Genomic DNA, 51002 nt, shown 5'->3' with positions numbered 1-51002 from the left:
CTTGACTTCCCCCGCGCCTTGTTTCAAACAGGCGGTTTCTCCGGCGTCGCACGCCCGCTCGCAGGCCGGACAAGCCCAAGGAATCCCATCGCCATGAGCACCGACTATAAAAAGACCCTCAAGCTGCCCCAGACGACCTTTCCCATGAAGGCCAACCTCAAGGAAAAGGAACCGGAAACCCTCAAGTTCTGGGCCGACAACGACGTCTACCGCCGCATGCTCGCCGCGCGCGAGGCCGCCCCCCGCTACGTGCTCCACGACGGCCCCCCCTACGCCAACGGCCATCTGCACATGGGGCACGCCCTCAACAAGATCCTCAAGGACATTATCGTCAAGTCGCGCCACCTGGCCGGAAACCAGGCTCCCTACGTGCCGGGCTGGGACTGCCATGGCCTGCCCATCGAGCACAAGGTGTCCCAGGAACTCAAGGCCAAGGGCAAGGAGAACCTGCCCGCCGTCACCGTGCGCCGCCTGTGCCGGGACTACGCCGCCAAATTCGTGGACATCCAGCGCAAGGAATTCAAGCGGCTGGGCGTGTTCGGCGACTGGGACGACCCCTACCTCACCATGCGCCCCTCCTACGAGGCGGCCACGGCCCTGGCCCTGTGCGACTTCGTGGAAAAGGGCTCGGTCTACCGGGGCAAGAAGCCCATCCACTGGTGCCTGTCCTGCCAAACCGCCCTGGCCGAGGCCGAGGTGGAATACGCCGACGAGACCTCGCCCTCGGTCTTCGTGCGCTTTCCCCTGACCGACCCCAAGCTCAAGGATGTCTTCCCCATGGCCGATCCGGCCCGGGCCTACGCCGTCATCTGGACCACCACGCCCTGGACCCTGCCGGACAACATGGCCGTGGCCGCCCATCCGGAATTCGACTACGCCCTGGTCGCCGCCGGCGACGGGCAGTACGTCCTGGCCCGGGAGCTCCTCGAGAGCGTGCGCGGGATGTTCGGCTGGGAAGAGGCCACGGTCCTGGCCGAGGCCAAGGGCGCGGCCCTGGCGGGGCTCACCGCCCGCCATCCCTTCTACGACCGTCCCTCGCCCATCGTCACCGCCGATTACGTGACCCTCGACGCCGGCACGGGCCTGGTGCACACCGCGCCGGGCCACGGCCGCGAGGACTACGAAACCGGCCTGCGCCACGGCCTGGACATCCTCTCGCCCCTGGACGACGCCGGCCGGTTCCTGGACGTGGTGCCCTACTTCGCCGGGCTCACCGTCTGGGAAGCCAACCCCAAGGTCATCGACAAGCTCAAGGAAGTCGGGCACCTGCTGGCAGAGCGCAAGATCCGCCACTCCTACCCCCACTGCTGGCGCTGCAAGGAGCCGGTCATCTTCCGGGCCACCACCCAGTGGTTCATTTCCATGGAGGCGGGCGACCTGCGCGGACGCGCCCTGGCCGCCATCGACCGGGACGTGGAATGGATTCCGGCCTGGGGCAAGGAACGCATCCACAACATGATCGCCGGCCGGCCGGACTGGTGCATCTCGCGCCAGCGCACCTGGGGCGTGCCCATCCTGGCGCTCATCTGCGAGTCCTGCGACACGGCCTACAACGACGCCGCCTGGATGCGCTCCGTGGCCGAGAAGTTCGCCGGTCACGAACGCGGCTGCGACTACTGGTTCGAGGCCGAACTGGCCGACATCGTGCCCGCGGGCCTGACCTGCCCCTCCTGCGGCGGCACGCACTGGCGCAAGGAGACGGACATCCTCGACGTCTGGTTCGACTCGGGCACGAGCTTCGCCGCCGTGCTCGAAAAGCGCCCGGAACTGGCCTTCCCGGCCGACATGTACCTGGAGGGCTCGGACCAGCACCGGGGCTGGTTCCACAGCTCGCTCCTGGCCGCCCTCGGCACGCGCGGCGTCGCCCCCTACCGCCAGGTCCTCACCCACGGCTACGTGGTGGACGGCGAGGGTCGCAAGATGTCGAAGTCGCTTGGCAACGGCATGGAGCCCCAAGAGATCATCGACAAGCACGGCGCGGAGATCCTGCGCCTGTGGACGTCGGCCGTGGACTACCGCGACGACATCCGCATCTCAGACGAGATCCTCTCCCGGCTGGTCGAGGCCTACCGCCGCATCCGCAACACCTGCCGGTTCCTCCTGGGCAACCTGTCGGACTTCGATCCGGCCAGGCACGACGTGGCCCCGGCGGACATGCTGCCCCTCGACCGCTACGCCCTGGACACGGCCGCCCGGGAATCGGCCCGCATGGACGAGGCCTACGCCGCCTACGAGTTCCACAAGGTCTTCCACGCCCTGCACAACCTGTGCGTCACGGATTTGTCGGCGTTTTACCTCGATATCCTGAAGGACCGCCTGTACGTTTCGGCCACGGACAGCCCGGAGCGCCGCTCGGCCCAGTCGGCCCTGTGGCGCGTCCTTATCGTGCTCATGCGACAGATGGCCCCCATCCTTTCCTTCACCGCCGAAGAGGTCTTCCGCCACACGCCGGCCTGCCAGCGCGGCGAAGGCGTCTCGGTCTTCAGCCTGCCGGCCCTCGACGCCGCCTCCTGGAGTCTCGATCCGGAGACCAGAGAGCGGCTGGACCTGGTGGCCGCCCTTCGCGGCGAGGCGACCCGAGCCATCGAGCCACGCCGCAAGGCCGGCGAGGTGGGCCATTCCCTGGAAACGGCCGTGACCCTGTACCTGCCGGACGAGGCCCTAGCCGCCGTCTCTTCCCTGGGCATGGACCTGCGCGAGGTGTTTATCGTCTCCAAGGTGGAATTGTCCAAGGCGGCCGACGCGCCTGGCGAGGCCGTGGCCTGCGAGGCCGTGCCCGGCGCTTTCGTCGGCGTGGCCCGGGCCAAGGGCGAAAAATGCGCCCGCTGCTGGCTCTACAGCGAGGACATCGGCGCATCGGAGCGGTTCCCGGACCTGTGCCCGCGCTGCGCCGCCGTGCTCGAGGCGGAAGGAATCTAGACATGCGCCGCAGCTTCCGGATCGCCCTTCCCCTGGCCGTGCTGCTGGTGGCGCTCGACCAGGCCGCCAAGGCCTGGATCCAGCATCACATGGTGCTCTACACCACCCGCCCGGTCATCCCGGACTTCTTCAACATCGTCTACGTGCTCAACCGCGGCGCGGCCTTCGGCTTCCTCAACCGCTCCGACATCCAGTGGCAGACCTATTTCTTCTTCGCGGCCACGGCGCTGGCCGTGCTCATCATCATCCATCTGCTGCGCATGGCGCGCCAGGCCGACACGCTGCTCATCGCCTCCCTGGGCTCCATCCTCGGTGGGGCCATCGGCAACCTCATCGACCGCATACGGACGGGCGAGGTCGTGGACTTCCTGGACTTCTACTGGAAAAGCTACCATTGGCCGGCGTTTAACGTGGCGGACATCGCCATCTTCCTCGGTTCGCTCGGCCTGCTCGTGGCCTTTTACCGCATGCGCCGTCCGACTCCGGACAAATAACCGGCCCCAGGGCCGCCTTTCGCCAAGAGGTCATTCCATGCCGATCCTGCCCGACATGCCGCCCTTGAGCCCCGGCCAGATCGCCCTGCTGGCCGGTCTTTTGATCGTGGCGATCCTTCCCAATTACATCGCGATATGGCAAAGTTTCCACCGCGAGTTTCCATCCCACCTGGAGAGGATGTGCTGGTTCCTCCTGGCCATTTTCGTGCCGCTCTTGGGAGGGCTGGCCTATCTGATCTGGGGACGCAAACGAGGTCGTAAGCCGTCATGAAGACCCGATCCCGCAACACGGCCGTCCTGGCCGCCGCTCTGGCCGCCGTTCTCGGCGGCTGCGCGCCGGCCCCCAAGACGCCCGCTCCGCTCAATACCCCGGCCGACATGTGGGCCGAGCTGGAAAACACCAAGGGCGAAGTCAGGCGCTTAAACGCCAAGGTCGAGGAACTGTCGCAGCAGGTCCAGGCCAACAAGAACGATCCCGAACTGGCCGGCCGCGTGGCCCGGCTCGAAGGCAACGTCAACCGCATGGCCTCCCAGTTGGCCATCGACCTGGGCGGCCAAGGCGCGGCCCCGGCGGCGGCCGCCCCGTCCGCCGCCGCTCCCCAGGCCGGCTACGGCCAGGCCCAGGCCGGTTACGGCCAACCGCAGACCGGCTACGCCCAGCCCCAAGCCGGCGGCTACGGGCAACAGCAGCAGGCCGGCTACGGCCAGGCCCAGGGCGGCTATGCCCAGCAGCAGACCGGCTATGGAGCGCAGGGCGGCTACGGTTCCCAGGCCGCGCCCGGCGGGGCCGGTCCCGACGACGAGACGGAGATTCCGCCCTACAACGCCACGGGCTATGCCGCGCCGACGGCCCAGGCCCCGGCCCAACCCCAGCCCGCCGCCCAGCCGGCGGCCGCGCCCCAGAATCCGGCCGACGCCGTCTACGCCAAGGGCCTGGCCAGCTTCAATGCCAAGCAGTACCAGGAGGCGCTCGGCATCTTCCAGGAGTTCAGCCGCAACTTCAAGACGAGCCCGCTCATGCCCAACGCGCTTTTCTGGATGGGCGAGTGCTACTTCCAGCTCGGCGACTTCGCCAACGCCGCCCTGTCCTACCAGGAAGTGATCGAGAAGTACCCCAAGAGCGCCAAGCACGCCGACTCGCTCTTCAAACGCGGCGTGGCCTTCTCCAAGCTCGGCAACGCCGGCGCGGCCAAGCTGTCGTTTAAGGAAGTCATCGACAAGTACCCCGATTCCGCCTTCGCCGCCCGGGCCAAGACCATGATGCCCAAGTAGCGCCGCAAGGAGCCCTCGATTCCATGCAAGCCGCACAAGAAAAGAAACTGCGCAAGGTCGTCTACCTGACCTTTCCGCCCGAAAGCTCGAACAAGCCCGTGGTCTGCGATCTGGCCCGGGTCTACGGCCTGGACTTCAGCATCCTCAAGGCCCAGATCACCCCGCGCCACGAGGGCCAGATGACCCTGGAGCTGTCCGGCCCGGCCGAGGCCTTCGAGGCCGGCCTGGCCTACCTCCGGGACCAGGGCATCGGCGTGGCCCCGGCCGCGCAGCGCATCTCCCGCGACGACGCCTGCTGCATCCACTGCGGCATGTGCACGGCCCTTTGCCCGACCAGGGCCCTGTCGCTCAACATCACGACCCGTTTCGTGGAGTTCGACGACGAGGCCTGCTCGGCCTGCGGCATGTGCACCAAGGTGTGCCCGGTGGCGGCCATGGACGTCCTGCTGGAAAACGGCGTCATGTAAGGACGCCCAAGGAGGGTCCCGTGGAAGAGAAACGCGCCTTCATGCGCATCCCCACGCGCCTGACCGGGCGTCTGCGCCTCTTGCCGGGGCCCGACGACATGCAGGTCTACCGGGAGACCCCCTATCCCGGCAGCCAGGGACTCTGCCCCCACGACGCCCGCGAGGCCGGCATGAGCGAGGGGCTTTTCAGCCTGCTGTGCTCCATCAACACCAAGCTCGACATGCTGCTTTCCATGCAAAGCCGCGACGAGCTGTCCGCCGACTTCCCCGTGGCCGTGAGCATCGTCGAGATCAGCGGTGCGGGCATCCGCTTCACCACGTCGACGGAACTGGCTCTGGAACAGTATGTGGAGACGGTCATCGACCTGTCCCGCTTTCCCCTGCGCATGGCCGGCGCGGTCGGCCGCATCATCCGGCAGGAAGTCCGCGAGGACGGCTCGACGGAATACGCCCTGGACTTCACCCGCATCCGCGAACGCGACCTGGAAAGCATCGTGCAATTCGTCTTTCAAAGCCAGCGCGACGACCTGCGCGGCAAAAAATGGGACTGACGCTGTATGGTCAACGACAACGAACTGGTTGAACGGCTGCTGGAAAAGATCCTGCACGAGGTGGTCCCGGACCTGCGCGACAGCATCAGCGCCACCATCGAACGGGAAGTGGCCAAGACCCTCACCCGCACCCTTCTGGAGAGCGAGTTTCACCAGCGCCTGAACCAGGAAATGCGCCAGGGCCTCCAGGACATCTACAAGGAAATCAACAAGGCCGCCAAGCACGACGGCGAACACATCCCGCAAGGCGACCGGCAGCAGACCGACCAGCTGTTCCAGGAAGCCGCGCAGCAGCTCGACAAGATCCTCCAGACCACGGAGTCGGCCACCACCGACATCATGGATATCGTCGAGAAGCACATGGACCTGCAGGCCCGCGCCACGGGCGACCTCGACGCCCTGGAGCAAGGACAGGCCGCGCCCGAAGCCGTGGCCAGACTTCGCGAATCCAACGCGGCGCTCGGCGACGACCTCATGCGCATCATGACCACGCTGAGCTTCCAGGACCTCACCGGCCAGCGCATCAAGCGCATCATCGAGGCCATCAAAAAGGTCGAGCAGATCGTCCTCGACCTCTACCTGTCCACGGGCCTGCAGATGAAGGCCTGGGCCGAGGAGCCGGAAAAGGACATCAAGGTCCTCGAAACCGAGGCCAAGCAGAAGGTGTCGGCACTCAAGGGACCGCAAAGCAAGGTCCAGCAGGGCGACGTGGACGACCTGCTCTCTCAGCTCGGCCTGGATTAGACGCCGGGAGAGAGAAGAAAAAAGAAGAATGCCTCCGGCGGCCAGGAGGGGGTGACCCCCTCCTGGACCTCCCCGATAGGGGAAAAATGGATTTTTTCAGACGCCGTCCACGGGGACGGCGTCTTTTTTTGTGCAAAAAATCAGTCGTGATGGTGGTGGTGGCGGTCGCCCAGGGGATGGCCGTGGACGTGGCGGTGGAGCACGAAATCCGGGTCGTGCAGCAGCTTCCCCTGCTCGATGCTGTAATAGACGCCCGTGACCTGGACCAGGAAGTCCCAGTCGTGGGAAATGACGATGAGCGGCTTGCCGAGGTTTTCCAGGATGGCCACGATGCGCTCGCGCGTGTCCGGGTCCAGGCCGTTGGTGGGCTCGTCCAGGAACAGGGCCTCGGGGTCCATGGCCAGCACTCCGGCCAGGGAGACGAGTTTTTTTTCCCCGCCGGAAAGCCTGTGGGTGAGCCTGGGGCCGAAGCCGGACAGCCCCAGCAGCGACAGGGTCGCCTCGGCCTTGTCCCTGGCCTGGCGCGGAGACAGACCGCAGTTGAGCGGCCCGAAGGCCACGTCGTCGAGGACCGTGGGGTAGATGATCTGGTCGTCGGCGTTTTGCAGCAAAAGCCCGATGCCCCGCCGTACGGCCCGGAAATCCTTTTCCGTGACGGCGGGACTGCCCTTGAAGCGCACTGCCCCGGCATCGGGGCGCAAAAGCCCCATCATCACGTGCAACAGCGTGGTCTTGCCCGAGCCGTTCGGGCCGAAAAGCCCGACGCGCTCATCCGGGCCAAAGGTGAAGTCCAGGGCGTCGAGCACGGGTCTGGCCGTGCCGGGATAGGTGAAGCACACTCCGGAAAGGGCCAAGAGCGGTTCAGACATGTCCCCTCCAGGAGACGATTTCCAGCGCCCCGCCGGCAACGGCCACGGCCAGGGCGACGATGAGGAAGGCGACGTCGCCCCGGTCGGCGGCGAAGCCGTCCAGGCTGACGAACCGCCCGGCGAAGCCCCGAAGCACCATGGCCTGGTAGACCCGGCGCGACCGGTCGTAGGCGCGCACGAGCACCATGGCCACCAACGCGGCATAGGTGCGGTAGGCATGGGTCGAGGTGGCCGGGACGAAGCCCCGAAGCCGCGCCGCCGTGGCCAGCCGGCCGTATTCGTCGCTGATGACGTGCAGGTAGCGGTAGGTGAAAAGGAAAAGGAAGGCAAACTTGTCAGGCACGCCCACGGCCCGCATCGCCCCGCCCAGGGCCGGGGCCGGGATGGTGGCCAGAAGCGACAGGACGCAGAAAAAGACCGCGTTGGCCTTGAGCGTGATGAGCGTGGCCAGGACGACGCCCTCCCGGGTGGCGGCCAGGCCGTGAAACGAGGCGGTGACGGGCGTGCCCGGCGTGGTCAGGGGCAGCGCCAGCCACAGGAAGGCCACGAAGGCGTTGACCGCGACGAAGCGCCGCAGCACCAGGCCCGGGGGCAGCCGGGCCAGTAGCGTAAGGACCAGCCCCGCGCCAAGGACAAGAAGCGGCGCGGCCGGGCCGACGGCCAGGGCGGCGGCCAGGGAAAGCAGCAAGCAGGCGATGAGCCGAAACCGGGGATCGCGCCGATGCACCAGGCTCGCCCCCTGGGAAAGGGGCTCGTCGATCATGCGCCCCTGCCGGATTTGCGGCTCTTGGCATAGGCGGCGATGCCGGCGATGCCGACCAGCCAGCCGATGCCCCCGAAAATTTCCGCCGCGCCCGGTCCCTTCTCCTTGTCGTCCAGCAGCATCTTGCGGATAGGGGCGATCTTTTTTTCCACCGCCCCCTCCACGGTGGTCTCCAGCAAGGCCTTGAAGGCGGCCGTGTCCATGGACGCGGCCGCGGCAGGGGCGACCGAGGGCACGGCGACCGGTGTCGCCTGTGTGGCCGTCGTTGGGGCGGCCTTGGGCGTCGCCTGGGCGGCCACGGGCGCGGCGTCGGCCAGCGTCGCCCGGGCGGCGGGGGCGGCCATGGCGTATTCGTCGTACTTCACGGTCCAGTCGTTCCGGTGGCCTTCGCCGGCCCGCAGCAGTATGCGCAGGTCGGCCTTGGCCGCCCGGGCCGCCGGGGGCACGCTGAAGGAGAAATCGCCCTTCTCGTCGGTCTTGCCGGTCAGGTAGCTCTTGCCGTCGGCGGCGTTTTGCACGTCGATGTCGCCGAAGCGCACCCGGTCCGAACGGCTGTAGCTGCATTCCACATGAACCGTGTCGCCCTCGACGTAGGCGAAGACGTTGACCCGGTGGGCGGCGGCATCGCGCGCCGTCGCCAGGCACAGCAGGCAGGCGGCCAGGAAGAAGCCGCACCGGCATCGTGTGGTCATGGAAGGCTCCTGGGAAAACCCTACCCGGAAAGTCCCGGGGACAGCATCTCGGGGCGTACCTTGGCCAGAAACCCCACCACCATGGCGGTCAGCACGCCTTCGATCAGCATGATGGGAATATGCGCCGTGAGGATGAGCTTGGCCGTGGCCGTAAACGCCTCGCCCGACAGGGCCAGGGCCAGGGCGGTGAGCCCGCCCGCGCCGAGCACGGCGAAAAAGCCGCAGCAAAACGCCCCCACGACCCGGGCCTTGCCCCCGGCCCGCAAAAGCGGCCCGAAGACCAGGAAGCACAGGACCGCCGGCAGGGCCATGTCCACGGTGTTGACGCCCAGGACGACCAGCCCGCCGAACTGGAAAAGCAGCGCCTGCAGCAGCAGGGCGATGCAGATGGCCGGAAAGGCGGCCGGCCCGAGCACCACGCCGAGCAGGCCGTTCAGGATGAGGTGGACGCTCGCCGGCCCGATGGGCACATGGATGAGCGAGGCCACGAAAAACGCGGCCGAGAGGATGGCCACGGTCATGATGCGGTCGTAATCCAGGCGGCGCAGGCCCAGGGCCACGCCCCCGGCCGCCAGCGCCCAGCCGCCGGCCAGCACCGGCCCGGACAGCACTCCTTCGGAAATATGCATGCGCTCCGCCTTTCCCGGACTATGCGGCGGAAACGGCCCGCGCCGCTTCCGCCGCAACCCCATGGCCTTACTTCTTCTTGCGCTTGGGCTCAAGGAACTTGGCCCAGAGCACGGCTCCGCGCTCGACCTTCTTGGCCGCGCCGTCCTTTTCGATGGTCTCCGGGGCCTCGGTCAGGGCGGCGAAGCCCCACCAGCCGGCAAAGGGCACGGCGTAGCTGAAGACGCCCTCGGCGTCGGTCTTGACCGCCTGCGTCGTCATGTATTCGTTGGGGGCCTCGTAGGCCTTGTCCTTGTTGTAGTACTCCACCTCCACCGTGACCCCGGCCGCGGGCTTGCCGTCCACGAGCACCTTGCCGGTGAAGACGTTGCCCACGTAGTTGCCGAAGGGCCGGGTCAGGGGCACGATCTCGGCGGCAAGGCCCACCGGCTCGTCCCAACCCTCCTCCTCGCCGAAGGACGGCACCACGACCTTGGTCAAATGCTCGATGAACTTGTCCTCGGCCGGCTCGAAATACGGCTCGGGAACCACGAAGAACGTGGACACGCCCGGGCGCTTGAACACGTACTGCGCGCTCCAGGCGGCGTGGTCCATGACCTTGGCCGGCTTGAGCGTCCCGGTCAGGTCGGCCTTCCTGCCGGCTTCGACCACGCCGAAACTCTTGGGCTTGGCCATGTCCATGCCGTTGCCTTCCATGGGATGGGAAAAGGAGACCACGACGTCCACCTTGGCCTTGTCCTTGTCCGTCACCACGTCCTGGGAAGGGATGACCATGCCGAAATGGGCCAGGGCCGGGCCGGCCCAGAGGACGGCGGTCAGGGAGATGCACAGCGTGCGGATGGCGTGGGTCATGAAGCCTCCTTGCGACGCCGCCGGCAAGAACCGGCGGAAAAATTTGTGTTTCAAACGCCCAAAGTAACAACAATGCACACTTCGTATCACTCTATGACAATCATTGGCAACAAACAAAATACCCGACAATGAAATATGAAAATTTCGTCAGAAGCCCACGGACAGGGTCAAGGCGGCGTCGGGCTGGGCGGCGGGCCGCAAGCTCGCTTCCAGGGACCAGCGGCCAAGGGGACGGAAGGTGGCGGACAGGAAGGGAGCGATCAGGGATCGCGGCTCGTAGCCGTAGCGGCTGGCCTGCGTGTCGAGGGCCAGGATGGCGGCCAGGGCGTTGCCCGTGGCCGCGGCCGGGTCGACGTGGTGAGTCAGGCGCTTGTCCAGGCGAAAGGCGGTGAAGGTCAACCCGGCCGCAAAGGCGACCTTGCCCCAGTCGTAGCCCACGGCGGCGGTGACCTCGTGGCTGGTCCAGGAGAAGAAGGCGTCGCGCGCCGACGGCGGCGTGGCCGTGCCCGAGGCGGCGCGCACCTGCTCCCCTGCCTCGGCCGCGGCGGCGAGGAAGAGCTCGTAGCGCGCCAGGAAGTACAGCCCCCCTGCCCTGCTCCGGCGCAGCACCAGGTCCAGGGAAGGTCCCCAAAGCAAGGCCGGCCGCGTCTCCCAGGATTCGTAGTAACCCTGCTCCCGGTTCCTGGCCGTGAAGCGACCCACGGACGTTCCCAGGTGAAAGCCCGGGGCCAGGGTCAAGGCGTCCGTGTCGACGAGAGCGTAGCGCGCGAAGGCATAGAGCCGCTCCTCGGACCAGTCGCGGCTCCAGCCGGGGCGCTGGGCGATGAAGGGGGCGGACGGGGTGAAGCTCAAGGGTTCGCGCATGTCGCGAAAACCCAGGGACCGGGCGGTGACGCCGGTCGTCCAGCGGGAATCGTCCGCGGCCGCCGCCAGGGAGGGCACGGCGACAAGGACGACGAAACTCAGCCGGAGAAGAAGGCGGACAAGGCGGCATGCTCCCCGGCGGCGGTCCATGGACGCGCCCTATGAGCCGGACCGGTCCTGTTCCGGAGACGGCGGGCTCCCGGCCAGGGCTCCGGACGCGCCCTGGCCGGCGGGCACGAACCGGGTGAACCAGTCGAGGTTTCGGGTCATGAGGTCGCGGATGAGCGCCGGCTCGGTGACGTCGTGGCCGCTGCGGGGATAGGCGGCCAGGCGCGTAGTCACGCCCAGGCGCGAGAGCGCGGTGTAGAGTTCGAGGGACTGGGTGAAAGGCACGCGCTCGTCGGCCACGCCGTGCTGAAAAAGAGTGGGCGTCTTGATGGCGGCCGCGTACTTGAGCGGCGAGCGGTCGAAGAGGAGGTCGAAGCGCTCGTAGGCCTCGCCGCCGAAATAGAGCGGGATGAAGTCCGGCAGGTCCATGCTGCCGCTCTGGCTGACGAGGTTGGTGATGCCCGCGCCGATGGAGGCGGCCTTGAAGCGGTTGGTGTGGCCGATGGCCCAGGCGGCCAGATAGCCGCCGTAGCTCCAGCCCATGACGCCCAGGCGCTCGGGGTCGGCGAGCTTGCGGGCGACGAGGGCGTCGAGGCCGCTTTGCAGATCGGCGAAGTCCTTCCCGCCCCAGTCGCCGAGGCTGGCCCGGCGGAAGTCGGCCCCGTAGCCGTCCGAACCCCGGACGTTGGGCTGAAAAAGCGCGTAGCCGCGCTCGCAGAAAACGGCCAGGGGATAGTAGTTGAGCGCGCCGAGGTACTGCCGGTCGGCGGACACGGCCGGGCCGCCGTGCAGCTCCACCAGAAGCGGCGGCGGATCGCTGCCCGGGGCGACCGGATGGGTGTAGAGCCCCTCGATTTCGACGCCGTCCGGGGCGCGCCAGCGCACCACCTCGGTCTTGCCCAGGCGCAGGCCGGTGAAGGCCTTGTTGATGGCGGACACGGGCCGGGGTTCGAACCGGCCGGCGGCGGTCAGGTAGACCTCGGGCGGCAGGTCGCTGTCGGTCAGCACCAGGGCCAAGGCCTTGGCGGAAGTGGACAACTCGGCCTGGACCACGACGTGGGGCGTGTCCGAGACCGGGCGCGCCGGGCCGCCGCCCACGGGCAGGGCCAGGATGACCGCCCCGGTGCCCGAGGCCTCGCGCACGTAGACGGCGTCGCCCGTGGCGGAAAACCCCAGCAGTTCGGGCCGGGCGTTGGGGGTTTGGGCCAGGGCCCGCGGAGCGCCGCCGGAAGCCGGCACGACCATGACCCGGGCGGCGTTGAAATAAAACCCCGGGGCCTGGGTGGCCACGTAGGCGACCAGCGCGCCATCCGGGGAAAATTGCGGCGAAGTCTCGGAATCCTCGGTCGCGGCCAGAAGAATGCTCTTGCCCGTGGCCAGGTCGACCAGGGCGATGTCGCTCTGGGCGGCGTCGCGCCCGGCCGGCCCGCCCGGCACGGCGGCCCCGCGACGGCCCCGCGGAGGCGTGTCCGGCGGCACGGTCTCGTAGGCGACGCGCCGGCCGTCGGGAGAGACGGCGAAGCCCCCCACTTCCCGGTCCGTGACCAGGGCGCGCGGGGCGGCGTGTCCGGCCAGGGACAGCTGGTACAGGCCGGTGGCGCCTTCGTAGGCGTCGAGGATCTCCACCTCGGCGTCGCAGCCGTCGAGCCGGGGACCCGGGCTTTTCGGCTGGGCGGTCATGGCCAGAAAGAGGGCCTTGCCGTCCGGGGTGAAGGCCATGTCCAAAATGTCGAAGCGGCCGTGGAGCAGCTTTTTGGGCTGTCCGCCGTCGGCGCGGGCCAGAACCAGATCCGTCTCGTCGTCGCCCTGGACGAGATAGGCCAGGCGCGCGCCATCGCCGGACAGTCGAGGCTTCTCGCACTGCTCGCTCTCCGGGGTGACGGGCCGGGAAAGGCCCTTTCCGGCCTCGGCCACATGGATGCGCGAACGCAGTTCGTCGGATTCGACCCGGGTGACGGTGAAGGCGACGCGGCTGCCGTCGCCGGCGAGGCGCACCTCGTCGATCATGGACACACGCAGCATGTCGTCGATGGTGAAGGGGCGATCGCCGGCCCGGGCCGTGCCGAGGCAGGCCGGGACGAGCAGCAGGGCCAGGGCCAGCAGCCAGGGCCGAAGGGGGAAAAGGGCGCGCCTTGGCACGAAATCACCTCGCGGGAAAAACCACGCGCACTGTACGGATGGCGGGAAGATCGGTCAAACGGAAGTGAAAAGGCCCCCTTGCGGGGGCCTTCGGATCAGATGTGAATGCCCGCGTCGGCAGGCCGCCTGGACAGCCACAGGTCGAACAGGAACCGGGTGAAGAAGATGGCTGTGAACATGGAGGCCACGATGCCGAGGATGAGCGTCACGGCGAAGCCGCGGATGGGTCCCGTGCCGAACTGGTAGAGCACCATGGCGGCGATGATCGTGGTGACGTTGGCGTCGAGGATGGTCAGCGTGGCCCGGCTGTAGCCGATGTCCACCGAGGAGCGGGCCGAAAGCCCCAGGCGGAGTTCCTCGCGGATGCGTTCGAAGATGATGACGTTGGCGTCCACGGCCATGCCGATGGTGAGGATGATGCCCGCGATGCCAGGCAAGGTGAGCGTCGCGCCGAAGCCGGCCAGGCCGGCCACGATGAGCACCAGGTTGAAAAGCAGCGCCAGGTCGGCCACGGCCCCGGCCACGCCGTAGTAGACGATCATGAAGGCGATGACGATGACGCCGCCGACCAGGGCGGAATAGACGCCCTTCTCGATGGATTCCTGCCCCAGGGAAGGCCCGACGCTGCGCTGCTCCAGGATGTTGACCGGAGCGGGCAAGGCGCCGGCGCGCAGCACGATGGCCAAGTCGCGGGCTTCCTCGGTGGAGAAGTTGCCGGTGATGCTGGCCCGGCCGCCGCTGATCTTCTCCTGGATGGTGGGCGCGGAATAGACCTTGCCGTCCAGGACGATGGCCAGGCGCTTTTTGACGTTCTCGCCGGTGACGCGCTCGAACTGGCGCGCGCCGCTCGGGGTGAAGGACAGGCCGACGTAGGCCCGGTTGGTGTTGTCAAAGTTGGCCCGGGCGTCGGCGATGTTCTCGCCGGTCATGACCGCGTCGGCGCGCAACACGATGGGGCGTTCGAGGTAGGAGCCGTCGGGGTTGCGGTGGCGCAGCACCGAGAGTTCGTCCCCGGGCGGAAGGATGCCCTTCTGGGCCTTGTCCAGGTCGGCGTTGTCGTCCACGACCTTGAATTCCAGGTGGGCGGTCTTGCCGATGAGCTTGATGGCCCGTTCGGGATCGTGCAGGCCCGGCAACTGGATCTGAATGCGGTTGTCGGCCTGCTTGCGGATGTCCGGCTCGGCCACGCCGAATTCGTCGATGCGGTTGCGGATGGTCTTGACGGCCTGGTCCACGGTGAGGCGCGCCTGCTCGGCGGCGTAGCGCGCCGTGAAGGACAACCTGTAGAGGAACTTGCCGTCCTGCACGCTGTCCACGCCGTTTACGGCGAGGACGCTGAAATGGCGGGACAGCAGGTCGTCGAAGGCCTGCCGCTTGTCGGGGCTTGCCAGCACGAGCTCCAGGCGCTTGCCGTCGGGGCTCGACTGGGGCCGCAGCACGGAGATGCCCTCTTCCTTGGCCTGGTCGCGGATGTCGCGGCCCATCTGGGACAGGGAGTTGGCCAGGGCCTTGTCCACGTCGACGCCAAGCGTCAGGTGGATGCCGCCCTTGAGGTCGAGACCCAGGTTAATGACGTCGTCGGGCAGGAATTTGCCGAGAAAGCTCTGCTTGACCGTCCCCAGGGAAGGCAGCATGTAGATAAGGCCCAAAAAGGCCACGAGGAGGATGACGGCCAGTCGCCAGCGCAGATTTCCAGACATGGACGGGGCTCTCCTTGGGAGGCTTTCGTCGGGGAAACATCAAAACGAAGGACTGCCGGGGCAGCCCTTCGCCGTGCATCGGGCCGTTTCGCGCCCGATGCGGTTATTCCTTATCCTTGGTCTTGGCCTTGGGCTCGGCCTTGGCCGGTGCGGCGGCGGCATCGCCGGGGCCGGAGACGTAATTGCGGTTGATCTCGATATTGAGGTCCTTGGCGATCTCCACGGTGAGCTTGTCGCCGTGCACTTCCATGATGCGGCCGTAGATGCCGCCGCCCGTGAGGATGTAGTCGCCGCGCTTGAGGGCGGACAGGTATTCCTTGTGTTGTTTGGCCTTCTTCTGCTGGGGGCGGATGAGCAGAAAATAGAAGATGGCGAACATCAGGATCAGCGGCAGAAACGCGGTGATGGGATTGCCTCCCGCATCGCCGCCGGGGGCGGCGCCCATGGCATGCGCCAGGCTCGGAAAGAACATGCGGCCTCCAGATGGTTTTTTACGTCCGGCCCCCGTCGCGACAGAAACCGCTGGGTCTCCGGTGGGGGCGAACCGCAAGGGCTCTTGCGACGACTAGGGATGGTCCAAAAAAGCCGCCGCGTCAAGGTTTATCCGTTTCAGGCCGGGAGTCGGCCGCTTCACGAACCGGCCGGCGGCCAGGGCGTGCACTCCCGAGCCGGGGCGTAGCCGGCCGCGAAGGCGGCGCGCAGATCGGGTAGCAAAACCCGGTTGCGCGGGTTCACGGCCCGGGCATGAGGACAGGCGGCGTCGTGGAAACGCCGCGAGGCGGCATTGCCCACAAAGGGTTTCGGCGGCGGCGCAAGCGCCAGGAGGCGCGGCCACAATCCCCTGCCGCCGGCCATGGCCCGGTCCTGGGCGGCCAACAGGCGCGTGACGAGGGCGGCGTCGAGGTCGCGGTGCCAGAAGACGAAGGCCGCGCCGCTTGCGACCAAACGTTCGGCCACGGAGGTCCCGTCGGGCAGGACGAGGTCGCCGAGGACACGGCCGAACCGGTCGTCGCCGTTTCCCTGGCGAACGAGCCGCGCCTCCCGGCCGGCGACCAGGGCTTCGAGGGCCTTGGCCGATGCCGCGGCGTAGTACTGGGCCGGCGCGTCGCCGTGGGCCGTCTCCGGGGCGTCGATGCCGGCCAGGCGCAGGGTACGGCCGTCGGCCAGGCGGCAGGTGTCGCCGTCGAAGACCCCGGCCACGCGCACCGTCTCCCCGCCGGCCGGGGCGAGGCGCGGCGCGAGCAGACAGGCGAGCAGAAACGTGGCCAAGAAAAACCGGCCGCCGCGAAGCCCGCGACGGCCGGTTGCAATCAGGTTCGGGCGCATCCGGCTATTTGATCGGACCGGGGATAAAGCCGATCTTGTCCACGGCCGCCTTGATGGCGTCCACCGGGGCTTCGCCGTCGAAGCGGGCTTGGCCCTTTTCCAGGTCGACGCTGACGTTGGAGAGTCCGGGCACTTCCGACAGGGCCTTGGTCACAGCGGCGACGCATTTCTGGCAGTGCATGCCGCCGACGGTCATGGTAGTCATGCGACCTCCTCGGACTGGCTGGCGATGTAGGCCATGGCCTGGCCGAAATCGAGCGTTCCGGCGTAGATGGCCCGGCCCGTGATGACGCCTTGGAGCCCTTTTTTGGAATACGGGAACAGGGTTTCGACATCGGAGAGCGTGGCCACGCCGCCGGCCAGGACCACGGGCAGGTCCGTGAGCGCCAGCAGACGCTCTAGGGCCGCCGTGTTGACGCCGGTCTGCATGCCGTCGCGGCTGATGTCGGTGTAGACGACGAACGCCGCGCCCTGCTTCTTGAGCTTGGGCAGCACGTCCTCGACGGTAAGCCCCGCGTCCTCGACCCAGCCCTTGACCTTGAGCCGGCCGTCCACGGCGTCCAGGGACACGCCCACCCGGCCGGGATGGGCGGCGCAGATGGCGGCGAAGGCGTCGGGCTCGGCCAGGGCCAGGGTGCCGATGATGAGCCGGCGCACGCCGGCTTCGAGGTAGGCGGCGGCCGTGGCCGCGTCGCGGATGCCGCCGCCGAGCTGCACCGGAATCGGGACCCCGGCGCAGATGCTCTTGATCAGCTCGAAATTGCGCGGCAGGCCGCTGAACGCGCCGTCGAGGTCGACGATGTGCAGCCACAGCGCGCCGAGGTCCGCCCAGTGCCGGGCCATGGCCACGGGATCGGGCGAGAAGACCGTCACTTCGTCGGCCAGGCCTTGCCTCAGGCGCACGCACTGGCCGTCCTTGATGTCCACCGCCGGGAATACGATCACAGGCCGAGCTCCGCCAGGCCTTTTTGCAGGCCTTCCTGGGCCAGCTCGATGGCCGAGAGCCAGCGGCCGTTTCTGGCGACGAACTTCTTGGCGTCGAGGATGTTGTCGGCCAGGGCCTGCTGGGTCTCCTCGAAGTGGAACTTCTTGACGATGCCGCCGGTGCGGGTGTCGATGAGGGTGAGCGCCAGGTCCACGCTGGCCGGCCTGGTGGCCCCGGTCTCGCCGCCGTCGCGCTCGCTCCAGTCGATGACCTGGGGCACGAGCACGAAGTCCGCGCCGGCGCACTTGCCCACGTTTTGCCAGTAGCGCATGGTGGCCAGCCTTCCGGACTCGCCGCCGCGCGGGGCGCTGCGGGCGCAGTCCGCGCCCAGGCGGGCCGGGAGGATGTTCTGCTTGGAGCCGGCCAGGTCCGCGGCCAGGGCGGCGTCGAGGTGCACCGGCGCCACCTCGGGCACGTGGCGCGAGGACGGCAGGTAGCCCGCGAACAGGTCGGCGTCCGTGGCCGGGATGGTGAAGGGGGCCACGACGAAGGTCTTGCCGAGGAAGGCCACGGCCGAGGTGGCGGCGTCGCCCGTGGCGGCGGGGGCCTTGGCCGCCGTCGGAGCGGTGCGGCGCACGCAGCCCGTCGACAGGAACGCGGTCGTCGCCAGGGCGACGACAAGAAGCAGCAACGATTTGTTTCGCATCAGTCCAGGCTCCCCTTGGTGCTCGGCACCCTGGCTCCCTCCACGGCCGTGGCGCGGCGCAGGGCCAATCCCAACGCCTTGAAGGCCGCTTCGACCAGATGATGGCCGTTTTGTCCGTATTCGTAGTGGATGTGCAGGTTGGCCCGGGCGCTGTGACAGAAGGACTTGAAGAACTCCCGCCACACGTCCTTTTCCTCGCCGGCGATGACCGGCGGCAGCACGTTCTCGCGGTAGACGAGATAGGCCCGGCCCGACAGGTCGATCACCACCTCGCACAGCGCTTCGTCCATGGGCACCTTGGCCATGCCGACCCGGGCGATGCCGGCCCGGTCGCCGAGTGCCTGGCGGAAGGCCTCGCCGAGGCAGATGGCCACGTCCTCCAGGGAATGGTGGGCGTCGACCTCCAGGTCGCCCCGGCAGGTCAATTTGAGGTCGAAGCCGGCCCAGAAGGCCAGCAGATTGAGCATGTGGTCGGCGAAGCCGTAGCCGGTGTCGATGGACGCCGCGCCCGAGCCGTCGAGGCCGATTTCCACGGCCACGCGGGTTTCGCCGGTTTCCCGGGAGTATGCCCCGAATCGTTCGATCATGACGCTCCCCGACCGCCCTTGCGGCGTTCGGTCTGTCGCTTGCGCCCGAATGCGCCTTCGCCCTGCCCTGCCCGCCCGTTCCCGGCTCAGGCCTGGGGGGCGTCCTTGCCCGCCGGCGCGGCGGCCGGCTTGGCCTCGGCCGTCGGCGTCGCCGCGGCGACGGCCGGCTCGGCCGGCTTTTCGGGATAGAGGTCCTTTTTGGCCTCGGCCTGGCGCTGCTCCCGGTCGGCCCGCTCCACCTCGGCTTCCAGGGTGGATTTGACGTCCGTGCTCATGCGCCGGAATTCCGCCATGCCCTTGCCGAGCGTGCGCATGATGTCCGGCAGCTTGGAGGGGCCGATGACGATGAGGGCCACCACCAGGATGACCAGAAGCTCCGTGGAACCGATGCCGAACATACTCTCACTCGCTCTTTTCCAGCGTCAGCCGGGTTTTACGCAGGGAGCCTTATTCCCACTCGATGGTGCTTGGCGGCTTGGAGGACACGTCGAACACCACGCGATTGACGCCCTTGACTTCGTTGATGATGCGGTTGGACATGGCGGCCACGAGTTCCGAGGGCAGACGGGACCAGTCGGCGGTCATGGCGTCCAGGCTGTCCACCACCCGGATGGCGGCCACGTTCTCATAGGTGCGCCCGTCGCCCATGACCCCCACGGTCTTGAGCGGCAACAACACGGCGAACCCCTGCCAGACCTTGCGATACCAGCCCGAGGCCAGGAGTTCGTTTTGCACGATCTTATCCGTTCGCCGTAAAATCTCAAGCCGTTCCTCGGTGACCTCTCCAATGATGCGGATGGCCAGGCCCGGACCGGGGAAGGGATGCCGCCAGATGATGAAGTCGGGCATGCCGAGCTCCACCGCCACCTTGCGCACCTCGTCCTTGAAAAGTTCCCGCAGCGGCTCGATGAGCGCGAGCTTCATGTGCTCGGGCAGCCCGCCCACGTTGTGGTGACTCTTGATGACCGCCGAGGGGCCCTTGAAGGACACGGATTCGATGACGTCGGGATAGAGCGTGCCCTGGGCCAGGTACTTGACCTTGGGGAGCTTCGCCGCCTCGGCTTCGAAGACCTCGATGAAGGTCGTGCCGATGATCTTGCGCTTCTGTTCCGGGTCGGTCACGCCGGCCAGGCGGTCCAGGAAGAGCTTGGAGGCCTGGATGTAGTGGAGGTTCAGGTCGAAGTGCTCGCGCAGGTAGGCGGCCACCTCCTCGCCCTCGCCCAGGCGCAGCAGGCCGTTGTCCACGAAGATGCAGTGGAGCTTTTTGCCGATGGCCTTGTGCAGCATCACGGCCACGACCGTGGAGTCCACGCCGCCGGACAGGGCGCAGACCACCTCGTCGTCGCCGACCTTGTCGCGCAGCGCCCTGAGCTCCGTCTCGACGAAGCTGGCCATGCTCCAGCCGGCGGTCAGCCCGGCCACGCCGAAGAGGAAGTTGTGCAGGATGCGCTCGCCGTCCTCGGTGTGGGCCACCTCGGGGTGGAACTGCAGGGCGTAGATGCGCCGCGAGACGTTGGCCAGGGCGGCGATTTCCACGTTCTTCGTACGCGCGGCCACCACGAACCCGTCCGGCGGCGCGACGACCTTGTCGCCGTGGGACATCCAGACCGTGCGCGGGCCGCCGTTGGGCAACCCGGCGAAAAGGGGCACGTCGGCCTGGAGGGTGAGTTCCGCCCGGCCGTATTCGCGGTCCGTGGAGGCGGCCACGGCCCCGCCGGGCTGGGTGTGGGCCAGAAGCTGCATGCCGTAGCAGATGCAAAGCGTCGGCAGGCCCAGGTCGAACACGGCCGGGTCGAAAGGCGGGGCGTCGGCGTCGGTGACGCTCGACGGGCCGCCGGAGAGGATCACGGCCTTGGGGCCCATGGCCGCCACTTCCTTGGCCGTGACGGTGCAGGGATGGATTTCCGAGTACACGCCGGCCTCGCGCACGCGGCGGGCGATGAGCTGGGTGTACTGGGAACCGAAGTCCAGGATGACGACGGTGTCTGTGGCGGGCATGCTAGTAGGTCTCCACGCGGTAGTTGGGGGCTTCCTTGGTGATGATGACGTCGTGGACATGGCTTTCGCGAAGGCCGGCCGGCGAGATGCGCACGAATCTGGTGCGCAGCTGCAGGTCCTCGATGGTGGCGCAGCCGCAGTAGCCCATGCCGGAGCGCAGGCCGCCGACGAGCTGATAGAGGCTTTCCGTGACCGGGCCCTTGAACGGCACCCGGCCGACGATGCCCTCGGGCACGAGCTTTTTGGACTTCTCCTGGAAGTAGCGGTCGGAGCTGCCCTCGCGCATGGCGTCGATGGAGCCCATGCCGCGGTATATCTTGTAGGTGCGGCCCTGGTAGAGCACGGTCTCGCCCGGGCTCTCCTCGGTGCCGGCGAAAAGCCCGCCCATCATGACCGTGTCGCCGCCGGCGGCGATGGCCTTGACGATGTCGCCCGAAAACTTGACGCCGCCGTCGGCGATGAGCCGCTTGCCGGCCTCGCGGCAGGCCCGGGAGGCCTCCATGATGGCCGTGATCTGCGGCACGCCCACGCCCGCCACCACGCGGGTGGTGCAGATCGATCCCGGCCCGATGCCGACCTTGACCGCGTCGGCCCCGGCGTCGATGAGCGCCTTGGCCCCTTCGTAGGTGCCGACGTTGCCGGCCACGAGCTGACAGTCCGGATGGTTGGCCTTGATGGCCCGGATGGCCTCGAGGATGTTGCGGGAATGGCCATGGGCGGAATCGAGGACCAGGAAGTCGGCCCCGGCGTCAAGCAATGAAGCGGCCCGTTCGTCGCGGTCGGCCCCCACGCCGATGGCCGCGCCCACGCGCAGCCGGCCATGGCCGTCCTTGCAGGAATTGGGGTACTTGCGGATCTTTTCGATGTCCTTGATGGTGATGAGCCCGCGCAGCTTGTTGTCGGCGTCGACCACCAGCAGCTTTTCGATGCGGTTGGCGTGCAGGTGGTGCTTGGCTTCCTCGAGGGTGGTGCCCACGGGCACGGTCTTGAGGTTCTCCCTGGTCATGACGTCGCGGACCTTGGTCACGGAGTCCTTGACGAAGCGCACGTCGCGGTTGGTGACGATGCCGACCAGGGTGTCGCCGTCGACCACGGGCAGGCCGGAGATGCTGTACTCGCTCATGACGACCAGGGCCTGTTCCACGGTCATCTCGGGCGGCACGGTGATGGGCGAGATGATCATGCCGGATTCGGACTTCTTGACCTTCTCCACCTCGAGCCGCTGCTCGGCGATGGTCATGTTCTTGTGCACCACCCCCACCCCGCCGCTGCGGGCCAGGGAGATGGCCATGCGGGATTCGGTGACGGTGTCCATGGCGGCGCTGACCAGGGGGATGTTGAGCTTGATGTCCGGGGTCAGCCACGAGGAGACGTCGGCTTCGTCCGGGAGCACCTCCGAGTAGCTCGGCAAGAGCAGCACGTCGTCGAACGTGAGCCCGGTCTCGATGATTTTCTCCATTGCGCGAATCTCCTGGTTTCGGGAATCTTTTCTAGTCCAGGCCAAGATAGGCCGAGCGCACCTTGGGGTCGTTGAGCAGATCCTTGGCCGGCCCTTCCAGGGTGAGCCGCCCGGTTTCCAGCACATAGCCGCGATGGGCGATCTGCAAGGCCATCTGGGCGTTCTGTTCGACCAGCAGGACCGTGACGCCGTCGGCGTTGATCTGCTGGATGATCTCGAAAATATTCTCCACCACGAGCGGGGCAAGCCCGAGCGACGGCTCGTCGAGGAGCAAAAGCTTGGGCCGGGCCAGAAGCGCCCGGCCGATGGCCAGCATCTGCTGCTCGCCGCCGGAGAGCGTGCCGCCCATCTGGGCGCGGCGCTCCCGCAGCACCGGGAAGAGCTCGTAGACGCGCTCCTCGTCGGCCCGCACCCCGGCCTTGTCCCGGCGCAGGTAGCCGCCCATGAGCAGGTTCTCCTTGACCGTGAGCCTGGGGAAGATCATGCGCCCCTCGGGCACTTGCGTGATGCCCAGCGACACGATGCGCTCCGTGGACAGGCGCGAGACCTCCTGGCCCAGGAAAGTGATCGATCCTTGTTTCGGCGGCGTGACGCCCGAGATGCTCATGAGCGTCGTGGTCTTGCCCGCGCCGTTGGCCCCGATCAGGGTGACGATCTCCCCGGCCTCGATACGAAGGCTCAAGCCCCGAAGCGCCTGGATGTTGCCGTAGAAGGTATGGATGTCCCGGACCTCAAGCATGGGCCGCCCCCTTGCCGAGGTAGGCTTCGATGACGTCGGGGTTGGCCCGGACCTCCTGCGGCGTGCCGTCGGCGATCTTGACCCCGTGGTCGAGGACCACCAGGTGCTTGCAGATGCGCATGACGAGCTTCATGTCGTGTTCGATGAGCACCACCGTGACGCCCCGGGCCAGGATGGCGTGGATGAGGTCCACCAGGGCCTCGGTCTCGCGCGGGTTCATGCCGGCGGCCGGTTCGTCGAGGAGCAGGAGCCTGGGCTGGGTGGCCAGGGCCCGGGCGATCTCCAGGCGGCGCTGGTCGCCGTAGGAAAGGCTCGAGGCCTGGGACAGGGCGGCCTCGCCCAGGCCCACGAAGTCCAGGCACTCCATGGCGTCGTCCACGATGCGCCGCTCCTCGGCCCGCTGGGACCTGGTGCGCAGCACCGCGCCGAAGAAGTTGGCCGCCGTGCGGCAATGGCGGCCGATGCGCACGTTGTCGAGCACGGTCAGCGACGCGAAAAGCCGGATGTTCTGGAAGGTGCGGGCCACGCCCAAAGCGGTCATGCGCTCGGGCTTCCTGCCGGCCACGTCCCGCTGCGCGTCGTCCGCGGCGAACAGGATGCGGCCCTCGGTCGGCTTGTAGATGCCGGCCACGCAGTTGAACATGGTGGTCTTTCCCGCGCCGTTTGGGCCGATGAGTCCCATGATGGCCCCCCGCTCCACGGCGAAGGACACGTCGCCGAGGGCGAGCAGGCCGCCGAAGCGCTTGCTCACGCCTTCCACTTTCAAGATAGCATCCATATTACGCCGTCCGCCGCGCGGCAAGCCTTGCCCGCAATTCCTTGATCAGTCCGCTTTGCATGGTCGTTTCCGCCACCTGGGTGAAGATGCCGCCCGGACGGAAGCGCATGATGAGGACCATGATGAGTCCGTAGGCCAGAAAACGCGTTTCCGTGGGCAGGCCGAGCCTCGGCAGGGCCACCCGCAGCAGCTCGCCCAGGGCGATGAGGATCACGGCCCCGACCAGGGCCCCGTTGATGTTGCCAAGGCCCCCGAGCACGACCATGCAAAGGACCAGGAAGGACTCCCAGAACTTGAACATGTCCGGCGAGATGAAAAGAGTCCACCGGGCGAAGAACGCCCCGGCCATGGCCCCGATGCCGGCCGAGACGGCAAACGCGATGACCTTGTAGGCCAAAAGGTCCACGCCGCAGGAGGCGGCGGCCATGGGGTCCTCGCGGATGGCCAGCCAGGCCCGGCCCAGGCGCGAGTCCTCCAGCCGGCGCATGCCGCAGTAGACCAGGATCACCATCAAAAGGCCCAGGTAGAAGTACGGCACCTCGCCCCGGAAGGCGTAGCGCCAGCGCGAATCGACCCCGAGCAGCGTGGCCAGCCAGGTCGCGTCGATGGACACCGGGGCGATGCCGGGCACGCCCAGGGGCCCGCGCGTGAGCCAGATCTCGTTGGTGAGGAAAAGCACCACCAGCTCGGAGAAGCCGAAGGTGACGATGGCGAAGTAGTCGCCGACAAGGCGCAGGGTGGGCACGCCGAGCATGACCCCGAAAAACGCGCCGTTGACGGCGGCCAGCGGCACGATCAGCCAGAAGGACATGTTGTAGTGGATGGTGAGGAGTCCCGCGGTGTAGGCGCCGATGCCGTAGAAACCCACGAAGCCGAGGTCCAGCAGGCCGCAGAAGCCGGGCAGGATGTTGAGCCCCATGGCCAGGACCATGTAGACCATGATGAGGACCAAAACGTGCAGGACGTAGACGTCCCGAAACGGGGTCAGCGGATAGGCGAGGGCCGCCGCCGCCGCGAGGTAAAGCAGTGTCTTGAACGCGCCGCGCATGCTCTTTCCGGTCGGTATGGGCGGCCGGGAATCCCCGACCGTCCGGGTTAGGCCTTTTCCACCATGGACCGCCCCAAAAAGCCCGAGGGACGGAAGATGATGACCAGGATCATGACCGCGTAGGCCACGCCGTCGCGGTAGGGCGAGGAGATGTAGCCCGCGCCCAGAGTCTCGGCGATGCCGAGCGCCACCCCGCCGAGCATGGCCCCGGGCACGGAGCCAATGCCGCCGAGCACCGCCGCGGCGAAGGCCTTCACCCCGGCCAGGTAGCCCATGGTCGGGTACATGGTGTTGTAGTACATGGAGACCATCACCCCGGCCACCGCGCCCATGCCCGAGCCCAGGGCGAAGGTGAAGGAGATCACGCGGTTGACATTGATGCCCATGAGCGCGGCCGCGGTGCGGTTCTGGGCCAGGGCCCGCATGGCCGTGCCGGTGCGGGTCTTGGTGATGACGAGGTTGAGCCCGACCATAAGCGCCAGGGCCGTGACGTAGATGACGATCTGCATCCAGGTGACGGTCACCTCGGAAAACCGCAGGGCCGGTTCGGCGAAAAATGCCGGCAGGGCCTGGCGGGGAAAGGGCAGCGGCCGGCTGCCCCAGATGATCATGGCCAGGTTCTGCAGGAAGATGGACATGCCGATGGCGGTGATGAGCGCGGCCAGCCGGGGCGCTTCGCGAAGCGGCCGGTAGGCGACGACGTCGAGCAGCACGCCGATGGCGGCCGTGGCCAGCATGGCCAGAAGCACGGCCAGGGGCAGGGGCAGGCCCATGGAGATGCAGGACAGGGTCAGGAAGGCCCCGAGCATGTAGATTTCGCCGTGGGCGAAGTTGATGAGCTCGATGACGCCGTAGACCATGGTGTAGCCCACGGCGATGAGCGCATAGATCAGTCCCAGGGTGAATCCGTTGACGAGCTGCTGTTCGAACAACGCCGGCTCCGAAACGAGGTAATATGTTGCGCTTGGGCATGAACGCGAACAGGCTGGATCGGGGTCCAGCCTGTTCGCTTTCGTATCTACGTTGGCGCGCCTAGTTCATCTGCTTGGGCGCGGGGACGAACTTGCCGTCCTTGACCATCTTGACGAAGGCGGGTTTCTGGCAGTCGCCGCTGGCGTTGAAGTAGTTGACGCCGGTGACGCCCTTGTAGCCCTTTTCCGGGGTATCGATCCCGGCGAGGTAGTCGCGGATCTTGGCGCGGTCCGGGCCGGCCTTGGCAATGGCCTCGATCATGATGCCGGCCGCGTCATAAGAGTTGGCGCTCATCCAGTCAACCTCGCGGTTGAACTTGGCCTTGAAGGCCTCGATGAACTTCTTGGCGTCGGGGCTGGCGATTTCGGCCAGGAAGGGCGCGGTCAGGTAGGTGTCGTCGGTGGGTGCGCCGCCGAGCTTGATGTAGTCGGCGTTGTCGAAGCCGTCGGCCCCGAACTTGGGAACCACCAGGCCGACCTTCTTGGCCTGGTCGGCGATGAGCGCGCCCTCGGGGTAGTAGCCGGCGATGAACATGGCCTGGGGCGCGGCGGCCTTGAGCTTGGTCAGCTGGGGCGTGAAGTCCTGGTCGCCCTTCTTGTAGGCTTCCTCGCCGACGACGGTGAGGCCGAGCTTTTTGGCCTCCTTGCCGAAGGCCTCCTTGAGGCCGATGCCGTAGTCGTTGTTCTCGTAGAACACGGCGACTTTTTTAAGCCCCAGGACCTTGTCGATGTAGTCGGCCAGGAAGGTGCCCTGGAAGTCGTCGCGGTAGACGTTGCGAAACGACCAGATCTTGCCCTTCTCGTCCTTGTTCTTGCCGCTGATGGCCACGCTCGTGGCCGTGGGCGTGATGGCCGGGATGCCCTCGCGCACGTAGGCCGGCAGCGCGGCCAGGTGGGCCGAGGAGCACAGGTGGCCGACGATGCCGACGATGGAATCGTCGTTGACGACCGAGGAGGAGACGGTGGCCGCCTCGCGGGGCTCGCACTGGTCGTCGAGGTAGACGGCCTCGATCTTCTTGCCGTTCACGCCGCCGGCGGCGTTGATCTCGTCGATCTTGACGCTTACGCCCGCCTTGACGTTCTCGCCGTAGCCGGCGGCGCTGCCGGTGTAGGCGGCCGGAACGGCGATCTTGATGGTGTCGGCGGCGGACGCCGAGCCGGCCGACAGGCCAAGGCCCAGCCCCAAAGCCGCCGCGACGGCGAGTATCCGCGGAATTCCCCTGCTGCGCATGTCCCATCCTCCGGTTGGAATTGGCCCTGCCGGGCGTGCCGGCATGGTTGTCTCGACCCTCGCCGCGCGTCACGGGCTTGAGACGATAAAGCCCCCGGCGCGGCGCGAGCATTCACCAAATCGGCGAAAAAGGCAACGCGGCGTTCACCGCAGCTGCTGCGGGGCCGCAACATATGCGCCGTTGCGCACCATCTTGACGAAGGCCGGCCGGGGACAGTCCCGTCGGCGTCGGAAAAGGCCGGGCGGCCAGGCCCCCGTCCTATTGGGGGGCCTTGGTCTCCAGTTCCTTTTGCGCCGTGGCCTTGGTCTCTGGGTCGGCCTTGGGCGAGGCGATGACGGCCTTGAAGCCCTCCACGGCCTTGTCGGGCGCGTTGAGGGCATATTTTTGCAGCAGCGCCAGGTTGAACATGGCGCGGTAGTCGTCGGGTTCGCGTTTCAGGATGGCTTCGAAGGCGGCCTTGGCCCCGTCGAGGTCCTTCAGGTTATAAAGGGTCACGCCCATGGCGTTGAGGACGTCCGGATCGTCGGGACGCTGCTTGGACACCTTGTCCAGGAAGACCTTGGCCCGGTCGAAGGACCCCATGGCCATGAAACGCTCGGCCATGGCCAGTTGCAGGCCCGGGTCGTCGGGGTTTTCCTGGAGCTTTTGCATAAGCGCCATGACTTCCTTCATGGGGCCGTCCATGGCCTGCTGCATGGCGTCGGGCATGCCGGCCTGGGACTTCTTCTGGTGCACTTCGAGGCTCGGCCGCTCCAGGCGGTAGACGAAGGAGCCGACGAAGATGGCGGCCAGGACAAAGGCCATGAAGGCCAGGACCATGCGGCCCGAGGCGTTGGGCCCCTGGGCCCGATCACTCGTCATGGAGCACCTCCAGGCGCTTGAGACGCTTGGTCAGCCGTTTCTGGGACACGGCCAGAAAGGCGACGTAACAACCGATGCCGACCCAGACGATCACGTTGGCGGCAAAGAGATAGACTTCCTTTCCCATGTCAGTTCCTCACCGCGCCATGGCGCACCAAGGCGGCGACGGACGCCTGGGCGGAGAGCTGGCGCAGGCGCAAAAGCAGCAGCGCCAGCCACAAAAGCCCCATGGCCACGAGGTTGACGATCATGGCCCGCCACATTTCCGGCTCCATGCCGCCGCCTTGCGGTCCGAAGACCGCCGGGTGGATGCTGCGCCAGTAGCGGGCCGAAACAAAGACCAGGGGCACGTCGAGGAAGGCCACCACGCCGAGCACGGCCAGCACCGCGTCCTTGCGCCCCCCTCCCACGTCCGAGGCGCGAAGGAGCAGGTAGGCGGCATAGACGAACCACATGACGAGCGTGGTGGTGAGCCTCGGGTCCCAGGTCCACCAGACGTTCCAGATGGGCCGGGCCCAGCACATGCCCGTGGCCAGGGCCAAACCCGAAAAAAGCACGCCGATCTCGCAGGCCGCTCCGGCCAGCCGGGCGCTGCCGGGCCGGCGGCGGGCCAGGTAGTGGACCGAGGCGGCGAAGACCGTGAAGAAGCTGACGAAGGACCACCAGGCCAGGGGCAGGTGGGTGTAGAAGATCTTCTGGACCACGCCCATGGAGGCCTCGACCGGGGCGTAGAACCATATGGCCCACTGGGCCAGGACGGACAGGGCCGCGGCGGCCAGGGCGAAAAGCTCGATCATGGAAACCTCATTCCTCCCCGGTATAAAGAAACGGGAAGAGCAGCAAGGCCGCGGCGGTGAACACGGCGTCGAAGGCCCCGACCGTGCCGGCCCAGGCGGACACGCTCTCGGCGCCCCGGCCGGAGATCACGGTTTCGAGCAGCCGGATGCCGGCCAGGAGCACGGGGATCAGCAGCGGAAACAGGATCACCGTCAGAAGCGACTCCCGGGAGGACCGGCCGATGGTCAGCGCGCCAAGGAGCGACCCCAGGGCGCACAGCCCCCAGTCCACGGCGGCCACGACGCCGAGACCGGCGACGAGGGAGCCGGCCACGGTCTGGCCCAGGAAGGCCACCGCCGCCGGGGCGAATACCATCTGGCAGCAAAAAAGCAACACCCAGCCGGCCGCGGCCTTGCCGAGCCACACGGCCTGGACCGGGCACGGGGCGAGGAGCAGGCCCAGACGCGCGCCCTCGGCCTCCTCCAGGCCGTAGAGGAAATTGAACACCAGCACCTGGCCGAAGGCCGTGGCCAGCCAGAAGACGGCGGCGGCGGCCAGGGGCGGGGACATCTCGCCGGGCTCGCGCGAGAGGCTCATGATGAAGATGAGCAGAAGGCCGAGCAGCACGGTCTGGACAAGCCCCTGCGCCCCGGCCAGGGCCAGGCGCAGGTCCTTGGCGGCGATGGAGCAGGCGGCCCTCAGCATGCGCCCTCCCCGGCCAGCTCCGACGGGTCGAAGGCGGCGGCCGGCACGTCCCGGGCGATGCGGCGGTCTCTTATGACGACGACCCGATCGCAGGCCGGCAGATCGGCGGCGATGGTGTGGCTGACCCACATGACGGCCGCGCCGGCGTCGGCCGCGGCGCGGATCTCGCGGCGAAGCATCATGGCCGAGGCCGGGTCCAGGCCCGTGGCCGGCTCGTCGAGGAGGAGCAGTTTCGGAGCGGTGAGAAAGACGCGGGCCAGACTGAGGCGCTGGGACATGCCGCGCGAGAAGATGCCGGCCTCCTCGTCGGCGAAGCGCTCGAGCCCGACGCGGGTCAGGGCCGCCATGACGGCTTCGTCGCCGCCGGGGCGGCCGGACAGGCGCAGCCAGAAGCGCAGGTTGGCCCGGGCCGTGAGCTTGGGGTAGACCAGGGTGCGGTGGCCCACGTAGCCGATCTCGCCCGGCTCCAGGCCCACCTCCACCTCGCCTTCGCTCGGCGGCATGAGCCCGGCCGTGATGCGCATGAGCGTGGACTTGCCCGCGCCGTTGGGCCCGACGACCAGGAGCACCTCGCCCGAAACGAGGTCCAAGTCCACGTCGCGCAGCACCGGGCGGTCGCCGAAGAACCGGCAGACCCGGCGCAGGCGGGCCACGACCCCGGCCGCGTCCATTTTCCGTTCGGGCGATTGGCGTTTAGGCATAGCGAAGCGGCTGTGCTGGATCGTTCCTTTTCCCGACGACAACGGCGCGGCGCGCGGCTAGCCCCGCTCCGTTTCGGCCTTCGGCCGGCGCAGGCTCAAAAACGGGGCCAGGCACATGATCGCGCCGCCGATCCAGACCCAGTTGACGAGCGGATTGACGCTGATCTTGATGCTGGCGGCCTTCTTGTCCGTGGCGCTTAGAAGCGTGGCGTAGAGTTCGTCGCCAAGCGACGGGATGGTCGAAACCTCGGCGAAGGGCTGCTCGAAGCCGGTGTAGATGCGCCGCTCGGGTTCGAGGCGTCCGACGGGCTTGCCGTCCCTGGTCACGTCGATGAGCGCCCGGGCGATGGTCATGGCCGGGTTGCTCTCCTGCTCCAGGTCCTTGAAGGTCAGGGTGAAGCCGCCGATCTCCATGGTCCGGCCCGGGGTGAGCACGGCCTCCTTGCTCAGCTGGTAGGGCCCGGAGAAGGCCACGCCCAGGGTGACCAGGGCCAGGCCCACGTGGACGCAGTAGGCCCCGAGCGCCCCGGCCCGGCTGCGGGCGTGGCGCTGGCGCGAAAAGACGTACAGGGCGCAGGCCAGGGCGGCCACCGAGGCCGCGCCGGCAAAAAGGGCCACGGGCAGGCGCAGGCCCACGGCGTAGAGGACCACCCCGCCGCCGAGAAACGCGCCGAGCGACACGCCAAGGCCCGTCCGGTCGCGCAGACCCTCGGTCCAGGACATGACCGGGCAGAAGGCCACGAGAAAAGTGACCATGGCGAAAAGGGGCAGACAGACCCGGTTGTAGAACCCGGCGTCCAAGCCGACGGGGCTCTCGCTCCACAGCCTGCTGATGACCGGCCACAGGGTGCCGAGCAGCACCACGGCGGACAGGGCAAGCATGATCCAGGCCAAAACGACCAGGAAGCCCGGCACGCTGACCAGGGTGGCCAGGGGCTTGTACCGGCCCTCGTGCAGGGACGCGCCGGCCATGAGCCCGGCCCCGAGGACCACCAGGGAGAAGATCATGAAGACGAGCAGCGGCCCGCCGACGCCGCCTTCGCCGAAGGCGTGCAGGGACTCCACCACGCCGCTTCGCACCAGGTAGGTGCCGAGCACGCAGCTGACGAAGGTAATGACGGCCATGGCCACATTGGTCTTGGGCAGGGCCTTGGTGCGGCGCTCGACGATGGCCGTGTGCAGGAAGGCCGTGCCCACGAGCCAGGGGATCAGCGAGGCGTTTTCCACCGGGTCCCAGGCCCAGTAGCCGCCCCAGCCGAGCTCCATGTAGGACCACCAGCCGCCGAGAATGATGCCGGCGGTGAGGAAGATCCAGGACAGGATGACGGTGTTGCGCGAGGCGGCGGCGAAGGACCGCTTCTCGCCGACGATCCAGGCGGCCAGCCCCAGACAGGCGGGCACGGCGAAGCCGGCGTAGCCCAAAAACAGCAGCGGCGGATGGAAGATCATGCCGGGATTGCGCAAAAGCGGATTGAGGCCGCGCCCCTCGGGCACGGGCGGCACGGCCTCGAGGAAGGGATTGCTCGGGCCGGTCAAAAGCAGCAGGAAAAAGGCCTCCACCGTGAAGAAGAAGAGCCAGTAGCCGCAGCGCGTGGCCGGGGCCAGGCTCCTGTAGGAGGCCGAGAGGGCGAAGCCCAGGCCGAAGACGGCCAGCACCAGCATCCAGAAAAGCAGCGAGCCGGCCTGCCCGGCCCAGAAGGCCGTGACGGCGTAGAAAAGCGGCAGCAGCGTATCGGTGTATTCGGCCACGTAGACGAAGGAGAAGTCGCGCCGCCACAGGGCCACGGTAAGGATGGCCGAGGCCAGGAGCACGGCCGCGAACACCAAGTGGTGGGCGCGCTCCAAAAGGACGAGGCGGAGGTAGTCGCGTTTCCACAGCCCATGGAGCGCCGTGACCGCGCCGGCCAGGCAGACCAGCATGGCCACGAGCAGGGCGAAATACGCCGTAACGTGCATCAGGACTCCTTTGTCGGTGTCGTGCGCCCCGCCCCCGGCCGCCCGGGCATGGGCGCAGGCGCATCGGGGCGGAAAACGGGAAGGCGGGCGCGCCGGGGGAGTCCCGCGCAAACGACTGGCGGGACCGGCGACCCTGACGGCTTCATGCCGCAGCCCCGGAGAAGCGTGCGCCTCTCCCCGAGGCAACGGGCGAAACCATATATGGCATCTTAAAAAACACGCGCGTGTTTTTTAAGGCTGGGGCGATCAGCCGCGGTTTTCCTTCTGGTACTTGGACGGGCACTTGGTCATGAGGGTGTTGGCCGCGAAGGCCCCGGAAGCGGGATTGACGCCGCCCTCCACGATGACCTCGACCCCGGGCTTGAAGGTGTCGGGCACGGCTCCCTTGAAGTCCACCCGAATGGTCTTGGCGGCCTGGTCCTTGTCCACGAGCATGAAGCTCACGCCCATGGCGTCGGCCGGGCGGTCGATGCCCTCGTCGGCCACGGTGCCGAACAGCCGCGCCTTGGACAGATCCTTGGGCTGCATGGCCAGCGCCTCGGAGACGTTGAGGAAATAGGCGGTGTTCTCGCCCAGTCCCGAATAGAGCAGATAGCCCAGGCCGCCCAGGAACAGGACGAGGGCGACGAGGTACACGGGGGCGTTGCTTTTTTTGGCCATCACTCTCTTCCGTCAAAGTTTCAAGGAACCGGGGCGTCCTCGCGGTCGTGCCGCTGGCGCAGGAGCTCCTCGCGCCGCGTGCGAGCCAGCTCCCGCATGTCCGCCACCTGGTCCGTTTCGTCGACGATTTCCTTGCCCAGAATCTCTTCCAGCACGTCCTCCAGGCTGACCACGCCGGAAACCCCGCCGTATTCGTCGAGAACGACGAACAGGTGCATACGCGATTCCAGGAATTTTACCAATACCCGATCGAGGGTCATGGTGTCGAGCACGAAACGCACCGGCTTGGCCAGATCGGACAGGCGCACGCCGTCCTGGTCGTTGGCCAGGGCCTCCAGGACCTCGCGGCGGTAGACGATTCCCACGATGTTCTCCGGATCGTCGGCGTCGTAGACCGGGATGCGGCTGTGGGGCCACACGCCCCGCCGCTCGCCCCTGGCCTCGGCCACGGTCATCTCGGCGGGCAGGGAAAAGACGACCGTGCGCGGGGTCATGATGTCACTGGCCGTCTTGCGGTCCAGGGACAGGATGTTCTTGATGGAAAGCTCTTCCAGGGGATTGATGACGCCCTCCCGGCGGGTGAGGCTCACCACGGCGCGCAGGTCCTCCTCGGAGGAAAGCGGAGCCTTGCGCTTGCCCGATACGAGCCTGGCCATCAGGCCGCCCGCCCAGATGAGGGGAAGCAGGGCCAGGATCATGTACTTCATGGGCGTGGCGATGACGACAGAAACGCTGCGGCTGTAGGTCACGCCGATGGTCTTGGGCAGGATCTCGCCGAAGGCCAGGATGAGCACGGTAAAAACGGCGGTGAAAAGCCACAGCTCGTCCGGGCCGAACACCGCCGCCCCGGCCGCGCCGGCCACGGCCGCGCCGGCGGTGTTGGCGATGGTGTTGCAGGTCAGGATGGCCGTGATGGGCTTTTCCACGTTGGAGCGCAGCTGGAAGAGGGTCTCGCCGCAGGCCCGGCCGTCCTTGCGCAGGCGCTCGATCCAGCTCCACGGCACGGAATACAGGGCCGCCTCGCTCATGGAGCAAAAGGCGGAGACGAGAATGGCCAATCCGACCGAGACGAGGAGGGTCACCATGGGCGTACCCCCGACGGGAGGGCGCGCGGCGAAGGAGGTTGCGGGGGTTCGGGGGACTCGGTTTTCGGGGAAGCGGCTGGGGCGTGTTCCATAGAAAAGGGCAAGGCTCCTCGCGCCGGGCGCGATGTGACTTCGTTTCTTCCTCTTTACGAATTTTCCGGCGCTTGTAAAGGCACGCGCCCGTATCGGCTACCCGCCCGAGGCGGCCGATTGGGCGATCTTCGGGTGGAACCGGCCGCGCAGGGGCGGCAGGATATAGCGCTCGGTGTACTCGTCGATGACGATGTCCGGCTTTTCCTTCTCGATCAGGTCGGTGTCGAAGTAGCGAAACTCCAGATCCGTCTGGGGCCGCAGCCAGACGTAGAGTCCCTTGTCGAAGGACTCGGCCAGAAAGGGCAAAAGCTCCCACCAAAACGAGTCATGAAAGACCAGGGCGCTCGGCAGTTCGGGATTCCCGGTGACGGAGCGTTGCGGCTCCTCGAAGAAATGGGGGTCGCCCGGGCCGTGGTAGGAAACGCCCCTGGCCTTGTACCATTCCTTGTTGACGAACATGATGCGGTCTTCCTTGAGGTGGTCGGAGAGCCCCATCATGTTGGCCAGGTCGCCGGGCAGCCAGTTGAACTGCTCCACTTGGAACTGTTCCCGGGTAAGCGGCTTGACCTGCGGGAAATACTTGACGATCTGGCGCATGATCTCGCGATAGGCCGCGAACGCGCCATGGGCGTTCCAGTGGCTGTCCGTGACGTAGAAGACCTGCTCCCGCTTCTTCTGCTCCTCCAGAGCCGGCGTCACGTCCACGATGTCCACCTTGGTGTAGTCCTTGATGTAGCGAACGAACTGGGCCAGGTGCCCTTCGGGGGCCGCGGGGCGCAGGGAATCGGGCAGCTTTTCCGGGTAGACGGTGTTCTTGTTGGGCGCGACGACGACCAGGTAGCGGATGCCCCGCTCGGTCAGCCATTCCCGGCGGCGCTCCAGCTCGCGGGCCACGGCGTCCACCGAGGTCTCCGGCAGCGGGTCCGAGGAACGGGCGTCCTCCAGGATGTTGCGCGAGCCGTCCTGGGCCAGGAACAGCCAGTGGTCCTTGCCGGCCATGACCTGGGAGTTGGCCGAGGTGGAGGCCAGGACGATGGTGTCGAGAAAGCTGTTCCAGGCGATGAGCACGGTGCGCAGGTTGTAGTGGCGGTCGAGGTAGCCCCGGCGCACGGTGGCGAACCACCTGACCCAGCTGTCCGGGTCCAGGGTCGGGGCGACGAGGCGGCTGGTGCTCACTTCGGCCACCAGGGTCTTGGGCGCGAAATGCAGCAGCCTGTCTGCCGTGGGCGCGACGATCATGGCCAGGAACACGAGGGCGGACAGCGCGTATATGGCCCGGCGCGGGCCGGAGGAGACGTTTTGCAAGGTGAGGACTTCCGGGTCACGTCCGGATGCGTCGGCCCCAGAGGGCGGCGATCGCATCGTCGCGGTTTTCGAGTTCGCGACGCACGGCGTCGGGCACGAGGCCGTGTATCCGGCGGCCGTGCCGCCAACGCTCTCGTACATCCGAGGCCGAAACGTCAAGTCTGGCAATGGGCACGAAGCTCAGGCGACGCCCGGCCGGCAGGTCCCAGCAAGCCGGGTCGCCGGTGGGCGAGGCCTCCATTTCCCGGGAGTTGGCGGCCACGAAGGCGGTGAAGGCGTCAAGCCCCAGCCCGTCCCGTGAATGCACGGCCAGGTGGGCCAGCCGGCCGAGGCCGAGCCCGTTTTTCCAGGCCGGCAGGTTGCACAGATCGGCCATGCCCATGACGAAGCAGAACTCCTGTCCAGGCCGCTCCCGGCCCAGGGCGGCCAGGGTGTCGCAGGTGTAGGACGGCCCGGGCCGGTCGGCTTCCATGGAATTGACGGAAAAGCCGGGCACCTCCTCCACGGCCAGGCGGCACAGGGCCAAGCGCAGCTCGAAGTCGAGGACCGGCTCGCCGGACTTGTGGGGCGGCCGGGCGGCGGGCACGAATTCCACGGCGGCCAGACCCAGGGCCTCGGCCACCTCGATGGCGGCGCGGACATGGCCGACGTGCACGGGATTGAAGGTCCCGCCGAAAATGCCGATCAGCGACTGGCCCATGGGATCGAACCGGTCCTAGCCCCGTACCTGCCCCTGGCCCAGGACCACGAACTTGGCGCTGGTCAGTTCCGTGAGCCCCATGGGGCCGTAGGAATGGAGCTTGGAGGTGGAGATGCCGATCTCGGCCCCGAGCCCGAGCTCGCCGCCGTCGTTGAAGCGCGTGGAACAGTTGACTCCGACCATGGAGGCGTCGGCCCGGCGCAGGAACTCCATGGCCCGGTCGTGGTTCTCCGTGAGAATGACCTCGGTGTGGTTGGAGCCGTAGCGGTGGATGTGATCCAGGGCGTCGTCCATGGAGTCCACGATCTTGACCGCCAGGATCAGGTCGTGGAACTCCCGGCCGAAATCCTCGGGTGCGGCGGGCCGGGCCAGGGAACCGAGCAGGGTCAGCGCCCGGGGACAGGCGCGAAGCTCCACCCCGGCCTGGCGAAGGGCCGCGCCCAGACGGGGCAGGCAGCCCGGCGCGGCGCGCACGTGCACCAGCAGGCACTCCAGGGCGTTGCACACCCCGGGGCGCTGGGCCTTGGCGTTGACCACCACCGTGACGGCCCGGTCCTCGTTTGCGCCCTCGTCCACGTAGGCGTGGCACACGCCCTTGAAATGCTTGAGCACGGGCATGGTGGCCTGGGAGACCACGGCCCGGATGAGCCCTTCCCCGCCACGCGGGATGATGACGTCGATGTACTGGTCGAGCTTGCACAAGGCGGCCACGGCGGCCCGGTCCGCGGTGGGCACGAGCTGGGCGGCGTCCTGGGGCAGGCCGGCGGCGGCCAGGGCCTGACGCAGGAGCCCGGCCAGGGCCATGTTGGAGGCGAGCGCCTCGGAGCCGCCCTTGAGGATCACGGCGTTGCCGGCCTTGAGGCACAGGATGGCGGCGTCGATGGTGACGTTGGGGCGCGACTCGTAGATCATGCAGATAACGCCCAAGGGCACGCGCATGCGGCCGACGAGAAGGCCGTTGGGCCTGGGCCTCGCCGCTTCGATGGCCCCCACCGGGTCGGGCAGGGCGATGATCTGGCGGCAGGCGTCGGCCATGGCGTCCATGACGGCCGGGGTGAGCGTCAGGCGGTCCAGGCGCGGGGCGTCCATGCCGGCGGCGCGGGCGGCCTCGATGTCCTTGGCGTTGGCGGCGAGCACGTCCTGGCGGCGCGAGGCGAGCAAATCGGCCAGGGCGGCGAGAAAGGCGTCCTTGGCCGCGCCCGGGGCGGCGGCGAGCGCCCGCGAGGCTTCCTTGGCCCGGGCGGCCATCTGTTCCATGTCGGCGGCCACGCTCATGGGAAGGCTCCTTTTGGCTGCGGCGAAAAGCGACTACCTAGCCGGCCGACCCGGCTAAAGTCAATGCGCGGTCACGGCGGCCAGGATCACGCCGGTCACGCGCTTGCCGGACCGGGTGACGACCGTCGGGGTGTCGGCGAAGGCCACGGCGTACCCCGAGTCGGCCAGGAGCCCGGTCAACTCGTCCAGGGTGAAATGGTGGGCCGTGTAGAGCACTTGGTCCCCCTCGCGCACGACGAAGCTGCCGAGCTCCCCGGTCTCGTCGAACCCGGCCTCGTAGCGGGCCTTGTAGTAGAGCTGGTCCCAGTTCTGCAGGAAGTCGGCGATGCAAAGGACGCGGCAGCCCACGCGCCTGGCTTCGCAAAGGACCTGGCGGCGCAGTTCCGGGGCGTCGAGGGTGGTCAGCACGGCGTGCAGCACGCCGGCGTCGAAGGCGTCGTCGGCGAAAGGCAGCGCGGCCAGGTCGGCCCGGGCCACGGCCAAGCCCTTTTCCCGGGCCCGGATCAAGCTCGGCGGGTTGCGGTCCACGCCCCAAACCCGCCTCCCCTGCCCGGCCAGTTCCGCCAGCAGGCCCCCCGCGCCGCAGCCCAGGTCGAGCACCCGGTCTTTGTGTCGCAAGTGCGCGGCGACCCTGGCGTCCAGCCGCAAAGTTGAAGGAACGCTCGAACTTTGATCCCAGTACATCTCTCCCCCCTATGGGGTGGTCCAGGAGGGGCCCCCGGCCCCTCCTGGCCGCCGGAGGCGTTCTCCCCCGCACTCCCCTCCCCTACTCGTCCTCGAAAAACCGGATGGCGTTTCGCAGTTCGGCGAAGCGGTAGATATTGTAGTGGGCCTCGACGCCGTCCATGGACTGCTGGCCCTGGCCGGTGGCGAAAAAGATCGTGCGCAGGCCGGCCTGGCGCGCGCCGAAGATGTCGCGGTACATGTCGTTGCCGACGAAGACCACCTCCTCGGCCGGCAGGTGCATGCGCTTAAGCGTCGTGACGAAAAGACGCTGGTCGGGCTTGCGATAGCCGAAGTCGCCGGAGACGACCACGGGATAGAAATAGTTCTCCAGGCCGGCCAGGCGCATTTCCGGCACGGCCCAGGCGGACTGGGCGTCGGTGAGGGCGGCCAGGCGATAGCGCGGCCGCAGTTCGTCGAGGACCTCGCGCACGTCGGGGTAGAGTTCCAGGCGGTTGAGCGAAATGCCCCGGTAGAGCTCGGCCAGGAAATGGGGCAGCACGGCCAGCTTGTTCTTGGGGATGGTCACGCCGCTGCGGGCGGCCCGGCCCACGACGAACTCGCGCCACACGGCCACGGCGTCGAACTCCGGAAACTCCTCCCCGCCCCGGCGACGCTGCTCCTTGAGGGTCTGGTAGTAGCCCTCGCGCACGTCGCCCCGGCTGGTGCGTATGCCATAGTATTTGAGCAGGTGGCTGATGGAGCGGTAGATCTGCTCGTTGGCCTCGTCGGTGTTGATGTCGATCAGGGTGCCGTTGAGATCGAAGACGATGCCGCGCACCTTCATGACAGGCCTCCGGAAAGGACGACTCTGGCCTCATGGACGAGGCTGCGGCAGTAGGCGTCGTCGAGCCAGACGTTTCGGGCGATGCGCAGGAGCGTCAGGCCCAGGTAGAACGGCAGCCGCCCGGTGACGGCGGCGAAGGTCGGCTCCCGGTCGGGGAAATGGCCGGCGTATTCCCACAGAAAATGGCCGATGAAGGGCTCGGCCCGGGCCGGGTCGCCTGTCGCCCGCAGGAAGCAGTGCTTGAGTTCCCCGCACAGGCGGCCGACATCGTAGACGCGGTCGTCGCGATGCATGCGTTCGAGGTCGATGGCGAAGACGTCCTGGCCCCGGCCGAAGAGAAAGTTCGAGGGCGTGGCGTCGCCGTGGACCAGCACGCGCAGGTCCTGCCAATAGGCCGCCTCCGAGGCGTAGGCGTGGCCCAAGGCCAGCAGGCGGGCGGCGCGCTTTGCCCCGAGGCCGCAGTGCTGCTCCAGGTGGTGCACGACGCGGTCGAAATAGCCCTGGGTCGGGGCGAAATCCACGCGCTCCGGGCCGGCGGCGCGGTTGTGCAGCCTGGCCAGGAACCGGGCCAGGCCGCCGAGCTTGCGGTAGAGGCGCTCGAAGCGCCCGTCGCGAAGCCCCGCCTCGATGACCGCGTCGAGCTGCTCGCCTTCCACCAGTTCGGTGACGAGCAGGTCGCCCAGGCCCGCATTGACGCCCAGGGGCCGGGCGACGTAGTCGGGCGGGGAGTCGAAGCCGAGGCCGCGCAGGTAGGCCAGGCCGTCGTATTCGCTCCGGGCCGACTGGGGGGCGTTGCTGCCGTTGAGGCCCCTGGCCCGGGCGTAGAACTTGCCGACCACCCGGCAGCCGGTCCATTTGTCCTCGTAGAGGTAGACGTCGCTGACGGCGGAGACGCGGAAGACGCGAAAGCGCGGTTCCCGGACGACGTCTGCCAGCTGGGGCAGGACGGCGTCGCGCAGATAGGCTTGCAAAGGATCGGTTGGAGCGAGGTGTCCGATGTATTGTCGCATGGGAGAAGACTTGCCGGGCCGGGGGATGCGTCTCGCGGCGGCCTGCCGCGGCCGGCTGCCGGCCCGTGAGGCAATCTATAACCACCCGGCGGGGAATGTAAATCACGGCGGGCCCTTCCCCTTTGCCGCGGGACGCCTGGCCCGCAAGCCGGCGGGCGGGCCGCCGGGTCCGAACGGACCCCACGACGCGCCACAGCCGCGGGTCCGGGCGCGGGCGGGCGAAGCGCCCTCCCCCATCCGTTGCGCCGCCTGCCTGCACGCCGTCACCGACGCCACCCGGCGCATCACGGTAGACGGAAGCCATGTCCACGTCTTCGCCAATCCCTACGGCGCGGTGTTCGAGATCGGCTGCTTCTCGGCCGCGCCGGGCTGCCTGGCCTCGGGGCTCCCCAGCGGCGAATTCACTTGGTTTGCGGGCACGACCTGGCAGGTGGCCCTTTGCGCCGCCTGCGGCCGGCACCTGGGCTGGAGCTACGCCCGGGCCGAGGGCGGGACGTTTCACGGGCTGATCTTCGACCGTCTGTTTTTTAGTCCGCTTCCGCCCGTCGGCTCGGATCAGTAACGATTCCGGCCAGCTTAGCCACCGTGCGAAGGCGTAAATCCCCCGCCGGCCACTTCGGGCGGGAGATTGCGCTTTTTTTAACTTGACGAAACTATCCATCATAGCATCTTTTGACATGAATGCAAACGGAAAATGGACCGGGAGCCTTACCATCCGGTCCAAGGAGCTTCCCGTGTACGCCTTGACCGCGCTTTTGTCTGGAAATTCGGCAGATGACCTGATCCTTGAACACAAACCGACCCCGGTGTTCGACAATCCCGAGCTGGCCGGCGCGGACCGCATCGCCTGCGCCGCCTGCGACACCGAAGTGACCCAGGCCGTGCTGCGCATCGCCGTGGACGGCCGCCACCGCCACTACTTCCCAGCCGGCAACGGCGTGGAGCAGGAGATCGGCTGCTTCTCCCTCGCTCCGGGCTGCATGGTCGTCGGCCATTTCAAACTCGACTTCTCCGGCGAAGACGACGGTCTGTGGCAGACGGCCTTTTGCGCCACCTGCGGCGCGCACCTCGGCTGGTACTACCTGTCGTCTCAGGGACTGGGTTTTTACGGACTGGTCCTCGATCGCCTCAAGGCCTTGCCGGAAGACGCCTCGGGCGACCCCCGCTAGCCTTCCCCCGGCTTTCCCGCGCCGCGCGGCGACGTCATGGCCGCGCGACGCGTGCCGTTGCGCTCTCCCCGCGCCGCGGCGTCGCGCCAGCGACGGCCTTGACGCCCCATGGCGCCGCCGCCAAGGCCCATTCAACAGCGACAACGCGATCCTTCTTCCCTGCCCCTGCCTCCGGCGGGGCGCTTTATTTGGCATTAATTTTGCTTTCACCATTGTCAATGGCGGGATCATGGCTACCTGAAACAAGACAAAAAAAGTAGGAAATTCTGCCGCAGCCACGCCGCCGGTCCCGCCGCAACGACGGCGGCGCGGGAAAAAGCGGCCGGGGAGGACCCCATGGACAGACATCTGACGCTCATCACGACCAATCCACCCATCGCCCTGGCTTGGGACAATGCCGAAAACGCCCTGACATTGCGGGAAAAACCCGTGTTGACCAATACGGAGCTGGCCCACGGCGACCGGTTCGTCTGCGCCCAGTGCGGCGCGGACGTCACCCGGGCCAGCCAGCGCATCGCCGTGGCCGGCTCCCACCGCCACCGCATGCCCGGTCCCCACGGCCTGGACCAGGAAATCGGCATGTTCTCCCTGGCCCCGGGCTGCCAGCCGCTCGGGCATTTCGCCCTGGATTTCTCCGGCGGCAGCGACGGCGAGTGGCGCATGGGCATGTGCACGACCTGCGGCAACCACCTGGGCTGGCATCATGAAACCGCCGACGGCATTGGATTTTACGGCCTGATCCTGGACCATCTGCGCCTGGCTGACGTGGAAGACGAAGACCAGAACTAACACCGGCCCCGCGCCGGGGCGCGAGGGTTGCGCCATGGCTCGAAACAAAAAAGGCCGCAAGCGACGCTTGCGGCCTTCATTTTTGCAGGTAGGGCCTATTCCAAGGAAACCGTGATCTTATCCTCGAATTCCGAGACGATCTTGAAGCGCTTGCCGCAGGCGTCGACAAAAAAGTCGCAACCGGGGAAGAGCTGCGTAGTGGGGGTAAAGGCATCGCCCACGTAGAGGTCCTTGGCTTCGGCGTTGGTCTCGAAACGGATGGTGGTTCCGTCGCCCAAGGTCACCATTTCCTCGTGGTCGATGGACACGGGAAGGTCGGCTTCGCTGAAGTTGCTCATGGCATCCTCCGGATTTGGCGGTTCACGGACGACTCTCGTCGAAAACCAGCCCACACGGGCCGAAAACCTTTGTGCGCAATTTCACGCTACGCCCAACCCCGCCCCCTGCCAAGCCTTTTCCCCCGTTATTTTCCTTCTACCAGCCCAGCACGTAGCCGAAGATGAGCGGAGCCACGATGGAGGCGTCGGAGTTGATCATGAACCGGGGCGTGTCCACGTCGAGCTTGCCCCAGGTGATCTTCTCGTTGGGCACCGCGCCCGAATAGGAGCCGTAGGAGGTGGTGGAGTCGCCGATCTGGGCGAAGTAGGCCCAGAACGGCGTGTCCTCGATCTCCAGGTCCTGGATGAGCATGGGCACGACGCAGATGGGGAAGTCCGCGGCGATGCCGCCGCCGATCTGGAAAAAGCCCACCGGCGTCTTGGCCTTGGCCTGCTCCTGGTACCACTTGGCGAGAAGCTCCATCTGCTCGGTGCCGTGGCGCACCGCGCCGTGGCCCTTGACGTGGCCCATCATGATCTCGGCGCAGAAGATGTTGCCGAGCGTGCTGTCCTCGAAGCCCGGGCTGAGGATGGGAAGCCCCTTCTCCTTGGCGGCCAGGACCCAGGAGTGCTCGCGGGGCACCTGGAAGAACTGGCTGATGTCGGGCTGGTCGAGAAGCTCGTACATGAACTCGTAGGGAAATTTCGGCGTGCCGTTCTCGGCGGCGGCGGCCCAGAGCTTGGAGATGCGGCGCTGGACCTGGCGCAGGACGCCCTCGGGGATGCATGTGTCGGTGACGCGGTTGAAGCCGGCGTCGTAGAGTTCCTTCTCGGCTTCGGGCGAGAGGTCGCGGTACTCGGGTACCATCTTGTATTCGTCGTGATTGAAGAGGTTGAACAGGTCCTCTTCAAGATTGGCGGCGGTGCAGCTGATGGCGTGGACCTTGTCCTGGCGGATCATCTCGGCCAGGGAGATGCCGAGCTCGCAGGTGCTCATGGCTCCGGCCATGGTGAGGAACATCTTGCCGCCGCGCCCGAGCAGGTCGTTCCAGGCCTTGGCGGCGTCGAGGGTCTCGCGGGCGTTGAAGTGGCGGAAATGGGTTTCCATGAAACGGGATATGGTGGACATCATGTCTCCTTGGGTTGTCGCGGGCGAAATTTCGCTGTTCGTCGGCCCGCGTGTCCGCGCGTGGCCCGGAATCGGGGCAAAAAGCCCCTTACGTGACGACAGGGTTCCGGGACGCAAGACAAAAAGCATACCCGCTCTTTTACGCACCGTCCAGGGGCGCAAAAGGCGTTTTGCGGCCAAAAACGGGGCTTAGAGGCCGAGCAACGCGGTCAACGCCCGAAGGATGCCGTCCTTGTCGATGCCGCACAGGGCGCGAAGCGCTTTTTGGGCCCCGTGCTCCACAAAGGCGTCCGGCAGGCCCAGCCGACGCACGGTCAGCGCGGCGAGCGCCCCGGCGTCCTCGAGCATCTCCAGCACGGCCGAGCCGAAACCGCCTTCGAGCACGTTCTCCTCGGCCGTCAGCCAGAGGGGAAAGGACTTGGCCAGCTCCAAAAGCTGCTCGCGGGGAAGGGGCTTGACGAAGCGGGCGCTAAATACCGCCACTTCCTTGCCCGTGGCGGCGGCCAGTTCGTTGGCGGCGGCCACGGCCGGCATGACCCGGCTGCCGATGGCCACCACCAGGGCGTCCCGGCCCGGGCGGACCAGTTCACCGCGCCCAAGGGGCAGGGGCTCGGGCTTTTCGGGCAGGGGCAGACCCTCGCCGGCCCCGCGCGGATAGCGGATGGCCGACGGACCGTCGTGGGCCAGGGCCGTGGCCAGCATGCCGGGCAGGTCGGCCTCGCTGCCCGGGGCCATGACCACGAGATTGGGGATATGGCGCAAGTACGAGAGGTCGAAGGCCCCATGGTGGGTGGCCCCGTCCTCGCCGACCAGCCCGGCCCGGTCCAGGCAAAAGGTCACGGGCAGGTTCTGCAGGCAGACGTCGTGGACGATCTGGTCGTAGGAGCGCTGAAGAAAGGTGGAATAGACCGCGACCATGGGCCGAAACCCCTCCATGGCCAGGCCGGCGGCGAAGGTCACGGCGTGCTGCTCGCAGATGCCCACGTCCACGAAGCGTTCGGGCATCTCGGAGGCGAAATCGGACAGGCCCGTGCCCTCGGGCATGGCGGCGGTGATGGCCATGACCCGCTTGTCGTGCCTGGCCAGGGTGGTCAGGGCCTGGCCGAAGACCTGGGTGTAGCTCGGCGGGCAGGCGCCGGGCTTTTCCATGAGCCCGGTCTCGGGCTCGAAGCAGCCCACGCCGTGAAAATAGGTGGGGTTGCTCTCGGCCGGGGCGTAGCCGCGCCCCTTCTTGGTCAGCACGTGGACCAGCACCGGCCCGTCGAGTTCCCTGACCTCCTTGAAGACCTCGACCAGGCGGGCCGTGTCGTGGCCGTCGATGGGGCCCAGGTAGTTGAAGCGGAAGGCCTCGAAGAGCATGCCGGGCGTGAAGAAGCTCTTGAAGGACTCCTCGCCCCGGCGCACGTAGCCCATGAGGTCGCCGCCGTAGGGCAGGGAGCCGATCCAGCTCTCCATGTCCTTTTTGAGGCGCTTGACCCAGCGCTGGTTGAGCTTGCGGCTTAAAAACAGCGACAGCGCGCCCACGTTCTTCGAGATGGACATCTCGTTGTCGTTGAGCACGACGATGAGCCGGCCGCCCCAGCCGCCGGCCTGGTTGAGGCCCTCGTAGGCCAGGCCGGCCGTCATGGAGCCGTCGCCGATGATGGCCACCACGTCGTGCTTTTCGTCCTTAAGGTCCCTGGCCATGGCCATGCCCAGGGCAGCGGAGATGGACGTGCTCGAATGGCCTACGCCGAAATGGTCGAAGGGGCTCTCGGCCGGGCGCGGGAAGCCGCTGACGCCGCCCAGGGTGCGCAGGGTGTGGAACTCCTGCTGGCGGCCGGTGAGAATCTTGTAGGCGTAGGCCTGATGGCCCACGTCCCAGACCAGCTTGTCCCGGCCGGGATCGAAGACGGACAGCAGCGCCAGGGTGAGCTCCACGACGCCGAGCGACGGAGCCAGGTGGCCGCCGTTCATGGAAACCGTGCCGATGATGACTTGACGGATCTCCTCGGCCAGGACGGTCCGTTCCTCGGCGGTCAGGCCCGCCACGTCGCGGGGATGGCCGATGCGGGGGAGTATGCGCAACGCCGAGTCCGTAAGTACGGTCATCTCTTCCTTTCCTTGTCCGTTGCGAAGGATCGCCGACCGGCCTCGCCGATCATGTCCATCGTCCCGGCGCGACCTGTCGCCGCGCGATTATTGGACCCTGACCACGATGTAGCGGGCAAGCTCCCGCAGGAAATCCGCCGCCGGCCCGTTGTGGGCGGCGATGGCGGCCAGGGCGGCGTCCACGCGCGCCTCGGCCAGCCGCCGGCTCTCGTTAAGGCCCACCAGGCTCGGGTAGGTGTTCTTGCCCTGCTCGCGGTCGCTGCCCACGGGCTTGCCCAGCGTCGCCGCGTCGCCCACCTCGTCCAGGATGTCGTCCACGATCTGGAAGGCCGCGCCCACGGCCTCGCCGTATTCCCTGGCCCGGGCCACGCCCTCCTCGCCCGCGCCGGCCAGGATCGCGCCGCACACGCAGGAAGAGGTGATGAGCGCCCCGGTCTTGAGCGTCTGCATATGGGCCAGCTCGGCCAAGGTCAGGCCCTGCCGGGCAGTGTATTCCATGTCCAGCACCTGGCCGCCGACCATGCCGGCCGCGCCGGCGGCCCGGGCGGCCTCGGCCAGGGCAGGCAGCACCTTGTCGGCCTCGATGCCGGGCCAGGCCCGGCTCATGCAGCCGAAAGCCTCGGTGACAAGCGCGTCCCCGGCCAATATGGCCCCGGCTTCGCCGTAGACCTTGTGGTTCGACGGCCGGCCCCGGCGCAGGTCGTCGTCGTCCATGGCCGGCAGGTCGTCGTGGATGAGCGAATAGGTGTGGATGATCTCGAATCCGGCGGCAAAGGGCATGACCCGGGCCCGGTCCGCGCCGAAAAGTTCGGCGAAGCTCAGGCACAGGCAGGGCCGCAGGCGCTTGCCGCCGGCCAGAAGCGAATATTCCATGGCGGACAGCAGGCCCTCGGGCACGCCGCGCTCGCGCATGCGCGCGCCGAAGCGCTCCCGCAGATACACCTCGACCTCGGCCGCCTGCGCGGCCAGACGTTCCTTCACCGTCACGCGTCGTCCTCCCCGGTATCACGCGCGGCAAGCCGCGTGTCCTCGACGTCGAAGGGGACCAGCGTCCCGTCCTCGCCGGCGAGGGAAATCTCCAAACGGGCGGCCTCCAGGCGCTTGCGGCACGAGGCGACCAGCCCCATGCCTTCCTTGTAGAGCGCCACGCCCTTTTCCAAGGGCACGTCCCCGGCCTCCAGGCGCGCGGCGATGCGCTCCAGGCGTTCCAGGGCCTTTTCGAAGGATTCTTCCTTGACGTTGCTCATGCGCGCTCCCCGTCGTCGCCAGTGCCGTCGTCCGGGGCGGCTTCCACCGTCGCCCGGACGCGGCCCTCATACACCATGATGTCGAGCTTGTCGCCCGGACGGGCATCCCCTTCCCGGCGCAGGAATTTTCCCGTGCGCAGCAAGGTCGTCAGGCTGTAGCCCCGGGCCAGCGGGGCCGTGGGGTCAAGGCCGGCCAGGCGCGCCCCGGCCAGTTCCAGACGGTGGTCGCGATCCGCTGCATAAAGTTTCATGGCGGCCTCCAGCGCATCGGCCCGCCGCGACAGTTCCTGTCCGCGCGCTTCCAGGCTCTGCGGCCCGAACCGCCGGGCCAGCCGCTCGCCCAGCCGCTCCGCCCGCCCTCCCAGCGCGCCAAGCCAAGCCTCGCCGGCCCGCAAGAGGCGCTCGCCAGCGGCGGCGAAACGCTCTTCCAGCCGCTGCAACCGGTTCGCCGGCGAAAGCCAGGCCAGCCCCCGGGCCAGCACGGCCAGCTCGCGCCCGCGCTGGGCGAGCAGCCTCGCCGCGCCCCGGCGCATGGCCATTTCCAGATCGTCCAGACGCTGGGCGAGCTGCACGCGCTCGGGCCAAAGGAGCTGGGCGGCGTGGCTCGGCGTGGCCGCCCGCACGTCGGCCACCATGTCGGCGATGGTCACGTCGACCTCGTGGCCCACGCCCGTCAGCACCGGCAAGGGCGAGGCGAAGATCGCCTTGGCCACCTCGACCGTGTTGAAGGCCCACAGATCCTCCAGGGAGCCGCCGCCCCGGATGAGCACCACCACCTCGGCCCAGTCGTCGGCCACGGCGCGCAACATGGCCCGCACGATGCCCATGGGCGCGGCCTCGCCCTGCACCAGGGTCGGATAGACGCGCACCGCCGCGCCATGGCCCCGTTCGCGGCCGATACGGATGAAGTCGCGCACCGCCGCGCCGGTCGGCGCGGTGATGACCGCGACCTTCGTCGGATGACGCGGCAAGGGCCGCTTGCGCCCCTGCTCGAAATACCCCTTGGCGGCCAGGTCCTTCTTGAGGGCCTCGAACTCCTGCCACAACCGCCCTTCCCCGACCTCCTGGACCAGCTCGGCCACCAATTGATAGGAACCGCGCGGCGCGTACACCGTCAAACGGCCGGCGACCATGACCTCCATGCCGTCGGCCAGGCCCTCGGCCAACGACTTCTCGTAGACCTCGCCCGTCAGCGGATCGTACCTGCCGCCCCCGGCCAGCGCCTTGCCGCCCTGAGCGCCCCGAAACCAGACCACGGCCAACGAGGCCTCGGCGTCCCGCAGCGAAAAATACAAATGCCCCGAGCCCGGGCGCGACAGATTCACCACCTGCCCGCACACCCAGACGAAAGGGAACTCGGACTCGATGACGTCCCTGACCGACCTGGTCAGCTCGCTGACTTCGAACACATGGGGCATAAAGTTATGCGGAGAGCGTGAGAATCCGGGGGAGGAAACCCCTTTTTGAAAAAAGGGGTTTCCTCCCCCGCATTCTCTCTCTTCTCCACAAAGGAGCATCGCCATGCGCAAGGGGACCGAGGAAAAGACGCCCATCGTGGTGCGGCCGGAGGCCGTGGAGCGGTACCTGCGCGAAGCGTTCGGGGAGTCCGCCCGGATGCTCGGCGTGTGCGCCATGGGGGCCGACGGCCAGGGCATGAAGGAATTCGGCTACGGCAAGCCCGTGTGCCTGGATTTCGAGGTGGACGGCCAGTTGCGCCGGGGCGTGCTCTCCATCATGCGCGGCGACAAGTACGGGCACCAGTTCTACTGGGACCGGGCGGCCATCCTCATGTTCCAGTACGAGGCCGGCGGGCGCATGGAAAAGCACGTGCGCCCCATCGGCCTGGGCTATTTCGACCAGGACGATCGGCTCGTGCCGGTCGCGGAGCCCAAGGAATTCTTCATCCTCAGTGAAAAAGCCCCGGGCTACGACTACTACCTGGACCTGCAGCGCATCCAGAAGACAGGGCTCGAGCCCCGCGACCTGGACATGGCCAAGGCCTTCGCCTCGTGGCTGGCAAGGGTGCACGCCGCAAAAAAGGACGACGCGGATTTGTACCTGCGCCGCGTGCGCAACTTGATCGGCGCGTCGGAATGCATCTTCGGGCTGGTGGACGCCTATCCACACCCTTACGACCTGTTCCCGCCCGAGCGTTTTCGCGCCCTGGAAAAACGCGTCGTGGACTGGCGCTGGAAGCTGCGCGGCTTCACCCATCGCCTGAGCGAAGTGCACGGCGACTTCCATCCCTGGAACGTGCTCGTGCAGGAGGAAGGCGGGGCGCGGGACTTCGCCGTGCTCGACCGCAGCCGGGGCGAATGGGGCGAGCCGGCCGACGACGTGGCCACCATGAGCCTCAACTACGTGCTGTTCGGCCTCTACAAGGAGCCCAAACTGTCCGGAGATTTCGAACGGCTTTTCCTCGCCTTCTGGGAGACGTACCTGCGCGAGAGCGGCGACGACGAAATTTTTTCCGTGATCGCGCCCTTCTACGTCTTTCGCGGACTGGTCATCGCCTCGCCCCAGTGGTACCCGGGCCATCCGCCCGAGGTGCGCAAGGCCTTGCTGCGTTTCCTGGGAAACGTCCTGGAGGACGAGCGCTTCGACTGCCGGGACTTCAACCGGTACCTGGGATGACCATGACGGCCGTGCTCTGGTTCACGGGCCTGCCGGGCTCGGGCAAAAGCGCCGTGGCACGGGCGGTGGAAAAGACGCTGGCCGTGGGCGGCCTGCGACCGGTGCGCCTGGAGCTCGACGCCCGGCGCAAGGCCTATTTCCCCAATCCCACGTACTCGGACGCGGAACGCGAGGAGGCCTACCGCCTTTTCGCCGAGGAGGCGGCGGCCGTGGCCCGTTCGGACGCCTACGACCTGGTGCTCATGGACGCCTCGGCCCCCAGGCGGGCCATGCGGGACCGGGCCCGGTCGCTTGCGCCGCGCTTCGCCGAGGTGCACGTGCGGTGTTCCCTGGCCACGGCCATGGCCCGTGAGGCGGCCCGGCCCGAGGGGCTGGTCATGGCCGGGCTCTACGCCAAGGCCATGCTGCGAAAGACCACCGGCCGGCAGTTTCCGGGCCTTGGTCAGGTGATCGGCGTGGACGTGCCCTTCGAGGAGGACCCGGCGGCCGAGTGCGTGGTGGACGCCGAGCACCTGTCCATCGAGGGTTGCCGCGACGCGGTGCTGGGGTTCCTTCGCGCCTGGCTGCCGGATACCCTGGCCCCGCGCCTGGACCTGCCCTCCCCGGACGAGGAGCCGGAACCGGCCTAGAAGACCCGCAACAGGCTCTATTTCACAGCGATGTTTTCCAGAGCTTCCGTGGCCAAGGCGTTGAGGCTCTTCCCCTGGGCGGAAGCGATCATGGCCACCCTGGCATGCAGTTCGGGGGACACGCGAACCATGATCTTTCCGGAATACGGCTTTTTGGGATTCATTCCGGCCTTCGCGCACGTCGCCAGATAATCGTCGACCGCTTCCTGAAACGCACTTCGGAGTTCGCCGACCGTTTCCCCGTGAAACCCGATGATGTCCGTTATTCCCGCGATGTGGCCGACAAAGCATTCGTCCTCGTCGCTGTATTCGATCCGGGCCGCGTAGCCCTTGTAGGTCATGGGAATCATACGCCCTCCTTGGTCATGCCGATCATCTCCAGAAAAACGCGGACGTCGCGCACCTGGTAGGGCTTGGTCTCTTTTCCCGGATGCGGCCGGTGGAGCGCCAGCATGTCTTTCCCCTTCACGAAGCGCACGCGCGAGCCGTCCCCTTCGATCACCTCGCAGCCCACGGCTTTCAGAAGCGATTCGATCGCGCTGAAATGCAGGTTTTTGGGAACAGGCTTCGAGAAAACCATCCTGAGGGTTTCCCGTTGCGCGTTGTTCATGGAGGAAAGATAGCATTTTTTGCTATCAAGGCAAGCACGCTGGCCTCGCCACGAAAAGCCCCCAAAGAAGGCCATATCGTTGGCAGTTGCTCCGTCCGCCCCCGTGGTAAAGCCGCCTGGCCCTTGCCTGATCGTTAAAAAACCCGCTGCCCCAGGGCGACCTCGCGCTCGGGAGCGAGGAGCACCACGCCGCCTTCCCCGGCAAGGCCCAGAACCAGCACTTCGGACAGGAAACCGGCGATGCGCTTGGGCTCGAAATTGACCACGGCCACGACGAGGCGGCCGGGCAGATCTTCGACGGGGTACAGGTCCGTGACACGGGCGCTCGATTTTTTGACGCCCAGCTCGCCGAAGTCGATGGTCAGCTCGTAGGCCGGGACGCGGGCCTTTGGGAGCGGCCCGACGGCCAGGACGCGACCCACGCGCATGTCCACCTTCAAAAAGTCTTCGAATGCAATGGGTTCCATAACTCGTCATCCTCTCTCATCGTTCATGTAACCAATCGGGATATTGCAGGTACTTCTCTTGCATCAAGACTTCCATCGGAGGACGCGATGACCGAGGGACCAGTGCGCACGTGTCCCGGCTGCGGCCAGGCGCTTCGTTTTCCAGGCAATATCGGCGGCATGCTCATGGCCTGCCCGGTGTGCGGGCATCGCTTCGCCTCGCCCTACAAGCTGGCCGGCGCGACGCCTCCCCTGGCCTCCAACGCCGCTTTTCCGCCCACTGCGCCCGCCTCTTCGCAACCACCATCTCCCGCGCTCAAACCGGCCACCCAGAACACCCTGGCCGCCCGCGTGGCCGCCCTCTACGCCGCCAAAGCCCGCTGACTCTCCCCCTGCGGCGCTTCGCCGCTGGCGCCCGTGGCCGGGGCATCGGCCCGGACGTGCTGGCCGGCTTTGCGGCCTGCGGGTCCGGG

General features: G+C 67.5%; 58 protein-coding genes. 13 read left to right on the top strand and 45 right to left on the bottom strand.

Going from position 1 to position 51002, the window contains the following annotated elements:
• The first annotated feature begins 93 nt into the window (after window positions 1–93).
• From ileS to Q1K70_RS08735, 7 genes are read left to right on the top strand one after another with little or no spacing between them, the layout of a single operon-like run.
• A complete protein-coding gene (gene ileS, locus Q1K70_RS08765) occupies window positions 94–2919 on the top strand; it encodes an isoleucine--tRNA ligase (protein WP_300157933.1) in 2826 nt (941 codons plus the stop codon).
• Between the two features lie 2 nt (window positions 2920–2921).
• On the top strand, window positions 2922–3413 hold the full coding sequence (lspA, locus tag Q1K70_RS08760) for a signal peptidase II (RefSeq protein WP_300157931.1): 492 nt from the start codon (window positions 2922–2924) through the stop codon (window positions 3411–3413).
• Window positions 3414–3450: 37 nt separating this feature from the next.
• A complete protein-coding gene (locus tag Q1K70_RS08755; protein ID WP_300157929.1) occupies window positions 3451–3684 on the top strand; it encodes a PLDc N-terminal domain-containing protein in 234 nt (77 codons plus the stop codon).
• Window positions 3681–4685 carry a tol-pal system protein YbgF gene (gene ybgF / locus Q1K70_RS08750; RefSeq protein WP_300157927.1) on the top strand — a complete coding sequence of 335 codons (1005 nt, stop codon included), beginning with the start codon at window positions 3681–3683 and terminating at the stop codon, window positions 4683–4685. The genes Q1K70_RS08755 and ybgF overlap by 4 nt, the downstream gene beginning before the upstream one ends.
• Before the next feature lie 23 nt (window positions 4686–4708).
• Entirely contained in the window at window positions 4709–5152 is a 444-nt protein-coding gene (locus tag Q1K70_RS08745; protein WP_300157925.1) for an NIL domain-containing protein, read from the top strand.
• 20 nt (window positions 5153–5172) lie between these two features.
• Complete coding sequence (locus tag Q1K70_RS08740) at window positions 5173–5703, top strand: PilZ domain-containing protein (RefSeq protein WP_300157923.1); 531 nt, start codon at window positions 5173–5175, stop codon at window positions 5701–5703.
• A 6-nt stretch (window positions 5704–5709) separates the two neighbouring features.
• Window positions 5710–6447 carry a protein phosphatase CheZ gene (locus Q1K70_RS08735; RefSeq protein ID WP_300157921.1) on the top strand — a complete coding sequence of 246 codons (738 nt, stop codon included), beginning with the start codon at window positions 5710–5712 and terminating at the stop codon, window positions 6445–6447.
• Window positions 6448–6587: 140 nt separating this feature from the next.
• Here the strand turns inward: Q1K70_RS08735 and Q1K70_RS08730 are convergent, their stop codons facing one another.
• The 36 genes from Q1K70_RS08730 to Q1K70_RS08555 all read right to left on the bottom strand — a co-directional run bounded on the left by Q1K70_RS08730 (window position 6588) and on the right by Q1K70_RS08555 (window position 39468).
• A complete protein-coding gene (locus Q1K70_RS08730; protein ID WP_300157920.1) occupies window positions 6588–7316 on the bottom strand; it encodes an ABC transporter ATP-binding protein in 729 nt (242 codons plus the stop codon).
• The gene (gene cbiQ, locus Q1K70_RS08725; RefSeq protein WP_300157918.1) at window positions 7309–8079 is read right to left on the bottom strand and encodes a cobalt ECF transporter T component CbiQ; all 771 of its coding nucleotides are present in this window, start codon (window positions 8077–8079) and stop codon (window positions 7309–7311) included. Before cbiQ ends, Q1K70_RS08730 begins: the two co-directional genes overlap by 8 nt.
• Window positions 8076–8771, bottom strand: a complete 696-nt coding sequence (locus Q1K70_RS08720; RefSeq protein ID WP_300157916.1) for a hypothetical protein — start codon at window positions 8769–8771, stop codon at window positions 8076–8078. The genes cbiQ and Q1K70_RS08720 overlap by 4 nt, the downstream gene beginning before the upstream one ends.
• Before the next feature lie 20 nt (window positions 8772–8791).
• Window positions 8792–9400, bottom strand: coding sequence for a cobalt transporter CbiM (cbiM, locus tag Q1K70_RS08715; protein ID WP_300157914.1), 609 nt, complete (start codon window positions 9398–9400; stop codon window positions 8792–8794).
• 67 nt (window positions 9401–9467) lie between these two features.
• The gene (locus tag Q1K70_RS08710) at window positions 9468–10250 is read right to left on the bottom strand and encodes a DUF4198 domain-containing protein (RefSeq protein ID WP_300157913.1); all 783 of its coding nucleotides are present in this window, start codon (window positions 10248–10250) and stop codon (window positions 9468–9470) included.
• A gap of 147 nt (window positions 10251–10397) precedes the next feature.
• Entirely contained in the window at window positions 10398–11264 is an 867-nt protein-coding gene (locus tag Q1K70_RS08705) for a hypothetical protein (protein WP_300157911.1), read from the bottom strand.
• Between the two features lie 9 nt (window positions 11265–11273).
• Complete coding sequence (locus tag Q1K70_RS08700) at window positions 11274–13361, bottom strand: S9 family peptidase (RefSeq protein ID WP_300157909.1); 2088 nt, start codon at window positions 13359–13361, stop codon at window positions 11274–11276.
• A gap of 95 nt (window positions 13362–13456) precedes the next feature.
• On the bottom strand, window positions 13457–15061 hold the full coding sequence (gene secD, locus Q1K70_RS08695; RefSeq protein ID WP_300157907.1) for a protein translocase subunit SecD: 1605 nt from the start codon (window positions 15059–15061) through the stop codon (window positions 13457–13459).
• Window positions 15062–15164: 103 nt separating this feature from the next.
• Window positions 15165–15533 carry a preprotein translocase subunit YajC gene (yajC, locus tag Q1K70_RS08690; protein WP_300157905.1) on the bottom strand — a complete coding sequence of 123 codons (369 nt, stop codon included), beginning with the start codon at window positions 15531–15533 and terminating at the stop codon, window positions 15165–15167.
• Between the two features lie 158 nt (window positions 15534–15691).
• Window positions 15692–16387 carry a thermonuclease family protein gene (locus Q1K70_RS08685; RefSeq protein WP_300157903.1) on the bottom strand — a complete coding sequence of 232 codons (696 nt, stop codon included), beginning with the start codon at window positions 16385–16387 and terminating at the stop codon, window positions 15692–15694.
• Between the two features lie 4 nt (window positions 16388–16391).
• A complete protein-coding gene (locus tag Q1K70_RS08680) occupies window positions 16392–16592 on the bottom strand; it encodes a heavy metal-associated domain-containing protein (protein WP_300157901.1) in 201 nt (66 codons plus the stop codon).
• Window positions 16589–17332 carry a 1-(5-phosphoribosyl)-5-[(5-phosphoribosylamino)methylideneamino]imidazole-4-carboxamide isomerase gene (gene hisA, locus Q1K70_RS08675; protein ID WP_300157899.1) on the bottom strand — a complete coding sequence of 248 codons (744 nt, stop codon included), beginning with the start codon at window positions 17330–17332 and terminating at the stop codon, window positions 16589–16591. The genes Q1K70_RS08680 and hisA overlap by 4 nt, the downstream gene beginning before the upstream one ends.
• Window positions 17329–18018 (bottom strand): hypothetical protein, encoded by a 690-nt coding sequence (locus tag Q1K70_RS08670; RefSeq protein ID WP_300157897.1) that lies wholly within the window; start codon window positions 18016–18018, stop codon window positions 17329–17331. Before Q1K70_RS08670 ends, hisA begins: the two co-directional genes overlap by 4 nt.
• Complete coding sequence (gene hisB / locus Q1K70_RS08665; RefSeq protein WP_300157895.1) at window positions 18018–18605, bottom strand: imidazoleglycerol-phosphate dehydratase HisB; 588 nt, start codon at window positions 18603–18605, stop codon at window positions 18018–18020. The genes Q1K70_RS08670 and hisB overlap by 1 nt, the downstream gene beginning before the upstream one ends.
• Window positions 18606–18691: 86 nt before the next feature.
• A complete protein-coding gene (tatB, locus tag Q1K70_RS08660; protein ID WP_300157893.1) occupies window positions 18692–19003 on the bottom strand; it encodes a Sec-independent protein translocase protein TatB in 312 nt (103 codons plus the stop codon).
• Window positions 19004–19052: 49 nt separating this feature from the next.
• Complete coding sequence (guaA, locus tag Q1K70_RS08655) at window positions 19053–20603, bottom strand: glutamine-hydrolyzing GMP synthase (RefSeq protein WP_300157891.1); 1551 nt, start codon at window positions 20601–20603, stop codon at window positions 19053–19055.
• A 1-nt stretch (window position 20604) separates the two neighbouring features.
• Window positions 20605–22062, bottom strand: coding sequence for an IMP dehydrogenase (gene guaB, locus Q1K70_RS08650; protein WP_300157889.1), 1458 nt, complete (start codon window positions 22060–22062; stop codon window positions 20605–20607).
• 31 nt (window positions 22063–22093) lie between these two features.
• The gene (locus tag Q1K70_RS08645; RefSeq protein WP_300157887.1) at window positions 22094–22801 is read right to left on the bottom strand and encodes an ABC transporter ATP-binding protein; all 708 of its coding nucleotides are present in this window, start codon (window positions 22799–22801) and stop codon (window positions 22094–22096) included.
• Window positions 22794–23579: an ABC transporter ATP-binding protein gene (locus Q1K70_RS08640; protein ID WP_300157886.1), complete on the bottom strand. Its 786-nt coding sequence runs from the start codon at window positions 23577–23579 to the stop codon at window positions 22794–22796. Before Q1K70_RS08640 ends, Q1K70_RS08645 begins: the two co-directional genes overlap by 8 nt.
• Window position 23580: 1 nt before the next feature.
• A complete protein-coding gene (locus Q1K70_RS08635) occupies window positions 23581–24627 on the bottom strand; it encodes a branched-chain amino acid ABC transporter permease (RefSeq protein WP_300157885.1) in 1047 nt (348 codons plus the stop codon).
• 47 nt (window positions 24628–24674) lie between these two features.
• Window positions 24675–25559, bottom strand: a complete 885-nt coding sequence (locus tag Q1K70_RS08630) for a branched-chain amino acid ABC transporter permease (RefSeq protein WP_300157883.1) — start codon at window positions 25557–25559, stop codon at window positions 24675–24677.
• Window positions 25560–25659: 100 nt separating this feature from the next.
• Complete coding sequence (locus Q1K70_RS08625) at window positions 25660–26829, bottom strand: ABC transporter substrate-binding protein (RefSeq protein ID WP_300157882.1); 1170 nt, start codon at window positions 26827–26829, stop codon at window positions 25660–25662.
• A gap of 259 nt (window positions 26830–27088) precedes the next feature.
• Window positions 27089–27691 carry a tetratricopeptide repeat protein gene (locus Q1K70_RS08620; RefSeq protein WP_300157880.1) on the bottom strand — a complete coding sequence of 201 codons (603 nt, stop codon included), beginning with the start codon at window positions 27689–27691 and terminating at the stop codon, window positions 27089–27091.
• A complete protein-coding gene (locus Q1K70_RS08615; protein ID WP_300157878.1) occupies window positions 27681–27818 on the bottom strand; it encodes a CcmD family protein in 138 nt (45 codons plus the stop codon). The genes Q1K70_RS08620 and Q1K70_RS08615 overlap by 11 nt, the downstream gene beginning before the upstream one ends.
• A 1-nt stretch (window position 27819) precedes the next feature.
• Window positions 27820–28488: a cytochrome c biogenesis protein CcsA gene (gene ccsA / locus Q1K70_RS08610; RefSeq protein WP_300157876.1), complete on the bottom strand. Its 669-nt coding sequence runs from the start codon at window positions 28486–28488 to the stop codon at window positions 27820–27822.
• 7 nt (window positions 28489–28495) lie between these two features.
• The gene (locus Q1K70_RS08605) at window positions 28496–29173 is read right to left on the bottom strand and encodes a heme exporter protein CcmB (protein ID WP_300157874.1); all 678 of its coding nucleotides are present in this window, start codon (window positions 29171–29173) and stop codon (window positions 28496–28498) included.
• Window positions 29167–29874 (bottom strand): heme ABC exporter ATP-binding protein CcmA, encoded by a 708-nt coding sequence (ccmA, locus tag Q1K70_RS08600; protein ID WP_300157872.1) that lies wholly within the window; start codon window positions 29872–29874, stop codon window positions 29167–29169. Before ccmA ends, Q1K70_RS08605 begins: the two co-directional genes overlap by 7 nt.
• Window positions 29875–29931: 57 nt before the next feature.
• Entirely contained in the window at window positions 29932–31830 is a 1899-nt protein-coding gene (locus Q1K70_RS08595; protein WP_300157871.1) for a cytochrome c-type biogenesis CcmF C-terminal domain-containing protein, read from the bottom strand.
• 246 nt (window positions 31831–32076) lie between these two features.
• Window positions 32077–32490, bottom strand: coding sequence for a cytochrome c maturation protein CcmE (locus Q1K70_RS08590; protein ID WP_300157869.1), 414 nt, complete (start codon window positions 32488–32490; stop codon window positions 32077–32079).
• A gap of 20 nt (window positions 32491–32510) precedes the next feature.
• Complete coding sequence (locus Q1K70_RS08585) at window positions 32511–33575, bottom strand: hemolysin family protein (RefSeq protein WP_300157867.1); 1065 nt, start codon at window positions 33573–33575, stop codon at window positions 32511–32513.
• A gap of 189 nt (window positions 33576–33764) precedes the next feature.
• The gene (locus Q1K70_RS08580) at window positions 33765–34973 is read right to left on the bottom strand and encodes a hypothetical protein (protein WP_300157865.1); all 1209 of its coding nucleotides are present in this window, start codon (window positions 34971–34973) and stop codon (window positions 33765–33767) included.
• Between the two features lie 16 nt (window positions 34974–34989).
• A complete protein-coding gene (nadD, locus tag Q1K70_RS08575; RefSeq protein WP_300157863.1) occupies window positions 34990–35673 on the bottom strand; it encodes a nicotinate (nicotinamide) nucleotide adenylyltransferase in 684 nt (227 codons plus the stop codon).
• Between the two features lie 15 nt (window positions 35674–35688).
• On the bottom strand, window positions 35689–36948 hold the full coding sequence (locus tag Q1K70_RS08570) for a glutamate-5-semialdehyde dehydrogenase (protein ID WP_300157861.1): 1260 nt from the start codon (window positions 36946–36948) through the stop codon (window positions 35689–35691).
• 60 nt (window positions 36949–37008) lie between these two features.
• Window positions 37009–37632, bottom strand: coding sequence for a class I SAM-dependent methyltransferase (locus Q1K70_RS08565; protein ID WP_366521671.1), 624 nt, complete (start codon window positions 37630–37632; stop codon window positions 37009–37011).
• Window positions 37633–37714: 82 nt separating this feature from the next.
• Window positions 37715–38458, bottom strand: coding sequence for an HAD family hydrolase (locus tag Q1K70_RS08560; RefSeq protein ID WP_300157855.1), 744 nt, complete (start codon window positions 38456–38458; stop codon window positions 37715–37717).
• On the bottom strand, window positions 38455–39468 hold the full coding sequence (locus tag Q1K70_RS08555) for a phosphotransferase (RefSeq protein ID WP_300157853.1): 1014 nt from the start codon (window positions 39466–39468) through the stop codon (window positions 38455–38457). Before Q1K70_RS08555 ends, Q1K70_RS08560 begins: the two co-directional genes overlap by 4 nt.
• On the opposite strand from Q1K70_RS08555, the gene Q1K70_RS08550 reads away from it, so the two are divergent.
• The 3 genes from Q1K70_RS08550 to Q1K70_RS08540 all read left to right on the top strand — a co-directional run bounded on the left by Q1K70_RS08550 (window position 39467) and on the right by Q1K70_RS08540 (window position 41426).
• The gene (locus Q1K70_RS08550) at window positions 39467–40030 is read left to right on the top strand and encodes a cereblon family protein (RefSeq protein ID WP_300157851.1); all 564 of its coding nucleotides are present in this window, start codon (window positions 39467–39469) and stop codon (window positions 40028–40030) included. The genes Q1K70_RS08555 and Q1K70_RS08550 overlap by 2 nt on opposite strands.
• Window positions 40031–40202: 172 nt before the next feature.
• Window positions 40203–40637: a cereblon family protein gene (locus tag Q1K70_RS08545; RefSeq protein WP_300157849.1), complete on the top strand. Its 435-nt coding sequence runs from the start codon at window positions 40203–40205 to the stop codon at window positions 40635–40637.
• Window positions 40638–40973: 336 nt separating this feature from the next.
• Window positions 40974–41426 carry a cereblon family protein gene (locus Q1K70_RS08540; protein WP_300157847.1) on the top strand — a complete coding sequence of 151 codons (453 nt, stop codon included), beginning with the start codon at window positions 40974–40976 and terminating at the stop codon, window positions 41424–41426.
• A gap of 95 nt (window positions 41427–41521) precedes the next feature.
• On the opposite strand, the gene Q1K70_RS08535 is transcribed toward Q1K70_RS08540, so the two are convergent.
• The 6 genes from Q1K70_RS08535 to xseA all read right to left on the bottom strand — a co-directional run bounded on the left by Q1K70_RS08535 (window position 41522) and on the right by xseA (window position 47628).
• A complete protein-coding gene (locus Q1K70_RS08535; RefSeq protein WP_300157845.1) occupies window positions 41522–41764 on the bottom strand; it encodes a hypothetical protein in 243 nt (80 codons plus the stop codon).
• A 136-nt stretch (window positions 41765–41900) separates the two neighbouring features.
• The gene (locus Q1K70_RS08530) at window positions 41901–42872 is read right to left on the bottom strand and encodes a deoxyhypusine synthase family protein (RefSeq protein WP_300157843.1); all 972 of its coding nucleotides are present in this window, start codon (window positions 42870–42872) and stop codon (window positions 41901–41903) included.
• Window positions 42873–43061: 189 nt separating this feature from the next.
• Complete coding sequence (gene dxs, locus Q1K70_RS08525) at window positions 43062–44963, bottom strand: 1-deoxy-D-xylulose-5-phosphate synthase (protein ID WP_300157840.1); 1902 nt, start codon at window positions 44961–44963, stop codon at window positions 43062–43064.
• Between the two features lie 87 nt (window positions 44964–45050).
• Entirely contained in the window at window positions 45051–45950 is a 900-nt protein-coding gene (locus tag Q1K70_RS08520; protein ID WP_300157838.1) for a polyprenyl synthetase family protein, read from the bottom strand.
• Window positions 45947–46210 (bottom strand): exodeoxyribonuclease VII small subunit, encoded by a 264-nt coding sequence (xseB, locus tag Q1K70_RS08515; RefSeq protein WP_300157836.1) that lies wholly within the window; start codon window positions 46208–46210, stop codon window positions 45947–45949. The genes Q1K70_RS08520 and xseB overlap by 4 nt, the downstream gene beginning before the upstream one ends.
• Window positions 46207–47628, bottom strand: a complete 1422-nt coding sequence (gene xseA / locus Q1K70_RS08510; protein ID WP_300157834.1) for an exodeoxyribonuclease VII large subunit — start codon at window positions 47626–47628, stop codon at window positions 46207–46209. Before xseA ends, xseB begins: the two co-directional genes overlap by 4 nt.
• 103 nt (window positions 47629–47731) lie before the next feature.
• Here xseA and Q1K70_RS08505 point away from each other — a divergent pair, with 103 nt between their 5' ends.
• A complete protein-coding gene (locus Q1K70_RS08505; RefSeq protein WP_300157832.1) occupies window positions 47732–48844 on the top strand; it encodes a phosphotransferase in 1113 nt (370 codons plus the stop codon).
• A gap of 2 nt (window positions 48845–48846) precedes the next feature.
• The gene (locus Q1K70_RS08500) at window positions 48847–49473 is read left to right on the top strand and encodes an adenylyl-sulfate kinase (RefSeq protein ID WP_300157935.1); all 627 of its coding nucleotides are present in this window, start codon (window positions 48847–48849) and stop codon (window positions 49471–49473) included.
• 17 nt (window positions 49474–49490) lie between these two features.
• Here Q1K70_RS08500 and Q1K70_RS08495 read toward each other — a convergent pair whose 3' ends face one another.
• The 3 genes from Q1K70_RS08495 to Q1K70_RS08485 all read right to left on the bottom strand — a co-directional run bounded on the left by Q1K70_RS08495 (window position 49491) and on the right by Q1K70_RS08485 (window position 50550).
• A complete protein-coding gene (locus tag Q1K70_RS08495; protein ID WP_300157830.1) occupies window positions 49491–49823 on the bottom strand; it encodes a type II toxin-antitoxin system HicB family antitoxin in 333 nt (110 codons plus the stop codon).
• Complete coding sequence (locus tag Q1K70_RS08490; protein WP_300157828.1) at window positions 49820–50053, bottom strand: type II toxin-antitoxin system HicA family toxin; 234 nt, start codon at window positions 50051–50053, stop codon at window positions 49820–49822. Before Q1K70_RS08490 ends, Q1K70_RS08495 begins: the two co-directional genes overlap by 4 nt.
• 164 nt (window positions 50054–50217) lie before the next feature.
• A complete protein-coding gene (locus Q1K70_RS08485; RefSeq protein WP_300157826.1) occupies window positions 50218–50550 on the bottom strand; it encodes a tRNA-binding protein in 333 nt (110 codons plus the stop codon).
• Window positions 50551–50637: 87 nt separating this feature from the next.
• Here Q1K70_RS08485 and Q1K70_RS08480 point away from each other — a divergent pair, with 87 nt between their 5' ends.
• A complete protein-coding gene (locus Q1K70_RS08480) occupies window positions 50638–50913 on the top strand; it encodes a hypothetical protein (protein ID WP_300157824.1) in 276 nt (91 codons plus the stop codon).
• Window positions 50914–51002: the final 89 nt, after the last annotated feature.

The sequence above is a fragment of the Solidesulfovibrio sp. genome (assembly GCF_029978005.1).
In the GTDB taxonomy this organism is placed as follows: domain Bacteria; phylum Desulfobacterota; class Desulfovibrionia; order Desulfovibrionales; family Desulfovibrionaceae; genus Solidesulfovibrio.
This window is presented reverse-complemented; position numbering and strand designations above follow the sequence as displayed.

What these genes read in the sequence shown, in the direction of transcription:
- ileS (WP_300157933.1), top strand. Translation starts at nt 94, where the DNA reads ATGAGCACCGACTATAAAAAGACCCTCAAGCTGCCCCAGACGACCTTT.
- lspA (WP_300157931.1), top strand. Translation starts at nt 2,922, where the DNA reads ATGCGCCGCAGCTTCCGGATCGCCCTTCCCCTGGCCGTGCTGCTGGTG.
- Q1K70_RS08755 (WP_300157929.1), top strand. Translation starts at nt 3,451, where the DNA reads ATGCCGATCCTGCCCGACATGCCGCCCTTGAGCCCCGGCCAGATCGCC.
- ybgF (WP_300157927.1), top strand. Translation starts at nt 3,681, where the DNA reads ATGAAGACCCGATCCCGCAACACGGCCGTCCTGGCCGCCGCTCTGGCC.
- Q1K70_RS08745 (WP_300157925.1), top strand. Translation starts at nt 4,709, where the DNA reads ATGCAAGCCGCACAAGAAAAGAAACTGCGCAAGGTCGTCTACCTGACC.
- Q1K70_RS08735 (WP_300157921.1), top strand. Translation starts at nt 5,710, where the DNA reads ATGGTCAACGACAACGAACTGGTTGAACGGCTGCTGGAAAAGATCCTG.
- Q1K70_RS08730 (WP_300157920.1), bottom strand. Translation starts at nt 7,316, where the DNA reads ATGTCTGAACCGCTCTTGGCCCTTTCCGGAGTGTGCTTCACCTATCCC.
- cbiQ (WP_300157918.1), bottom strand. Translation starts at nt 8,079, where the DNA reads ATGATCGACGAGCCCCTTTCCCAGGGGGCGAGCCTGGTGCATCGGCGC.
- Q1K70_RS08720 (WP_300157916.1), bottom strand. Translation starts at nt 8,771, where the DNA reads ATGACCACACGATGCCGGTGCGGCTTCTTCCTGGCCGCCTGCCTGCTG.
- cbiM (WP_300157914.1), bottom strand. Translation starts at nt 9,400, where the DNA reads ATGCATATTTCCGAAGGAGTGCTGTCCGGGCCGGTGCTGGCCGGCGGC.
- Q1K70_RS08710 (WP_300157913.1), bottom strand. Translation starts at nt 10,250, where the DNA reads ATGACCCACGCCATCCGCACGCTGTGCATCTCCCTGACCGCCGTCCTC.
- Q1K70_RS08705 (WP_300157911.1), bottom strand. Translation starts at nt 11,264, where the DNA reads ATGGACCGCCGCCGGGGAGCATGCCGCCTTGTCCGCCTTCTTCTCCGG.
- secD (WP_300157907.1), bottom strand. Translation starts at nt 15,061, where the DNA reads ATGTCTGGAAATCTGCGCTGGCGACTGGCCGTCATCCTCCTCGTGGCC.
- yajC (WP_300157905.1), bottom strand. Translation starts at nt 15,533, where the DNA reads ATGTTCTTTCCGAGCCTGGCGCATGCCATGGGCGCCGCCCCCGGCGGC.
- Q1K70_RS08685 (WP_300157903.1), bottom strand. Translation starts at nt 16,387, where the DNA reads ATGCGCCCGAACCTGATTGCAACCGGCCGTCGCGGGCTTCGCGGCGGC.
- Q1K70_RS08680 (WP_300157901.1), bottom strand. Translation starts at nt 16,592, where the DNA reads ATGACTACCATGACCGTCGGCGGCATGCACTGCCAGAAATGCGTCGCC.
- Q1K70_RS08670 (WP_300157897.1), bottom strand. Translation starts at nt 18,018, where the DNA reads ATGCGAAACAAATCGTTGCTGCTTCTTGTCGTCGCCCTGGCGACGACC.
- hisB (WP_300157895.1), bottom strand. Translation starts at nt 18,605, where the DNA reads ATGATCGAACGATTCGGGGCATACTCCCGGGAAACCGGCGAAACCCGC.
- tatB (WP_300157893.1), bottom strand. Translation starts at nt 19,003, where the DNA reads ATGTTCGGCATCGGTTCCACGGAGCTTCTGGTCATCCTGGTGGTGGCC.
- guaA (WP_300157891.1), bottom strand. Translation starts at nt 20,603, where the DNA reads ATGCCCGCCACAGACACCGTCGTCATCCTGGACTTCGGTTCCCAGTAC.
- guaB (WP_300157889.1), bottom strand. Translation starts at nt 22,062, where the DNA reads ATGGAGAAAATCATCGAGACCGGGCTCACGTTCGACGACGTGCTGCTC.
- Q1K70_RS08645 (WP_300157887.1), bottom strand. Translation starts at nt 22,801, where the DNA reads ATGCTTGAGGTCCGGGACATCCATACCTTCTACGGCAACATCCAGGCG.
- Q1K70_RS08640 (WP_300157886.1), bottom strand. Translation starts at nt 23,579, where the DNA reads ATGGATGCTATCTTGAAAGTGGAAGGCGTGAGCAAGCGCTTCGGCGGC.
- Q1K70_RS08635 (WP_300157885.1), bottom strand. Translation starts at nt 24,627, where the DNA reads ATGCGCGGCGCGTTCAAGACACTGCTTTACCTCGCGGCGGCGGCGGCC.
- Q1K70_RS08625 (WP_300157882.1), bottom strand. Translation starts at nt 26,829, where the DNA reads ATGCGCAGCAGGGGAATTCCGCGGATACTCGCCGTCGCGGCGGCTTTG.
- Q1K70_RS08620 (WP_300157880.1), bottom strand. Translation starts at nt 27,691, where the DNA reads ATGACGAGTGATCGGGCCCAGGGGCCCAACGCCTCGGGCCGCATGGTC.
- Q1K70_RS08615 (WP_300157878.1), bottom strand. Translation starts at nt 27,818, where the DNA reads ATGGGAAAGGAAGTCTATCTCTTTGCCGCCAACGTGATCGTCTGGGTC.
- ccsA (WP_300157876.1), bottom strand. Translation starts at nt 28,488, where the DNA reads ATGATCGAGCTTTTCGCCCTGGCCGCCGCGGCCCTGTCCGTCCTGGCC.
- Q1K70_RS08605 (WP_300157874.1), bottom strand. Translation starts at nt 29,173, where the DNA reads ATGCTGAGGGCCGCCTGCTCCATCGCCGCCAAGGACCTGCGCCTGGCC.
- ccmA (WP_300157872.1), bottom strand. Translation starts at nt 29,874, where the DNA reads ATGCCTAAACGCCAATCGCCCGAACGGAAAATGGACGCGGCCGGGGTC.
- Q1K70_RS08595 (WP_300157871.1), bottom strand. Translation starts at nt 31,830, where the DNA reads ATGCACGTTACGGCGTATTTCGCCCTGCTCGTGGCCATGCTGGTCTGC.
- Q1K70_RS08590 (WP_300157869.1), bottom strand. Translation starts at nt 32,490, where the DNA reads ATGGCCAAAAAAAGCAACGCCCCCGTGTACCTCGTCGCCCTCGTCCTG.
- Q1K70_RS08585 (WP_300157867.1), bottom strand. Translation starts at nt 33,575, where the DNA reads ATGGTGACCCTCCTCGTCTCGGTCGGATTGGCCATTCTCGTCTCCGCC.
- nadD (WP_300157863.1), bottom strand. Translation starts at nt 35,673, where the DNA reads ATGGGCCAGTCGCTGATCGGCATTTTCGGCGGGACCTTCAATCCCGTG.
- Q1K70_RS08570 (WP_300157861.1), bottom strand. Translation starts at nt 36,948, where the DNA reads ATGAGCGTGGCCGCCGACATGGAACAGATGGCCGCCCGGGCCAAGGAA.
- Q1K70_RS08565 (WP_366521671.1), bottom strand. Translation starts at nt 37,632, where the DNA reads ATGTACTGGGATCAAAGTTCGAGCGTTCCTTCAACTTTGCGGCTGGAC.
- Q1K70_RS08560 (WP_300157855.1), bottom strand. Translation starts at nt 38,458, where the DNA reads ATGAAGGTGCGCGGCATCGTCTTCGATCTCAACGGCACCCTGATCGAC.
- Q1K70_RS08550 (WP_300157851.1), top strand. Translation starts at nt 39,467, where the DNA reads ATGGGAGAAGACTTGCCGGGCCGGGGGATGCGTCTCGCGGCGGCCTGC.
- Q1K70_RS08555 (WP_300157853.1), bottom strand. Translation starts at nt 39,468, where the DNA reads ATGCGACAATACATCGGACACCTCGCTCCAACCGATCCTTTGCAAGCC.
- Q1K70_RS08540 (WP_300157847.1), top strand. Translation starts at nt 40,974, where the DNA reads ATGGACAGACATCTGACGCTCATCACGACCAATCCACCCATCGCCCTG.
- Q1K70_RS08535 (WP_300157845.1), bottom strand. Translation starts at nt 41,764, where the DNA reads ATGAGCAACTTCAGCGAAGCCGACCTTCCCGTGTCCATCGACCACGAG.
- Q1K70_RS08530 (WP_300157843.1), bottom strand. Translation starts at nt 42,872, where the DNA reads ATGTCCACCATATCCCGTTTCATGGAAACCCATTTCCGCCACTTCAAC.
- dxs (WP_300157840.1), bottom strand. Translation starts at nt 44,963, where the DNA reads ATGACCGTACTTACGGACTCGGCGTTGCGCATACTCCCCCGCATCGGC.
- xseB (WP_300157836.1), bottom strand. Translation starts at nt 46,210, where the DNA reads ATGAGCAACGTCAAGGAAGAATCCTTCGAAAAGGCCCTGGAACGCCTG.
- xseA (WP_300157834.1), bottom strand. Translation starts at nt 47,628, where the DNA reads ATGCCCCATGTGTTCGAAGTCAGCGAGCTGACCAGGTCGGTCAGGGAC.
- Q1K70_RS08505 (WP_300157832.1), top strand. Translation starts at nt 47,732, where the DNA reads ATGCGCAAGGGGACCGAGGAAAAGACGCCCATCGTGGTGCGGCCGGAG.
- Q1K70_RS08500 (WP_300157935.1), top strand. Translation starts at nt 48,847, where the DNA reads ATGACGGCCGTGCTCTGGTTCACGGGCCTGCCGGGCTCGGGCAAAAGC.
- Q1K70_RS08495 (WP_300157830.1), bottom strand. Translation starts at nt 49,823, where the DNA reads ATGATTCCCATGACCTACAAGGGCTACGCGGCCCGGATCGAATACAGC.
- Q1K70_RS08490 (WP_300157828.1), bottom strand. Translation starts at nt 50,053, where the DNA reads ATGGTTTTCTCGAAGCCTGTTCCCAAAAACCTGCATTTCAGCGCGATC.
- Q1K70_RS08485 (WP_300157826.1), bottom strand. Translation starts at nt 50,550, where the DNA reads ATGGAACCCATTGCATTCGAAGACTTTTTGAAGGTGGACATGCGCGTG.
- Q1K70_RS08480 (WP_300157824.1), top strand. Translation starts at nt 50,638, where the DNA reads ATGACCGAGGGACCAGTGCGCACGTGTCCCGGCTGCGGCCAGGCGCTT.